39 protein-coding genes, 4 tRNA genes, 3 pseudogenes and 1 riboswitch (1 of these 47 running past the window's edge) are annotated in these 47519 nt (G+C 59.3%); of the genes and pseudogenes, 18 read left to right on the top strand and 28 right to left on the bottom strand.

The features are described 5' to 3' along the window. A pseudogene (locus JBE38_RS17685) lies at positions 1 to 263 on the top strand (hypothetical protein); the annotation flags it as partial. A gap of 149 nt (positions 264 to 412) precedes the next feature. Here the strand turns inward: JBE38_RS17685 and JBE38_RS17680 are convergent. Continuing rightward, positions 413 to 489, bottom strand: a tRNA-Arg gene (locus JBE38_RS17680). A gap of 326 nt (positions 490 to 815) precedes the next feature. Here JBE38_RS17680 and JBE38_RS17675 point away from each other — a divergent pair. Together JBE38_RS17675 and JBE38_RS17670 are read left to right on the top strand one after the other, a co-directional pair. Then, positions 816 to 1043: a hypothetical protein gene (locus JBE38_RS17675; protein WP_090369070.1), complete on the top strand. Its 228-nt coding sequence runs from the start codon at positions 816 to 818 to the stop codon at positions 1041 to 1043. Between the two features lie 528 nt (positions 1044 to 1571). Continuing rightward, on the top strand, positions 1572 to 1898 hold the full coding sequence (locus JBE38_RS17670; protein WP_060757333.1) for an Arc family DNA-binding protein: 327 nt from the start codon (positions 1572 to 1574) through the stop codon (positions 1896 to 1898). 110 nt (positions 1899 to 2008) lie between these two features. On the opposite strand, the gene mgtE is transcribed toward JBE38_RS17670, so the two are convergent. The 8 genes from mgtE to ltaE all read right to left on the bottom strand — a co-directional run bounded on the left by mgtE (position 2009) and on the right by ltaE (position 9759). Beyond that, positions 2009 to 3451 carry a magnesium transporter gene (mgtE, locus tag JBE38_RS17665; protein WP_060757332.1) on the bottom strand — a complete coding sequence of 481 codons (1443 nt, stop codon included), beginning with the start codon at positions 3449 to 3451 and terminating at the stop codon, positions 2009 to 2011. 349 nt (positions 3452 to 3800) lie between these two features. Beyond that, positions 3801 to 3877, bottom strand: a tRNA-Arg gene (locus JBE38_RS17660). Between the two features lie 72 nt (positions 3878 to 3949). Further along, positions 3950 to 4026, bottom strand: a tRNA-Arg gene (locus JBE38_RS17655). 108 nt (positions 4027 to 4134) lie between these two features. Further along, a tRNA-Ser gene (locus JBE38_RS17650) sits at positions 4135 to 4225 on the bottom strand. 62 nt (positions 4226 to 4287) lie between these two features. Further along, entirely contained in the window at positions 4288 to 4476 is a 189-nt protein-coding gene (gene csrA / locus JBE38_RS17645) for a carbon storage regulator CsrA (RefSeq protein ID WP_003175645.1), read from the bottom strand. Positions 4477 to 4650: 174 nt separating this feature from the next. Continuing rightward, the gene (locus JBE38_RS17640) at positions 4651 to 5892 is read right to left on the bottom strand and encodes an aspartate kinase (RefSeq protein ID WP_060757331.1); all 1242 of its coding nucleotides are present in this window, start codon (positions 5890 to 5892) and stop codon (positions 4651 to 4653) included. A gap of 97 nt (positions 5893 to 5989) precedes the next feature. After that, a complete protein-coding gene (gene alaS / locus JBE38_RS17635; protein ID WP_090369068.1) occupies positions 5990 to 8608 on the bottom strand; it encodes an alanine--tRNA ligase in 2619 nt (872 codons plus the stop codon). Between the two features lie 146 nt (positions 8609 to 8754). Then, on the bottom strand, positions 8755 to 9759 hold the full coding sequence (gene ltaE, locus JBE38_RS17630; RefSeq protein ID WP_205344757.1) for a low-specificity L-threonine aldolase: 1005 nt from the start codon (positions 9757 to 9759) through the stop codon (positions 8755 to 8757). Positions 9760 to 9947: 188 nt separating this feature from the next. Further along, positions 9948 to 10117, top strand: a riboswitch (FMN riboswitch). Positions 10118 to 10229: 112 nt separating this feature from the next. Between ltaE and JBE38_RS17625 the strand changes: the two genes are divergently transcribed. Next, positions 10230 to 10739, top strand: coding sequence for a 6,7-dimethyl-8-ribityllumazine synthase (locus tag JBE38_RS17625; protein WP_104994607.1), 510 nt, complete (start codon positions 10230 to 10232; stop codon positions 10737 to 10739). A gap of 132 nt (positions 10740 to 10871) precedes the next feature. Here the strand turns inward: JBE38_RS17625 and astE are convergent, their stop codons facing one another. From astE to JBE38_RS17590, 7 genes are all read right to left on the bottom strand, one after another. Further along, entirely contained in the window at positions 10872 to 11876 is a 1005-nt protein-coding gene (astE, locus tag JBE38_RS17620) for a succinylglutamate desuccinylase (RefSeq protein ID WP_205344756.1), read from the bottom strand. Positions 11877 to 11887: 11 nt separating this feature from the next. Beyond that, the gene (locus tag JBE38_RS17615) at positions 11888 to 12178 is read right to left on the bottom strand and encodes a hypothetical protein (protein WP_060757326.1); all 291 of its coding nucleotides are present in this window, start codon (positions 12176 to 12178) and stop codon (positions 11888 to 11890) included. 23 nt (positions 12179 to 12201) lie between these two features. Further along, complete coding sequence (gene astB / locus JBE38_RS17610; protein ID WP_090369061.1) at positions 12202 to 13548, bottom strand: N-succinylarginine dihydrolase; 1347 nt, start codon at positions 13546 to 13548, stop codon at positions 12202 to 12204. A 156-nt stretch (positions 13549 to 13704) separates the two neighbouring features. Then, entirely contained in the window at positions 13705 to 15174 is a 1470-nt protein-coding gene (gene astD / locus JBE38_RS17605) for a succinylglutamate-semialdehyde dehydrogenase (RefSeq protein ID WP_205344764.1), read from the bottom strand. Further along, entirely contained in the window at positions 15171 to 16196 is a 1026-nt protein-coding gene (gene astA / locus JBE38_RS17600; RefSeq protein WP_060757323.1) for an arginine N-succinyltransferase, read from the bottom strand. Before astA ends, astD begins: the two co-directional genes overlap by 4 nt. Before the next feature lie 61 nt (positions 16197 to 16257). Continuing rightward, a complete protein-coding gene (gene aruF / locus JBE38_RS17595) occupies positions 16258 to 17277 on the bottom strand; it encodes an arginine/ornithine succinyltransferase subunit alpha (protein WP_060757322.1) in 1020 nt (339 codons plus the stop codon). A gap of 118 nt (positions 17278 to 17395) precedes the next feature. Next, the gene (locus JBE38_RS17590) at positions 17396 to 18616 is read right to left on the bottom strand and encodes an aspartate aminotransferase family protein (protein WP_090369058.1); all 1221 of its coding nucleotides are present in this window, start codon (positions 18614 to 18616) and stop codon (positions 17396 to 17398) included. A 284-nt stretch (positions 18617 to 18900) separates the two neighbouring features. Between JBE38_RS17590 and JBE38_RS17585 the strand changes: the two genes are divergently transcribed. Further along, entirely contained in the window at positions 18901 to 24774 is a 5874-nt protein-coding gene (locus JBE38_RS17585) for a leucine-rich repeat domain-containing protein (RefSeq protein ID WP_205344755.1), read from the top strand. Positions 24775 to 24805: 31 nt separating this feature from the next. Here the strand turns inward: JBE38_RS17585 and argR are convergent, their stop codons facing one another. The 7 genes from argR to acs all read right to left on the bottom strand — a co-directional run bounded on the left by argR (position 24806) and on the right by acs (position 32744). Continuing rightward, the gene (gene argR, locus JBE38_RS17580; protein WP_060757319.1) at positions 24806 to 25786 is read right to left on the bottom strand and encodes a transcriptional regulator ArgR; all 981 of its coding nucleotides are present in this window, start codon (positions 25784 to 25786) and stop codon (positions 24806 to 24808) included. A 188-nt stretch (positions 25787 to 25974) separates the two neighbouring features. Then, the gene (locus JBE38_RS17575; protein ID WP_090369054.1) at positions 25975 to 26739 is read right to left on the bottom strand and encodes an ABC transporter ATP-binding protein; all 765 of its coding nucleotides are present in this window, start codon (positions 26737 to 26739) and stop codon (positions 25975 to 25977) included. A gap of 27 nt (positions 26740 to 26766) precedes the next feature. Then, positions 26767 to 27879, bottom strand: a complete 1113-nt coding sequence (locus JBE38_RS17570; protein WP_205344754.1) for a succinylglutamate desuccinylase/aspartoacylase family protein — start codon at positions 27877 to 27879, stop codon at positions 26767 to 26769. Position 27880: 1 nt separating this feature from the next. After that, positions 27881 to 28579, bottom strand: a complete 699-nt coding sequence (locus tag JBE38_RS17565) for an ABC transporter permease (RefSeq protein WP_161550355.1) — start codon at positions 28577 to 28579, stop codon at positions 27881 to 27883. Further along, a complete protein-coding gene (locus JBE38_RS17560; protein ID WP_010208305.1) occupies positions 28576 to 29265 on the bottom strand; it encodes an ABC transporter permease in 690 nt (229 codons plus the stop codon). Before JBE38_RS17560 ends, JBE38_RS17565 begins: the two co-directional genes overlap by 4 nt. Positions 29266 to 29357: 92 nt before the next feature. After that, the gene (locus tag JBE38_RS17555) at positions 29358 to 30143 is read right to left on the bottom strand and encodes an ABC transporter substrate-binding protein (protein WP_205344753.1); all 786 of its coding nucleotides are present in this window, start codon (positions 30141 to 30143) and stop codon (positions 29358 to 29360) included. Positions 30144 to 30788: 645 nt separating this feature from the next. Next, complete coding sequence (gene acs, locus JBE38_RS17550; RefSeq protein WP_060757314.1) at positions 30789 to 32744, bottom strand: acetate--CoA ligase; 1956 nt, start codon at positions 32742 to 32744, stop codon at positions 30789 to 30791. Positions 32745 to 33157: 413 nt separating this feature from the next. Between acs and JBE38_RS17545 the strand changes: the two genes are divergently transcribed. The 4 genes and pseudogenes from JBE38_RS17545 to JBE38_RS17530 all read left to right on the top strand — a co-directional run bounded on the left by JBE38_RS17545 (position 33158) and on the right by JBE38_RS17530 (position 36224). Then, complete coding sequence (locus JBE38_RS17545; protein ID WP_060757313.1) at positions 33158 to 33427, top strand: DUF2790 domain-containing protein; 270 nt, start codon at positions 33158 to 33160, stop codon at positions 33425 to 33427. Between the two features lie 573 nt (positions 33428 to 34000). After that, positions 34001 to 35251, top strand: coding sequence for a ribonucleotide-diphosphate reductase subunit beta (locus tag JBE38_RS17540; RefSeq protein ID WP_090369047.1), 1251 nt, complete (start codon positions 34001 to 34003; stop codon positions 35249 to 35251). Between the two features lie 86 nt (positions 35252 to 35337). Further along, positions 35338 to 35509, top strand: a pseudogene (locus JBE38_RS17535) (HNH endonuclease); the annotation flags it as partial. A gap of 70 nt (positions 35510 to 35579) precedes the next feature. Then, on the top strand, positions 35580 to 36224 hold the full coding sequence (locus JBE38_RS17530; RefSeq protein ID WP_060757249.1) for an HAD-IB family hydrolase: 645 nt from the start codon (positions 35580 to 35582) through the stop codon (positions 36222 to 36224). A gap of 31 nt (positions 36225 to 36255) precedes the next feature. Here JBE38_RS17530 and vapC read toward each other — a convergent pair. The 3 genes and pseudogenes from vapC to JBE38_RS17515 form a co-directional block, all read right to left on the bottom strand. Next, a pseudogene (gene vapC, locus JBE38_RS17525) lies at positions 36256 to 36649 on the bottom strand (type II toxin-antitoxin system tRNA(fMet)-specific endonuclease VapC). 3 nt (positions 36650 to 36652) lie between these two features. Then, positions 36653 to 36892, bottom strand: a complete 240-nt coding sequence (gene vapB / locus JBE38_RS17520) for a type II toxin-antitoxin system VapB family antitoxin (RefSeq protein WP_104994612.1) — start codon at positions 36890 to 36892, stop codon at positions 36653 to 36655. Between the two features lie 250 nt (positions 36893 to 37142). Continuing rightward, positions 37143 to 38102, bottom strand: coding sequence for a LysR family transcriptional regulator (locus JBE38_RS17515; protein WP_205344752.1), 960 nt, complete (start codon positions 38100 to 38102; stop codon positions 37143 to 37145). Positions 38103 to 38295: 193 nt separating this feature from the next. On the opposite strand from JBE38_RS17515, the gene argH reads away from it, so the two are divergent. From argH to JBE38_RS17470, 9 genes are all read left to right on the top strand, one after another. Beyond that, the gene (gene argH / locus JBE38_RS17510) at positions 38296 to 39723 is read left to right on the top strand and encodes an argininosuccinate lyase (protein ID WP_205344751.1); all 1428 of its coding nucleotides are present in this window, start codon (positions 38296 to 38298) and stop codon (positions 39721 to 39723) included. A gap of 238 nt (positions 39724 to 39961) precedes the next feature. Continuing rightward, the gene (locus tag JBE38_RS17505; protein ID WP_060757244.1) at positions 39962 to 40840 is read left to right on the top strand and encodes an amino acid ABC transporter permease; all 879 of its coding nucleotides are present in this window, start codon (positions 39962 to 39964) and stop codon (positions 40838 to 40840) included. Between the two features lie 23 nt (positions 40841 to 40863). After that, positions 40864 to 41628 carry an amino acid ABC transporter ATP-binding protein gene (locus JBE38_RS17500; protein WP_090369037.1) on the top strand — a complete coding sequence of 255 codons (765 nt, stop codon included), beginning with the start codon at positions 40864 to 40866 and terminating at the stop codon, positions 41626 to 41628. Between the two features lie 25 nt (positions 41629 to 41653). Further along, positions 41654 to 42475: an ABC transporter substrate-binding protein gene (locus JBE38_RS17495; RefSeq protein WP_205344750.1), complete on the top strand. Its 822-nt coding sequence runs from the start codon at positions 41654 to 41656 to the stop codon at positions 42473 to 42475. A 102-nt stretch (positions 42476 to 42577) separates the two neighbouring features. Next, positions 42578 to 43747, top strand: a complete 1170-nt coding sequence (locus JBE38_RS17490) for an MFS transporter (protein WP_205344749.1) — start codon at positions 42578 to 42580, stop codon at positions 43745 to 43747. A 54-nt stretch (positions 43748 to 43801) separates the two neighbouring features. Next, positions 43802 to 44749 carry a hypothetical protein gene (locus JBE38_RS17485; RefSeq protein WP_090369032.1) on the top strand — a complete coding sequence of 316 codons (948 nt, stop codon included), beginning with the start codon at positions 43802 to 43804 and terminating at the stop codon, positions 44747 to 44749. A 93-nt stretch (positions 44750 to 44842) separates the two neighbouring features. Continuing rightward, positions 44843 to 45163, top strand: coding sequence for a helix-turn-helix transcriptional regulator (locus JBE38_RS17480; RefSeq protein ID WP_060757239.1), 321 nt, complete (start codon positions 44843 to 44845; stop codon positions 45161 to 45163). Positions 45164 to 45210: 47 nt separating this feature from the next. Further along, positions 45211 to 45573, top strand: coding sequence for a type II toxin-antitoxin system RelE/ParE family toxin (locus JBE38_RS17475; RefSeq protein ID WP_081087107.1), 363 nt, complete (start codon positions 45211 to 45213; stop codon positions 45571 to 45573). Further along, a complete protein-coding gene (locus JBE38_RS17470; protein WP_060757237.1) occupies positions 45548 to 45886 on the top strand; it encodes a helix-turn-helix domain-containing protein in 339 nt (112 codons plus the stop codon). The genes JBE38_RS17475 and JBE38_RS17470 overlap by 26 nt, the downstream gene beginning before the upstream one ends. Here JBE38_RS17470 and JBE38_RS17465 read toward each other — a convergent pair. Both JBE38_RS17465 and JBE38_RS17460 read right to left on the bottom strand, forming a co-directional pair. Continuing rightward, positions 45856 to 46437: an AAA family ATPase gene (locus tag JBE38_RS17465; protein WP_205344748.1), complete on the bottom strand. Its 582-nt coding sequence runs from the start codon at positions 46435 to 46437 to the stop codon at positions 45856 to 45858. The two genes, JBE38_RS17470 and JBE38_RS17465, sit on opposite strands and share 31 nt — an antisense overlap. Before the next feature lie 152 nt (positions 46438 to 46589). Continuing rightward, a protein-coding gene (locus JBE38_RS17460; RefSeq protein WP_205344747.1) for an amidase family protein crosses the window boundary here: on the bottom strand, positions 46590 to 47519 show its 3' portion. Its footprint extends 588 nt past the window's final position; only the last 930 of its 1518 coding nucleotides appear in the window; its start codon lies off the right edge, out of view; it ends in the stop codon at positions 46590 to 46592.

The following is a 47519-nucleotide window of genomic DNA, read 5'->3' as shown; positions in this document are numbered from 1 at the left end:
TTAAAGAGCGGTTGGTTAAGTCTTTCGTCTCAACCGAGGCGCGCATTCTACAGCAGCCTCATTTGCTGTCAAGTGATTATTTTCAGAAGCTTTCGAAGATTTCTTCAACAACTTCAACCACTTGCGCCTCCGATCTCTCGTTAGCGGGAGGCGAATTCTACAGGCATCAGCAGAGGCGTCAAGCGCTAATTCAAAAAATCGGAATTTTCTTTCTGGGCATCTCCCTCTATCGCCCCCCCTCTATATATAGAAAGAGAAAATGACTCTCAGCGAACGCGCTCCGATACTGGAAAGCACGGAGCGAAGCCTACTCGAAAGCGACCAGGAAGCTAAAGAAGATCAAGAGAGGAAAAGAGAAGAAGAAAGACACGCAAATCAACAGGCATCTATAGCGCAACGCCTGGCGTATAGATGGTGTCCCAGGGCCGGTTCGAACGGCCAACCTTCCCCTTAGGAGGGGGATGCTCTATCCAATTGAGCTACTGGGACAAATGGACGCCGTCAGGCTAAGAGCCTAGCGACGGCGGCGTGCATGTTAACGGCCAAGATAGATTTTGTCATGTCGTCCGTAGGCATTTTGAGTGTAGGCCTAAGCTTGCAGAAGCAAACGCGGTTCAACCCCGCAAATTCGGGCTGCAAATGGAATCGTGCAAATTGCATTGACCAAAAAAGCGAATACATTGCAAATTGCATCCACAGCCCTCATAAAAACAACATAACCCTTTGATTTTAAATAGTTAAAATATTGGCACGACACCTGCAATAAATCTCCTATAAGCCAGTTTTGCAAACACTAGTCAGCGGAGAAGAGAACCATGAATAGCGCCGCCCTGTTAGCCCTGAATACCGTAGCCTTGGCCGCGCTGGTGATTTTTCATTTTCAATCCACCACTGCCCAGAACACGACACAGATCAACCAGCCGGTTCCACATCACCTCCAGCAACGCCCGCAATTGGCAGTAATGACCGCCGCCCAGCCCTCCCCCGTTTACGCGGCTCAAGGCGCCCAGACTTCGACCACATCCAAACATTGGATCTTCTAAGAGAGCCACCAGCCCCGATCCTGAGTTTGGCGTTCATGCAATTCTGTACGCCTATGACCCAGCCGGGGCATTTATGGCCGGCGTAGCGTCCAGTAGATTCACGCCGACCCGGTCTACCGGATGAAATCTACCCAAGACCGCGCGGAACCATTTCAGCTCGACCTTATGTCGCCTGACGCTAGCAAATCGGCAAACTGACACTAGTCTTAAGATTGAGGGCAAAAGGCCATATTGCGGTAGGATGTGCGCCCCCAACCCGCGTGCAGCCTGGGCTTGCGCGACGATCTGAATTCCAGATGCTGCGCAAATTTTTTTTCCAACCAGTCCGCAGAATTGAAAATGAGTGCTGGCATAAAGCCTGTAGGCGGTTCAATATTTGTCACAGAATTGACGCCAAGTAAACGTCAAATCTGAGGCATGATGCGGCCTCTTTGCAATTCGGGTTGAACTTTGGTCGTGAGCCTTGTCTTAACACTCATCTTGCGGCCAATTCCAGAAACCGCTCCTCTGAACTAACCGGTTAAATATATGCGCCCATTGAAACAGGCAATTTATTCCAGCCGTACGGCTGACAAGTTCGTCGTACGTCTGCCAGACGGAATGCGGGAACGCATTGCCGAGGTGGCTCGCAATCACCACCGCAGCATGAACTCCGAAATCATCGCCCGCCTGGAGCAGAGCCTTATTCAGGAAGGTGCGCTGGGTGAAGAGTTGAGCATGCGCATGGACAGCCCAGAGCTGTCACTGCATGAACGCGAGCTGCTGCAGCGTTTTCGTCAACTCTCCCACCGCCAGCAAAATGCTCTCGTCTCGCTTATCGCACACGATGTTGAGGCAGCAGCAGAAGCCAATTGATTCACTATTGAAAGCAGAAGCCAGCCAAGTGCTGGCTTTTTTTTGTGCGAAATCTGGGAAAGGAGTATGGAACGAGGGGCAGAATTGCCCCCCCCCCCCGTGAAAAGGCATCAGAGCAGGAAGATCGTGGCCAGGCCCAGGAAGATGAAGAAACCACCACTATCGGTCATGGCGGTAATCATCACGCTGGCCCCCATTGCCGGGTCGCGACCCAAGCGTGCCAAAGTCATAGGGATCAGTACCCCCATCAGAGCGGCCAGCAGCAAGTTGAGCGTCATGGCAGCCGTCATTACAACGCCGAGCGACCAACTGCCATAAAGCATGTAGGCCACAATACCGATCACCCCACCCCATACGACTCCGTTAATCAGCGCCACCGCCAGCTCCTTGCGCATAAGGCGTGACGTATTACCGGTGTTCACCTGATCAAGCGCCATGGCTCGTACGATCATGGTGATCGTCTGGTTGCCGGAATTACCACCAATACCGGCAACAATGGGCATCAACGCTGCCAGAGCCACCAGCTTCTCAATCGAACCTTCGAACAACCCAATCACTCGCGAAGCAATGAAGGCGGTAATCAGGTTGATAGCAAGCCACGCCCAACGGTTACGCAAGGAACGCCAGACCGAAGCAAAGATGTCTTCCTCTTCACGCAGACCCGCCATGTTGAGAACTTCGGTCTCACTCTCCTCACGAATCAGGTCAACCATTTCATCAATGGTCAGACGACCGATCAGCTTGCCGTTCTTGTCGACCACAGGAGCAGAAATCAAGTCGTAACGCTCAAATGCTTGAGCGGCATCATAGGCGTCTTCGTCCGGGTGAAAACTCACCGGATCACTGGCCATTACTTCCGCAACTTTCTTCTCAGGGTCGTTGACCAACAGGCGCTTGATCGGCAGTACGCCCTTCAGGATACCTTCGTAATCAACGACAAAAAGTTTATCAGTATGGCCTGGCAGCTCTTTAAGACGGCGTAGGTAACGCAATACCACTTCCAGGCTGACATCTTCGCGGATGGTGACCATCTCGAAGTCCATCAAAGCGCCGACCTGGTCCTCGTCGTAAGACAACGCGGAACGCACGCGCTCACGTTGCTGGCCGTCGAGCGCTTCCATCAGCTCATGGACAACATCACGGGGAAGCTCTGGAGCGAGGTCCGCCAGCTCGTCCGCATCCATCTCCTTGGCCGCTGCCAGGAGCTCGTGATCGTCCATGTCGGCGATCAGGGTTTCACGGACCGAGTCGGATACTTCGAGAAGGATGTCACCGTCGCGGTCAGCCTTGACTAACTGCCAGAGCGTCAGCCGGTCATCCAGCGGCAAGGCTTCGAGGATATAAGCAACGTCGGCAGAGTGCAGGTCATCGAGCTTGCGTTGCAACTCGACGAGGTTTTGCCGGTGGACCAGGTTTTCTACGCGGTCGTGATGCGGACCTTCCTGACGGTGCGTGAGGTCTTCGACCACACGCTGGCGCTGCAGCAGCTCGATGACTTGAGCCAGACGATCCTGCAGGCTTTCCTGTGTTTTCTTTACTTCTACTTCGGTCATAGGCGAACTCCACTCCCAGCAGCGGGGCACGCCGGAAGGATCAATCAGTCAATTCATGATTGGTAAAGCGGGGTACTGAGTAACTACTGGGTAAGTCCATGGAGGTATTCCACAAGCCCCGGCGGGGCTGACGGGCACAATGATACACGCTGCGTGTGCTTTTAACGTTAAAAAACTGGAAAGAACAAGCGCTTGCGAGACAAAGCTCAGATTGGCTGCATCTATGAACTGCGACGACGCAGCTCGGAGGGAAAACACATGAAGCAGGAGAAAAAGATAATGCCTGCGAGAAAACCTACACAAACGCCAGACGGCAAAAAGCCCGCACTAGGCGGGCTTTTTGTTTGTATGGTGCACTCGACAGGATTCGAACCTGTGACCGCTCGGTTCGTAGCCGAGTACTCTATCCAGCTGAGCTACGAGTGCAAGTTGTGTTTTTAGACCAGATCACAACTGGTTGAAGCCAAGCCACCTGCATTGCTGCAACTGACTCTTAAATGGTGCACTCGACAGGATTCGAACCTGTGACCGCTCGGTTCGTAGCCGAGTACTCTATCCAGCTGAGCTACGAGTGCATTTGTTGCCGCGCATTATAGGCCGTTCAATCTCTATGTAAAGCTATTTTTTCGAGTATTTTCAACAACTTACCGAAAAAACCAGATTGCAACGTACTAAGCAAATAATGGCGGAGAACGGGGGATTCGAACCCCCGACACCCTTTTGAGGTGTACTCCCTTAGCAGGGGAGCGCCTTCGGCCACTCGGCCAGCTCTCCGCAACACGGGGCGTATATTAACCACGTTCATCCCCGTTTGCAAACATAAAAAACGATAAAAATTAAAGGCTTGGTTCTTCGTCCTTCTCTTTCTTGATCCGCAGGTAGATTTCCTCGCGGTGAACAGCCACCTCTTTCGGAGCATTAACCCCGATGCGCACTTGATTACCTTTGACGCCGAGCACGGTCACGGTGATTTCGCCATCACCGATAATCAGGCTTTCTGCGCAACGACGAGTCAGAATCAACATACCTTTCACCTCACGCATTTCAGTTCAGGAACAACAGTCTGCAAAAAAAAGGCCCTCGACCTACAACCCGAAGGCCATAGCCCTACCACCTAAGTATTGTCGAGCCCACACAAAAGAACATGCGCCCCACAAAAAAATGAAAGGCGCGGTAAACCGCGCCTTCCTGGCATCACATCACTCGCCCTGTCGGGCCGGGGCATCCAGCTCGAAAGCGGTATGCAGTGCGCGTACAGCCAGCTCCAGGTACTTCTCTTCGATCACTACCGAGACCTTGATTTCCGAGGTAGAGATCATCTGGATATTGATGCTTTCCTTGGCCAGAGCGCCGAACATACGGCTGGCAACGCCGGCATGGGAACGCATGCCCACACCTACGATCGATACCTTGGCAATCTTGGTATCGCCGATCACTTCACGGGCGCCAATTTCGTTAGCGGTGTTCTGCAGGATTTTCAACGCCGCATCGTACTCGTTGCGGTGTACGGTGAAGGTGAAATCGGTGGTGTTATCGTGCGAGACGTTCTGCACGATCATGTCGACTTCAACGTTCGCATCGCTGATAGGGCCCAGAATCTTGAAGGCCACGCCCGGGGTATCCGGCACGCCACGGATCGTCAGCTTGGCTTCATCACGGTTGAAAGCGATACCGGAAATGATCGGCTGTTCCATGGATTCCTCTTCATCAATAGTAATGAGGGTGCCCGGACCCTCTTTGAAGCTGTGCAATACGCGCAGCGGAACGTTGTATTTACCGGCGAACTCTACTGCGCGGATCTGCAGCACCTTGGAACCGAGACTGGCCATTTCCAGCATCTCTTCGAAGGTGATCTTGTCCAGGCGCTGGGCGACCGGCACCACACGTGGGTCAGTGGTGTAGACGCCATCCACATCGGTGTAGATCTGGCATTCATCAGCCTTGAGGGCCGCCGCCAGAGCCACACCAGTGGTGTCCGAACCGCCACGCCCCAGGGTGGTGATGTTGCCGTGCTCGTCCACGCCCTGAAAGCCCGCCACAACTACCACGCGCCCGGCTTTCAGATCAGTACGGATTTTCTGATCATCGATTTGCAGGATGCGCGCCTTGGTATGCGCACTGTCGGTCAGGATGCGCACCTGGCTGCCAGTGTAGGACACCGCCGGCACGCCACGCTTGTTCAGCGCCATGGCCAGCAACGCAATGGTCACCTGCTCGCCAGTCGACACGATCACATCCAGCTCACGCGGCAGCGGCTGTTGATCACCACTGATTGCCTTGGCCAGATCGATCAGGCGATTGGTCTCGCCGCTCATGGCCGACAGCACCACCACCAGGTCATCCCCGGCATCGCGGAATTTCTTAACCTTGTCGGCGACCTGCTCGATTCTTTCGACAGAGCCGACCGAGGTGCCTCCAAATTTCTGTACGATCAAAGCCATTTCTAAGCCGCCTCAGCCCGTAAAGGGGCGCCCAATAAACAAATCTTGCAGCACCGCAGCGAGCCCACGACTAGACCATGGGCTCATTAACAGCGCCTTAAATACCGGCCTCGACAAACGGTACGGTCAGGCCCAGGGCCGCGTCCAGGCTGCCGGCATCTACACCACCGCCTTGCGCCATGTCCGGACGACCACCGCCCTTCCCGCCCACTGCCGCGGCGGCTTGTTTCATCAAATCACCGGCTTTGAGTTGGCCAGTCAGGTCTTTGGTTACACCGGCAACCAGAACGACCTTATCCTCATGGACACCGCCGAGCAGGATCACTGCGTGGCCGAGTTTGTTCTTCAACTGATCGACCAAGGCCAACAGCGCCTTGCCGTCCTGGCCGTCCAGACGCGCAGCCAGCACCTTCACGCCCTTGACGTCCAACGCTTGAGCAGACAAATCGTCACCCGCCGCGCTGGCTGCCTTGGCTTGCAACTGCTCCAGCTGTTTCTCCAGCGCACGGTTGCGCTCAAGCACGGCGGACAGTTTGTCGATCAGGTTGTCGCGGCTGCCCTTGACCAGGCCCGCCGCTTCCTTGAGTTGTTCTTCGGCGGCGTTGAGGTAGGCCAGGGCCGCAGCCCCGGTCACCGCCTCGATACGCCGCACGCCGGACGCCACGCCGCCTTCACTGATGATTTTCAGCAGGCCGATGTCGCCGGTACGGTTGGCATGGATACCGCCGCACAGCTCCACCGAGAAGTCGCCGCCCATGCTCAGTACGCGCACGCTGTCGCCGTACTTCTCGCCGAACAGTGCCATGGCGCCTTTGGCCTTGGCGGTCTCGATGTCGGTTTCTTCAGTCTCGACCGGAGTGTTCTTGCGCACTTGCGCGTTGACGATATCTTCCAGTGCCTTGATCTGCTCCGGCTTGATCGCTTCGAAATGGCTGAAGTCGAAGCGCAGGCGCTGACTGTCGACCAACGAACCTTTTTGCTGAACGTGCTCGCCAAGCACCTGGCGCAACGCAGCGTGCAACAAGTGAGTGGCCGAGTGGTTCAGCGCGGTAGCGTGACGCACGTCGGCATCGACCTGGGTATCGACCGGCGCACCGACCGTCAGGTTACCCAACACCAGCACACCGTGATGCAGGAAAGCACCGCCGGTCTTGGTGGTGTCACGCACTTCAAAGCGACCCGACGTCGAACTCAGGAAACCACAGTCACCCACTTGCCCACCGGACTCGGCATAGAACGGGGTCTGGTCCAGGACCACTACCGCTTCGTCGCCTTCATTCAACACGTCGACCGACTTGCCGTCCTTATAGAGGGCAACGATCTTGGCCGACCCCACGGTCGCCTTGTAGCCGATGAAATCGGTAGGCACGTCCACCTTGACCAGGGTGTTGTAGTCCAGGCCAAAGGAACTGGCGGAGCGCGCACGCACGCGCTGGGCCTCCATCTCACGCTCGAAACCGGCTTCATCGATGGTCAGCTCGCGCTCACGGGCGATGTCGGCGGTCAGGTCCATCGGGAAGCCGTAGGTGTCGTACAACTTGAACACCACGTCGCCCGGCACCACGGTACCTTTGAGCTCAGCCAGGTCCTGCTCGAGAATCTTCAGGCCGTGCTCCAGGGTCTTGGAGAACTGCTCCTCCTCAGCCTTGAGCACGCGCTCGATGTTTTCCTGCTGCTGCTTGAGCTCCGGGAAGGCGTCGCCCATCTCGGCGACCAGCGCGGCCACGATCTTGTAGAAGAAGCTGCCGGTGGCACCCAGCTTGTTACCGTGGCGGCAAGCGCGACGGATGATACGACGCAGCACGTAGCCACGGCCTTCGTTCGACGGCAGTACGCCATCAGCAATCAGGAAGCCGCAGGAACGGATGTGGTCCGACACGACCTTGAGCGACGACTGGTTTTCATTGGCGCAGCCAATCGCCGCAGCCGATGCGCTCAGCAGGTTGGTGAACAAGTCGATTTCATAGTTGGAGTGAACGTGCTGCATCACCGCACTGATCCGCTCCAGGCCCATGCCGGTATCCACCGACGGTGCCGGCAGCGGATGCAACACGCCATCGGCGGTGCGGTTGAACTGCATGAACACGTTGTTCCAAATCTCGATATAACGGTCGCCATCTTCTTCCGGCGAGCCCGGTGGGCCACCCCAGATGTCGGCACCGTGGTCATAGAAAATCTCGGTGCAAGGACCGCACGGGCCAGTATCGCCCATGGTCCAGAAGTTATCGGACGCGTAAGGCGCGCCCTTGTTGTCGCCGATGCGGATCATGCGCTCTACGGGCACACCGACGTCCTTGGTCCAGATGTCATAGGCTTCGTCGTCTGTCGCGTAGACGGTGACCCAGAGCTTTTCCTTGGGCAGCTTCAACACACCGGTCAGGAAGGTCCAGGCGAACGTGATCGCATCTTTCTTGAAATAATCACCGAAGCTGAAGTTGCCCAACATTTCGAAGAACGTGTGGTGGCGAGCGGTGTAACCGACGTTTTCCAGGTCACTGTTCTTACCGCCGGCGCGTACGCATTTCTGGCTGCTGGTAGCGCGGGTATAAGCGCGCTTTTCCTGGCCCAGGAAGCAGTCCTTGAACTGGTTCATCCCCGCGTTAGTGAACAGCAGGGTCGGGTCATTGCCAGGGATCAAGGAGCTGGAGGCTACACGGGTGTGACCTTGCTCTTCGAAGAAGCGAAGGAAGGCTTCACGGATTTCTGCGCTTTTCATTAGGTTCTTCCACGGAGTCTGCGGCCAAAGGCCAGTGCGCAACATCATCAGACGGAGCGACGGCAAAGGGCCGCATTATATCGGCCCTTTGCCGGTGGTACAGCGTGTTTATGCGATAGAAGCATTCAATTAGACGGCCAGCACTGTCATTTTCGGGAAAACTCGACGAATGCCTGCACGACTTGCTCGATCTGCGCCCGGCTGACATCCATATGCGTGACCATGCGCAGACGCGGCGCGGCGACCAACTTGATCCCCCGCTCGGCGGCAAACTCCCTCAGGGCCTGAGCCTGCCCACCGATCTTCACGTAGACCATATTGGTCTGCACCGGCTCCACTTCATAACCGGCTTTGCGCAGTTCATCGCCCAGCCACTGGGCATTGGCATGGTCGTCGGCCAGGCGCGCCACCTGATGATCCAAGGCATACAGCCCCGCCGCCGCCAGGGAACCCGCCTGACGCATGCCGCCGCCGACCATCTTGCGCAAGCGACGCGCCTTGGCGATCAACGCCGTAGAGCCGCACAACACCGAACCAATTGGCGCGCCCAGGCCCTTGGACAAGCACACCGAGACCGAATCGAAATACTGGGCAATTTCCTGCGCCTCCACACCGAGCTTGACCGCCGCGTTGTAGAGCCGCGCACCGTCCAGATGCAGGGCCAAGCCACGCTCACGGGTCAACGCGCGGGCCTTCGCCAGGTACTCCAGCGGCAGAACCTTGCCCTGCATGGTGTTTTCCAGCGCCAGCAAGCGGGTGCGGGCGAAGTGGAAATCGTCGGGCTTGATCGCCGCCGACACCTGGTCCAGGTCCAGGGAGCCGTCCGCCTGCGCCTCCAGCGGCTGCGGTTGGATCGAGCCCAATACGGCCGCACCACCCCCTTCGTATTTGTAAGTGTGGGCCTGCTGGCCGACGATATATTCCTCGCCGCGCTCACAGTGAGCCATCAACGCCAGCAGGTTGCTCATGGTGCCCGTGGGCACGAACAGCGCCGCCGCAAAGCCCAGGCGCCTGGCCAGCTCAGCTTCAAGGTGGTTGACGCTCGGGTCTTCACCGTAGACGTCATCACCACTGACCGCACTGGCCATCGCGTCCCGCATGCCGGGGGTGGGTTGGGTCACGGTGTCGCTGCGCAGGTCGATCACTGACATGAAACTGGCCTCTGTGAGTGGGTAAGCCCCTTAGAAGGAGATTACTGCGGGCAAAGCCGCGAGATATCAAGCCCTACGTGTATTCAAATGAATACCAACCAAACAAACCGATATAGCTTATCGATACAGCGGCCGTGCAGTTTTTGAAAAACCGTGTTAAAAACTCTCCGCCGCCAGGGTTCTGGCGGCAACGTTCTCAGGGCGGGGTGTAATTCCCCACCGGCGGTAATTGCACGCAATGTGCATAGCCCGCGAGCGCTTGGCGCCTTGAACTGCTCACGCAGGACGGCGACAAGGTCAGCAGACCCGGTGTGATCCCGGGGCCGACGGTCATAGTCCGGATGAAGAGAGAACGGGATTGGCACCTAAGGGCCGTTCGCTGACCTCATGCGTGCATGACCGGCGTTGCGCACCCTTAAATCCCATTCGATTCATAACGCCCTGTTTTTTTCTTAAACAGGAGTCAGAACATGCAACCCACCGCAATCGACAGCAAAAGCAAAAACCATCACGGCGAGCGTATCGCGTTTATCCAAGCCTGCTGGCATAAGGATATTGTCGACCAGAGCCGTAAAGGTTTCCTTGCCGAAATCATCGCCCAGGGCTACCAGGAATCGGACATCGACTTCTTCGAAGTCGGCGGCGCGTTTGAAATGCCCCTGCACGCCAAGTTGCTGGCCAAGACCGGCCGTTATGCCGGTATCGTGGCTGCCGCGCTGGTGGTGGACGGTGGCATCTACCGTCACGAATTCGTCGCCCAATCCGTGGTCAGCGGCCTGATGCAGGTGCAGCTGGAAACAGAAGTGCCGGTATTCTCGGTTTCCCTGACCCCGCACCACTTCCACGCCGGCAGCGAGCATCATGCATTCTTCCATGATCACTTTGTGCATAAAGGCCAGGAAGCTGCGCGCACTTGCGCCGATACCCTGCACAAGGTGCGTGCGATCCGTCGCAGCGAGCCACGTGCCTTAGCAGTCTAAACAACACCACAAAAACAATGTGGGAGGGGGCTTGCTCCCGATGGCGGTGTCTCAACTACAGATGAGTTGACTGTCACACTGCCATCGGGAGCAAGCCCCCTCCCACATTTGGATCCTGGTATGCCTTGAGGCCTATATCAGGCCCGCATCCGTCGTCGGCACAATCAATATCCCCGCGCGCAAGCCATTCTTCACCTTCGGGTTGGGGAAGATGATGCGTGCACCCTCCTCCTCGATCACCCAGCGGGTCTTGGCCACGTCTTCGGCCAGCAGGTAGCCCTTTTCCAGCTGCGAAAAATTTTCCACGTCTGCCGGCAGATGCAGCAGGAAAGCGTCGCTGTGCTTGATCACTTCACGCGCAACGGCGAACAGTTGCAGGCCGTCGAGGCTGTCGGTCTCGGGCTCGGTGCCTTCGATGATGTGCTTGAGGCGAGCTTCCAGGCGCGACACATCCACGCCGTCGTTCTGCCCGAACGGCCGCGCCTTGCCCAGCTCCAGGGTGAAAGCCTCGGCGCCCAGTTGCTCATAGGTAAAAGCAGAGAAGGTAATCGAGGTCTTGTTCTGCATCAGCACCGCTTCCATGCCGGCCGCACGCAGGCGCGCAAGCTCACGACGCGAATGCTGGCGCCCCTCCTTCCAGGGGTACAGGGCGAATTGCTCGATCTTCGAACCCCGAATCGCCGTATGCAAGTCGTAATGCAGGCGCGAACGCCCAGGCTGGCTGAAGAAGCTGCGGGCCAGTTGCTCAAGTTCAGCGGCACGCATGGCTTCAGGGCCGATATTTTTTTCATGACGGCCGTTGAACAGCCGGTTGATGTCCAGTTCGAGGTAACGCTCACCGCGACGCATCGCCTCGGGGTTGCCGAACAGGAACAGAATACGGTTGCGGGGTTTGATCTCCCCACGGGCGATGCCATGCAACAGGCGGTCGAGCAGTTCGATCGGCGCGGTTTCGTTGCCATGGATGCCGGACGACAGCAGCAGGTCGCTGCCGTTGTCCTTCGCTTCAGGCGGGCGGACTTCAAGTGCGCCCTCGCTGAGCCAGCGCATCTGCACGCCGTCGACAGTCAGTTGAATTTTTTGCGCCGGTTCGCGACCGGCGAGGGTCAGTTCAAGCAGTTTGCCGAGGGCGAGCATAAGCAGCTTCCTTAGTGGTTGCAGCCAGGACCGTGGACGTGATCGTCGTCATCGCCGTCGACGTCGGCCGGCTCCATTTCCAGTTGCAGGCTCATCAGGTTGGTGGCCAACGGGCGCATCAGCAGGTTGGCGTACTCGGCGTCGCCTTCTTCCACATCCACGCCGATCAGCAGTTGGCCACGGCCGTCGTGCTGGATCCAGATTTCCTTGCCCTGCCACACCACGGCAACGCGGGTGCAGGAGGTTTCCAGCTGGGTGCCGTCGGTATCTTCAAGGATCAGTTTCAGGGTGTCGGTGGTCATAAATAACTCTCGGTGGTGCGGCGTTAATTGAGCTGGAAAGGATAAACCGAGCCCAGTTTAAGGATTTGCGTCAGTTCATCCAGTGCCGTCCGGCACTCAAGCAGCAATTGCGGGTCAGCCAGGTCGGATTCACGCAGGCTGTCGCGGTAGTGCTTGTCGACCCATTGGGTCAGCGTGCCGTACAACGGTGCCGTCATGATAACGCCTGGATTCACCGCCGCCAGTTCCGTTTCATTCAAGGCCACCCGCAAGCGCAGGCACGCCGGGCCACCGCCGTTCTGCATGCTTTGCTTGAGGTCGAAGACTTTCACTTCGCGGATCAACCCACCGGACGCGGTCAAGCCTTGCAGGTACTGCCAGACGCGTTCGTTGGCGCGGCACTCTTCCGGCACGATCAGCAGCATCGAGCCGTCGGCGCGGCTCAGCAATTGGCTGTTGAACAGGTAGGAGCGCACAGCATCTTCAACGCTGACCTGGGCCCGGGGTACGCACACCGATTGGAAATTGCCGCCCAGCTTGCCCAACTTGCCCTGCAACTCGGCCAGCATCTGTTCGGTATGGAGGAACGCGTCCTCGTGATAGAACAGCACCTCACCGTTGCCCACCGCGATCACGTCGTTGTGGAACACGCCGGCATCGATCACTGCCGGGTTCTGCTGAGCGTAGACCACGCCGTCATCGCTCAGGCCGTGCAGGCGCGCAACGGCTTGGGACGCTTCAAGCGTCTGGCGCGCCGGGTACTTCTGCGGCGCCGGGTAACGGGTGTCGAACGCACTTCGGCCGAACACAAAGAATTCAACGCCCGCCTCGCCGTACTCGCGGCAGAAACGCGTGTGGTTGGCCGCGCCTTCATCGCCGAACTGCGCCACCGCCGGCAACGCCGCGTGGTGAGCGAAGTGTTTGGCATCGGCAAACATCGCCCCCAGCACGCGGCTGGTGGTCGGGTGTTCGATACTGCGATGGTATTTGCAGTTGAGGTTGGCGGCGGTGAAATGCACGCGGCCATCGGCCGTATCGGCGCTCGGGCTGACGGTGGCGGCGTTGGCCACCCACATGCTCGACGCGGAGCAGCTTGCGACCAACAACGGCATCGCCTGCTTGGCCGCCTGCTGGATCACTTGCGCATCGGTACCGCTGAAGCCCAGGTTGCGCAAGGCCGCCACGTCGGGGCGCTCCTGTGGCGCCAGCACGCCCTGCACAAAGCCCATGTCCATCAGCGCCTTCATTTTCTGCAGGCCCTGCAACGCTGCTTCCTTAGGGTTCGAAGACTGCTGGCTGTTGCTCTGGGACGCGACGTTGCCGTAGGACAAACCGCCGTAGTTATGGGTCGGCCCCACTAGACCGTCAAAATTGACTTCATAGGATTTCATCGGCGAGGCTCCACGAACATCTGTTTTTATAGGCATCAAATTACTTGAACACACCACAAATCAAGTGTGGGAGCGGGCTTGCTCGCGAATGGGGTGGTTCAGTCACCTGAGATGTCGAATGACACACCGCTTTCGCGAGCCAGCCCGCTCCCGCATTTAGATAAGCGTAATCCCTGGCGTCAGGGTTGCCGGGACCACCAGGCTCGGGGTCTCAAGCGATGCCACCGGGTACGCACAATAATCCGCCGCGTAATACGCACTGGCGCGATGATTGCCCGAAGCCCCTACCCCGCCGAACGGCGCCGTGCTGGCGGCGCCGGTCAGTTGCTTGTTCCAGTTGACGATACCGGCGCGGCTCTCCAGCCAGAACTGCTGGTAGCGCGCTGCGGAATCGGACAACAAGCCCGCGGCCAGGCCGTACTGGGTGTTGTTGGCCTCGGCAATCGCCGCGGCGAAATCAGCGTAGCGGATCACCTGCAACAGCGGGCCGAACAGTTCCTCGTCCTCGCGCTCGGTCACGCCCGTCACGTCGATGATGCCCGGCGTCAGCAAAGCGGCTTGATCCTGCGGCTGGGTCATTTCCAACAGCGCCATGGCGCCATTGGCCAACATCAGCGCCTGGGCGTCCATCAAGGCCTTGGCCGCGCCGAGGGAAATCACCGAGCCCATGAACGGCGCCGGTTGCTGGTCGAACGCGCCGACCTCGATACTCGAAGCGACCGCCACCAGGCGCGCCAGCAACGCGTCACCCCAGGCACCTTGCGGCACCAGCAAGCGGCGAGCACAGGTGCAGCGCTGGCCAGCGGAGATAAACGCCGACTGGATTATGGTGTAGACCGCCGCATCCACATCGGCCACTTCGTCCACCACCAGTGGGTTATTACCGCCCATTTCCAGGGCCAGGATCTTGTCCGGGCGCCCTGAGAACTGCTGGTGCAAGTGGTTGCCGGTACGGCTGGAACCGGTGAAGAACAACCCGTCGATACCGGGGTTGGCAGCCAAGGCGATACCGGTTTCCCGTGCGCCCTGCAGCAGGTTCAGCACGCCCGCCGGCAAACCAGCTTCAATCCAGCATTGCACGGTCAGCTCGGCGACTTTCGGGGTCAACTCGCTCGGTTTGAACAATACGGTGTTACCCGCCAGCAAAGCCGGGACGATATGCCCGTTCGGCAAGTGACCGGGGAAGTTGTAAGGGCCGAACACCGCCACCACGCCGTGTGGCTTGTGGCGCAACACGGCAGTGGCGTCGCCCAGCGGGCCGCTCTTCTCGCCGGTACGCTCGCGGTAGCTCTGCACCGAAATCGCAATCTTGTTGGCCATGCTGGTGACTTCAGTCGCCGATTCCCACAGCGGCTTGCCTGTTTCTTCACCGATGCAGCGGGCGATTTCATCGGCACGACGCTTCAGGGTGGCCGCGAAGGTTTCCAGCACGCCGATGCGCTCTTCCAGCGGGCGCCTGGCCCACTCCGGGAATGCCTGGCGCGCAGCCTGCACGGCGGACTCGACTTGCTCAGCGGTGGCGCCATTGCCGGCCCACAGCACTTGCTGCGTCACCGGGTTGCGCGACTCAAACAGCTCACCCTGGCCGGCCAGCCAGCTACCTGCGATATACAGCGAATTCATTATTTCGACTCCCGAGCAGCGGACAACGGTACGGCGCGCACTTGATCACCCACGACCAGTTGCAGGCGCTTGGCGGTTTGTGGATCGACCACCAAGGTGCCTGCGGCCAAGCGGGCCGGTGCGGCGGTAATGCGGCAATCCTCGCGTTTGCGGTTATGAATCAGGAAAGGCGTGGCGTCATCGCCTGGCGTGCCGATGGCCAACACCAGCGACTGACTGTCACGCACCGCACGGATCTTGCTGGTTTCACACTCCACCGCCGGGCCGGCGTCGAAGATGTCGACGTAACCCTGGTAGCTGAAACCTTCGCTCTTGAGCATGCTCAATGCAGGCTCGGTATCCGGATGGACCTTGCCGATCACATTGCGTGCGTCTTCGGACAGGAAGCAGCTGTACAGCGGAAACTTCGGCATCAACTCAGCAATGAACGCCTTGTTGCCCACGCCGGTCAGGTAATCGGCCTGGCTGAATTCCATCTTGAAGAAATGCCGGCCCAGACTCTCCCAGAACGGCGAGCGCCCGGCATCGTTGGACACGCCACGCATCTCGGCGATGATCTTGTTGCCAAACAGTTGCGGGAATTCGGCGATAAACAGCAGGCGCGCCTTGGCCAGCATGCGGCCGTTGAGGCCGGTGCGGTAATCGGCGTGCAAAAACAGCGAGCACAGTTCGGAATTACCGGTAAGGTCGTTGGCCAGGAACAGCGTTGGAATCTCGCGGTAGATATTCAACTCCTGGGAGGCGCTGACGGTCAGGCCCACCCGGAAGTTGTACCAGGGCTCGCGCAGGCCGACGGCGCCGGCAATGGCGGAAATGCCCACCACGCGGCCTTCGTCGTTTTCCAGCACGAACAGGTAATCGGCATCGCCGCGCCCGGCGTCGCCGCGAAAGGTTTTTTCCGCCCAGCCAACCCGATGGGTCAGGCGCTCTTCGTTGGCCGGCAAGGTGGTCAGACCGGTGCCGGTGCTGCGTGCCAGATCAATCAGGGCCGGTAAATCGCTGCTGCGTACGGGACGAACGATCATGCTATCTCCTCGAACGGGCCGCCGTTGTCAGCCACCCGCGAAACTCTGTTTAAACCGGCTCTCAAACCGCAACGAGGCGCACGCTCGCGCCCTCGCCAACACCCAGGGCTTCGGCTGCCGCCAGGTCCAGGGTCACCGGTTTGCCGGGCGCGTAGTCCAACTCCAGCATCACCGCGCGGTAATCCTGCAACTGCGCATTACTCACCAGGTACTGGCGGCCAACACCCTTGGCCATCTCGCCGATCTTGACCGGCACCACACGGCTCTGGGCGATGGAACGAATGCCCGAAACCCGCGCATGCAACGTCGGGCCGCCGTCGAAGATGTCGATGTAATGATCGGTCTCGAAGCCTTCGCGCATCAGGATGTCGAACGTGATCTGCGCACGCGGGTGCACCTGGCCCATGGCCTCCTGGGCTTCGTCCGGCAGCAATGGCACGTAGATCGGGTAGTGCGGCATCAGCTCGGCCAGGAAGGTGCGGCTTTTAAGCCCGCACAGGCGCTCGGCGGCGGCGTAATTGAGATCGAAGAAGTTGCGCCCGATGGCGTCCCAGAACGGCGAGTCACCATGTTCGTCGCTGTAGCCGACAATTTCGGTCACCACCGAGTCGGCAAAGCGCTCGGGATGGCTGGCGACGAACAGCAGGCGGCCACGGGAATTGAGTTCCGACCACGGCGAACCGACCAGCTCCGGCACCACGTAGAAACTGGTGAGCAGGCTGTTGCCGGTGAGGTCGTGGCACTGGGAAAGCACGTGGATCTTGTTGTGGATCTTCAGCTCGCGCGAGGCGTGAACGAAGGTCTCATTACGAAAGCTGTAGAACGGCTCGGAATAACCCGCCGAGGCGACGATGGCCGAGCAGCCGGCGAGCTTGCCGGTCTCGGTGTCTTCCAGCACGAAGAAATAGCTCTCTTCACCGTTGAAACTCACCTCGGCCGCGAAGGACGCTTCGCTGGCGGCGATCTTGTCGCTCAGGCGTTCCACATCATCCGGCAAGGAGGTGACACCAATCGGGCTGTCCGCAGCCAGACGCTGTACCTCGCCCAGATCAGCCATTTGCGCGGGGCGCATCACCAGCATGGTGTCACTCCTTAACTCGAAAAACTCATAGGAAAAAAATACCGGACAGGTCCGGCTTCAACACAGGTCAACGGTGGGAGGGGGTTGCCCCCTCCCACATTGGCTCCCGTTCAGCCAATCAGGCTTGGGTCAGTGTTTTTACCGCGCGCTCGAAACGATCCAGGCCTTCCTGGATGTCGGCGTCTTCCACCACCAGGCTCGGGGCGAAACGCACCACATCAGGGCCGGCTTGCAGGATCATCAGGTTTTCTTTCTCGGCCGCGTTGAACACGTCCTTGGCCTTGCCCTTGAAAGCCTCACTCAGTACGCAACCGAGCAGCAGGCCCATGCCACGCACTTCGGTGAAGATGCCGTACTGCTTGCCGATCTGCTCCAGGCGCGCCTTGAACAGCGCATGCTTGGCGTTCACACCGGCCAGCACTTGCGGAGTGTTGATCACATCGATCACCGCTTCCGCCACTGCGCACGCCAGCGGGTTGCCGCCGTAGGTGGTGCCGTGGGTACCGACCACCAGATGCTTGGCCAGCGCTTCGGTGGTGAGCATCGCCGCGATCGGGAACCCACCGCCCAGGCTCTTGGCGCTGGAGAGGATGTCCGGCGTCACGCCGTAATGCTGGTAAGCGAACAGATGGCCGCTGCGGCCCATGCCGGTTTGCACTTCGTCGAAGACCAGCAGTGCGTTGTGCGCGTCGCACAACTCGCGTGCGCCTTGCAGGTAAGCCAGCTCGGCCGGCAATACGCCGCCTTCGCCCTGGACCGGTTCCAGCACCACGGCGCAGGTCTTGTCCGAAACAGCGGCTTTCAGCGCGGCCAGGTCGTTGTAAGGCACGTGGGTGATGCCGGTGATCTTGGGGCCGAAACCATCGGAGTACTTGGACTGGCCACCGACGTTGACCGTGAACAGGGTACGGCCGTGGAAGCTGTTCAGCGCAGCGATGATCTCGTATTTTTCGCTGCCGAACCGGTCGAACGCGACGCGACGTGCCAGCTTGAACGCGGCCTCGTTGGCCTCGGCGCCGGAGTTGCAGAAGAACACGCGCTCGGCAAAGGTGGCATCGATCAACTTATGCGCCAGGCGCAGGGCCGGCTCATTGGTGAAAACGTTGGAGACGTGCCACAGCTTGTTGGCCTGTTCGGTCAGCGCACCGACCAGCGCCGGGTGGGCGTGGCCCAATACGTTGACCGCGATGCCACCGGCAAAGTCGATCAGCTCGCGACCCGCCTGGTCCCACACGCGCGAACCTTCGCCACGCACAGGAATGAATGCGGCCGGTGCGTAGTTAGGCACCATGACCTGGTCGAAATCGGCACGTTGCACCGGGGCTTGCTCAACGGACATCGGAGTCTCCTGAAGAGGAACGCCTGCCTGAAACTGGCGGGCGATGCAGGGATTGTAAGGACAGTTTTCAGTAGGGCCTTGTCGCCAAGCGACAACTTCTTATAGCGCCAACCCCCGATTTTCGAGGGTTTACGTCAATGCGACAAATAGCGTCGCAATGGCGCAGTTTAAACCGCCCGGCGTGTTTGCGTCAGGGTCAATGGCCGCTCTAATTATCTAGGGCCAAGTGCTCCACACCGGCTGATTTACTGGTGCCCTTTCCATGGCACCAAGAGATTCGCCCCATGAGTACTCCTCCCGAGAGCCATTACGAACGCCTGAAAAATGCTATGCCCCAGTGGCTGGGCCAGGCGAGCGCGGCCAAACATCAGGCTCTGCGCCAAGCCAAGCCGCACCTGGGCAAACCCTTGCAGGCGGCCACAGCCCGACAACAAGCCTTGTTCAAACAAGCCACTGCCCAGCATTGGCGCGCACAGAACACCGTCGATGACGCGCTGAAAAACCTGCGAGATCCCAAGGCCTACGCCAGGCCCCTGCTGCAAAACCTGCTGCGTCAACGCTTCGCGCTGAACCTGGACGTCGATGAGGTGTTCATCCGCCTCTATATCCCGCTGACCATTCCCTGGTTTGCGATCCGCTCTGGAGCGGCGCGCACCTGGACGGTGTCACTGCTCGATGCAGCGCTGCATAACTTCGATTACAAGGAAGCAGATGCAGGTTTCTACGAGCCCGACTCGACGTTTATCAGCCGCCCCTCGGCCACCGGCCAGTTCACCACCCTGCCCCATATCCGCGACGTCATGTCGATCAACGCGTTTGTGCGCCTGTGCCGCGAGTTGAACCTCGGCGCCACGTACGCGCACCACCTGCGCAACGCGCTGGGGTTGAACACTCCGAGCGCCGGCAACAGCCTGGCGCTGAAAGTCGATACCAGCCAGCGCGCGGCCTTGCGCGCCGCACTGCAACTGGCGGACATCCGCGGCGACATCAAGCCGGACTTCGCCCAGGTGATCAGCGCCATGCTCGAAGGCGCCCCGCGCCTGAGCCTTGGGCAACTGCCGGTGCTCTGCCATACGTTCACCCTGTTGCAGACGCCACTGTGCGGCATCCTGCTGTTCGCTCCGGACCTGGAGCAGGCGCGCAGCTCACAACGGATCGTCGCCTACGTGCCGGACGATCCGCAGCACCCACTCAAGGAATACACCTCGCCCCTGGAGTTCAAACGCGAGCTGACCCGCCAACTGCGTAACGAGGACTACCAACTGTTCTTCAGCCGCTTTGTGCCCCATGAGCGTCTCGGTGTTTTTTTCTCCGGCCTGAGCCAGCGCCTGTCGAGCATCAACTGGCACCCACCGGAACCCGGCGGCAAGCATGGCATGTGGCGCAAAGAACCCACCCTCGACCCCAAACTGCAATTTGTCGCAACGCCCATTCCCGACGAGCCTTGGCGTTATCTGTATCGGCAGAAACTCAACAAGATCCTCAATGACGCACGCTCCCAGGCCGTCTCCACCGCCAACGCCGACAGCCAGGCACGCTGGGCCTTGTGGGACTCCTTCGTGGATATCGCCTCAACAATTCTCAACGTCGCACTGTTGGTGGTCACGCCGTTCATTCCCGGGCTGGGCGAATTGATGATGGGCTACATGGCCTATCAACTGCTCACGGACGTCTTCGAAGGCGTGATCGACTGGGCCGAAGGGCTGACGGACGAAGCGCTCACCCACCTGGTCAACGTGGTGCAATCCATTGCGCAATTGGGCGTATTTGCAGCAGGTAGCAGCCTCGCCGGCATCGCGATGGACAAACTGTTATCGGCCGAACAACGGGCCTTCATCGAGCGCTTCAAACCCGTGAGCCTGGCTGATCGCAGCCAGCGCTACTGGCAACCAGACCTCGGCCCGTACCAGCAACACCTCGACATCGCCCCGACGCTGAGCACCGATGAAAAAGGCCTGTACCGTGTGCGCGGTGAATCAGTACTTCCCTTGGAGGGCCGGCACTACAAGGTCGAGCCCGCCGACGACGGCCATTACGCAATCAAACACCCGACCCGCGCCGACGCCTATCGTCCCAGGCTGCGGCACAACGGGTCCGGGGCATGGCACACCGAACTCGAACAGCCCCTGACATGGGATCGCAAGACTCTGTTGCGGCGCCTCGGCCCCATTGCACAAGGCTTGAGCGAAACCGACTGTGAGCAAGCCTTGCGCATCAGTGGTGTCAGCGAAGACACCCTGCGCAAGATGCATCACAACAGCGAGCCCATCCCGCCCATGCTTGAGGACACCCTGGTGCGGCTGCGCATCGACCGTGAGATCCAACAGTTGATCCAGCGCCTGCGCAGCGATGACCCGGCGCAGTACAACGCCATCGACCCTCAAGAGCAACTGCACTTGATGACCAGCTTCGGTTACTGGCCCAAGGAAAAGACCCTGCAACTGCTGAACGCGCGCAACGAGGTGGTCTGGCAGATGGGTGAAAGCGATCAGCCGCTGGTGCAGATTCACGAAGCGCAGCTGCAAAAGGGTGGCTTGCTCAAAACCGTATTGCAGGCCCTGAGCCCCGAGGAACTCAGCCGCCAGTTCGGCGAACGCACCGGCGACCTGCAATTGAGCCTGGAGGCCCGCACCCGACACCTGCGCAAAGCCCTCGCCGATATCGCCGAGCGCAAACGTGCATCGCTGTTCGAATCACGTTACGGCCCCTCGCAGACCGCCGGCGACCCAGCGGCCCAGCGCATCCTGGACACCTCGCCCGACCTGCCCGCCAGCGTCGCCCACCACCTGCTGCGCCAGGCCAGCGGCGCGGAACTTGCCCAACTGGACGCCCGCCGTGTCCCGCCACGCCTGGCCGACCTGGCTCGTGCGGCGCTGGACGAGGTACGCGTGACCCGCGCCTACGAAGGCCAGCAACTGGACAGCGTGCAGACCATCGACAGCGACCGCCTGGCCCTCAACGCTCTGCGGCTGCTGCCCGGTTGGTCGGACCAGGTGCGCCTGGTGGCGCGCCATGATTCACCCCGCGGTTCGATCTGGAACGAGGTAGGCGTCGAGGACGCGCCGTTGCGCCGCACATTGGTACGCCGGGATAACGGCCGTTATGTCGCCTATGACGACGACACAGCGCTGTGCGCTGAAACCGACCTGTACAGCGCCATCCTGCACGCCTTGCCCGATCGCCAGCGCGAGGCGCTGGGCATTCAGATTGACCAGGGCGCCGAATTGCAGCAGCGTTTGCGTCGACATCCACTGGCACGCAATGAAGTACGCCGGGTGCTGGCCAGCGGCGCCCCCAAGGAGCCATCGACCGACACCCTCAAGCACCTTGGCAGTGACGATGGTTATCGCGCACATACCCCAAGCCCGAACGCCCCGCTGCTGTACCCGCGCGCCCGGGCACTGTATCCAGCGTTGAGCGACGAGCAGATCGGCGCCCTGCTCGAACACCTGCAAAGGCAGCCCGGCGGTGCATCAGTGCGGCTCACGGCGCTCACCGAGGAATATCAGCAATTGGAAACCGAGCTGCACAACTGGCAGCAAACGGTGCCCACCGAACATCCGCAAACCGGTGCCGCGCTTACGCCGCGCGAGCAAGCCTACGAACGCCAGAATCGCCAGCGCATCGCGCAATTACTCAAGCGTTGCTGGCGCCGAGGCACCGAGCTCGACGATTACTTCGAAGACCCGAGCCGGGACGGCTATATGTTGCGCCTGGATTTTCCGATCATCGGCGAGCTGCCCACACTGAGTGCCAACTTCGAACATGTGTCGTTGCTGTCCATCAACGGCAACGAAGGCACCCAAGGCGTGACCGCCTTTATCAACCAGTTTCCACGGCTGCGGCACTTGGAAGTCAAAGACGTCCCCATGGACGATCTGCCGCCTCAACTCAGCAGCCTGCCTCACCTCAACACCCTGGGGCTGTCCAACTGCAACATCACCCTCACGCCTGCCAGCCATGCCCGCCTGGCGAGCATGAGTCACTTGCAGACGCTGTCACTCAACGGCAATCCCCTGGGCCTGACACCTAGCGTCGAGGCGATGCCGGAGCTGGTGGCCCTGGACCTTGCCGACACCGGTATCGATCGCCTGCCGCCCGGCTTGCTGACCCGCCCGGAGCTGCAGGCCGCGCTGTTGAACGGCAACCAGATCCGCGACGTACCCGCCGCGCTGTTCGAACTGCCCCCTGAGGTCAGCGTGCACTACGATCTTTCCGACAACCCGCTGTCACGGGCGAACCTGGAGCAGGTCAAGGAGTACTACCAACGCCACGGCACGTTCTGGGAGGTCGATGCTATGCCCGTCGACCTGCAAGATACACAACGGCTTTACCCGTCGATGGACAAGGACGAAGCCACACGTTTCATCTATTCACTCCCCGGCGATATTGAAGCGGGCAAACGCGAGCTGGCGCGCCTGGCTGGAGAACTGGAAACCTTGCAGCAGGAGCTGGGCGCCTGGTCACAGGCCCCCGACCTGACCTCCCTGGAACTGGCGCGCAGAATGGCGCTGCATGTGCAGCTGGAAAAAGCCTGGCGCCGCGAACCCGCCCAGGAAACCCGCCACGTTCGCACCCTCAAGATCAGCCAGACCTTGGCCGGTGAATTGCCGCGCCTGAGTGCACGGTTCAAGCACATAGGCTCGTTGATCATGCACGGCAACGGTGGCCCGATGGACGTCGGCGAGTTTCTCGAAAGCTTTCCGGCCCTGGATATCCTCGACATCGAACACGCGACGTTGGAGGACATCCCGCCGCGTATCTTCGAGCTGCAAAAACTGACTTTCCTGGGCCTGCCGGACTGCTCGCTCAAGCTCAGCGACACCAGCCGTGCGGCCCTGCAAAACATGAACCGCCTGGAATACCTGGACCTCAGCCAAAACCCCAACCTAGGGCAACTGCCGGAGTTCAAGGCGATGCCGGCACTGTCCAGCGTCCTGCTGAAAAACGTCGGCCTCACCCAAGTGCCCTCCGAACTGCTCGTCGACGTGCCCCGCAGCGCGGTCAACCTCAGCGACAACCAGATCACCGAGATGCCGGCGGCCGCTTTCACCCTGCGCGCCGAAGCCGCCAGCGCGTTCGACCTGTCCGGCAACCCGTTATCCAAAGTGACCCTGGAGCAGATCAAGAGCTACTGCCAGCGCACCCAGGAATCCTTCAATGCCACGGCTCCCGAAGCCGAGCGTGTGCGCCTGCAACAGCTATACCCGACGCTGGTCGAAAGCGAAGCGGATCGTTTTATCTTCCGCCTGCCCGGCGATATGGACGCGATCACCCCGACCCTGGCGCGCCTTGAAGCCGAGTATGCCCAGCTCAATACCGACCTCGATCAATGGGTGCTGGATGTGCCACAGCGCCATCCTGTCGACAACAGCCCGCTCGATGACGCCGCCCGCGCCCACCAACAATTGCTGCGCGACAATTTCAAAATGCTGGTAGAGCAAGCCTGGCGTCGCGAGAGTGCGGAGGATGAAGAGAGCCTGGTGGATGAGTTCACCCATTCATTACTGCTCGACACCCCGGTGATGGGTGAGCTGCCGTCACTGAGTGCGCGGTTCGAGCATGTGTCGTGGTTTGAATTGACGGGCAACGGCACTACCACCCAGGTTGACGGTACGCTGCGCTGTTTTCCGGCGCTGCAAACCCTGGCACTGAGCCAATGCCCGGTGGGCAGCCTGCCCGAACCGATCTTCAGCATGCCCAAGCTGGCCAGCCTGGAATTGACCCAATGCGGCATCCGCCTGACGCCGTTGTCAGCCCGCTCCTTCAACGACCTGGCGGCGCTGGAGTTCGTCGACTTGAGCGACAACCCGCTGGGGGAAACGCCAGACGTCAGCAGTTTGCACAACCTGAGCTCGCTGCACCTGCGCAATGCCGGGCTCAAAGCGATGCCGGAGGGGGTTTTCCAGCTCAAGGCGTTGCACACGCTGGACTTGAGCGGCAACCAGATCGAAGACATCGGCGCGGGTTTGCTGGAGACCGACACGGTGTTTCATGAAGACAGCGACCTGAGTAACAACCCGCTGTCGGCACAGAGCCTGGCGTACCTGCGCGAGTATTACCAACGCACCGGCATTGACTTCAATGTGCCCCAGGCCAGGCTGGATGAAACCGGCGCACCACTATCGCCCGCAGAACCCCGGCCACAGGAGGAATAACCGCCCCTTAGGGCTAGCCAGGAGGGCGTGCTCAACCGCGCTCGGACGGTACCGAGGACAATTCGAACGGGCTGCTGCTGCGACGCTGGTTGCGGTCTTCACGCGGGGTCGCGCCGAAGAAGTTGCGGTAGGCGCTGGAGAAATGCGGCCCCGAGGAAAAGCCGCACGACAGGCCGATCTGGATGATCGACTTGCTGGTTTGCATGAGCATCTGGCGGGCCTTGTTCAGGCGCAGTTCCAGGTAGTACTGGCTGGGGACACGATTGAGGTACTGCTTGAAGATGCGTTCGAGTTGTCGTCGCGACACGCAGACGTGCTGGGCAATTTCGTCAGTGGTCAGCGGCTCTTCGATATTGGCTTCCATCAACAGAACCGCCTGGGTCAGCTTGGGATGGCTGGAGCCCAGGCGGTTTTGCAGTGGAATACGCTGGCGCTCGCCGCCTTCGCGGATGCGCTCCACCACCAGTTCCTCGGACACCGCGCCGGCCAGTTCGGCGCCGTGGTCACGAGCCAGCACCGCCAGCAACAGGTCGAGCACCGACATGCCGCCACAGGCGGTCAACCGGTCGCGGTCCCAGTCGAACAGATGGCTGGTGGCGATGACCTTGGGGAAACGCTCGGCGAAATCATCCTGCCAGCGCCAATGCACGGCAGCGCGGTAACCGTCGAGCAGGCCGAGTTGGGCCAACGGGTAGACACCCGCCGACAAGCCGCCGATCACGCAGCCTGCGCGCACAAGCTGCTTGAGCGCCGTGCTCAGTTGAGAGGCGATCACCGTCGGCGGCTCGTCCGCCAGCAGGAACAGCTTCTGGAAACCTTCGAGCTTGCCCGCCCAAGCCTCGCCCGGCAATTGCCAGGCGCCGTCGGCGGCCGGTTCCGCATGCAGGAACGACAGCTCGTAGACCACGTCCGGATGCACCCGTTGGGCAATACGCAAGGCCTCCTCAGCCAGCGCCAGCGTCAGTGCTTTTGTGCTGGGCCAGATCAGGAAACCAATTCGATGGGCAGTCATGGAAGGCTATCCGAAGCGAGTAACAATAATGAAGACAAGGGCCAATGCTAGCCCGGAAACGAACACAAATCTCAAAAACTGATGAAGATCAATGTGGGAGGGGGCTTGCTCCCGACGGCGGTGTGTCAGCCAACAGATTGGTATCTGATTTACCGCTATCGGGAGCAAGCCCCCTCCCACAGGGGTAGCTATTTCAGGCTGCCGGACAGGAACTGCTGCAAACGCTCCGACTGCGGGTTCACCAACACCTCGCGCGGGTTGCCGCATTCTTCGACGATGCCTTTGTGCAGGAACACCAACTGGTTCGACACTTCACGGGCAAAGCCCATTTCGTGAGTGACCACCACCATGGTGCGGCCTTCCAGGGCCAGGTCCTGCATCACCTTGAGCACTTCGCCGACCAGTTCCGGGTCAAGCGCCGACGTCGGCTCGTCAAACAACATCACCTCCGGCTCCATCGCCAGGGCACGGGCAATCGCCACGCGCTGCTGCTCGCCGCCGGACATGTGGCCGGGGAATGCATCCTTACGATGGCCCACACCCACCTTGGCCAGGTAGTGCTCGGCCTTTTCACGCGCTTCTTTCTTCGACACACCCAGCACGTGCACTGGCGCTTCCATCACGTTTTCAATGGCGGTCATGTGCGACCACAGGTTGAAATGCTGGAAAACCATGGACAGGCGCGAACGCATGCGTTGCAGTTGCTTGGGGTCGGCGGCCTTCATGGCGCCGTCCTTGCCGGCGACCAGCTTCAGCTCTTCGTTGTTGAGCAGGATCTTGCCGGCGTGGGGTTGCTCGAGCAGGTTGATGCAGCGCAAAAAGGTACTTTTGCCCGAGCCACTGGAACCGATGATGCTGATCACATCACCGGCCGCGGCGGCCAGGGACACGCCTTTGAGCACTTCATGACTGCCATAGCGTTTATGCAGGTCTTGGACTTCAAGTTTGTACATGCGGTCGGTTCTCACAAAAACAGGTGGTCAGTCGTTGAGCAAGCGCCCGTGACGCAGCGCTTCGCGCCCCGCCACCTTGGCCAGCCAGAAACCCGCTTGGGCATAACGTAGCCGTTCAACGGCAAACAACACCCCGGACGTGCCCGCGCAAACAATACTCACGCGGTCGGTCAGGGGATCAATCACTTCAAAAATCGGTTCGCCGGTTTCCACCCAGTCGCCGGCTTGACGCAGGTAACTGATCACCCCGGCGTGGGGTGCGAACAACAACTCGGTGCCTTCGAAAGGCACGCCTTCGCACGGTTCGTACTGTGGCGCGGGCCATTGCCCCTTGATCAGGCCCTGTTCAGCGAGAAACGCGAGGATGCCTTCGGCGTGGAAGATCGCTTCGTCACGGCCGGTATCAGCCTGGCCGCCCAGCTCCAGCGTCGTCGCCAGGCACGCCAGCGGGATTTGCGCCTCAGGGAACAAGCGGGACAGGCGCAGCCACGGCAGCGAACAGGCTTCATCAAACGAGCTGCCGCCGGAATCCTCGGCCAGCAGGCCGACTTTCACATTCAAGTGCGCCGACAACGAACGCCACTGCGGCCAGTGCTGGGGCAGCGCATACATGTGCAACGCCGCCTCCGCATCGCAGTGCAGGTCCAGCACCACATCGGCGGTGCAGGCATGGCTGAGCAAGACGCGCTGCATGCCTTGCAGCTGGCTGCTCGGTGCCGGCAGGGCGTCGAGTGCATCGGTCATCGCCTGGCGAATCATGCGCACATTGGCGTGAGGGTCATCGCCCAGCTTGCCGGCGAGCAACGCGGCGACCGGCTCGCTCAACTCGACGAAATCGCGGTTGAAATTCTTGCCGCTGCCCACCTCGAAACGGCCCTGGTGAGCACCTTGCAACAGTTGCCCCAGGCCCATCGGGTTGGCCACCGGCACCAGCTCGATCACACCGTTGAGGGCGCCCTGGCGCTCCAGTTCGATGAGACGCTTTTTCAGCTCCCAGGCGGCGCGCATCCCCGGCAACTCGTCGGCGTGCAGGCTGGCCTGGATATACGCCTTGCGCTCGCCGCTGCCGAAACGAAAGACGCTCAGTTGGCGCTCGCAACCCAGGTGGCCCCAGGGCAACAGGTGATCGATACGTTCCATCTCAATGCTTCCTTGGAGCCAGGTAGCTCAGCCAGCGGCGCTCGGCCAACTTGAACAGGCGCACCAGGATGAAGGTCAGGCACAGGTAGAACGCGCCGGCCGTGATATAGGCTTCGAACGGCAGGTAGAATTGGGCGTTCACCGTGCGCGCGGCACCGGTGATGTCGATCAGCGTGACGATGGACGCAAGGCTGGTGGTCTGCAGCATCATGATCACTTCGTTGCTGTACTGCGGCAGTGCACGACGCAGGGCCGACGGCAGCAGGATGCGGCGGTACAGTTTAGAGCGCGACATGCCCATGGCCTTGGCCGCTTCGATCTCGCCATTGGGCGTGGCCTTGAGGCTGCCAGCGATGATTTCGGCAGTGTAGGCGCTGGTGTTGATCGCAAACGCCAGGCACGCGCAGAACGTGGCGCTGGACAGCAGCGGCCAGAGGAAGCTTTCGCGTACGGCGTCGAACTGCGCCAGACCGTAGTAGATCAGGAACAGCTGCACCAGCATGGGCGTGCCGCGAATGACATAGGTGTAGAGCCACGCCGCGCCGTTGACGATCGGCTGCTTGGACACCCGCATCAAGCCCAGCGGCAAGGCGGCGAGCAGGCCGAAAAACAGCGAGATGGCGAGCAATTTCAGGGTGGTGACCAAACCGCCGAGGTACAGCGGCATGGCCTCCCAGATGACGTTGTAGTCGAAGATCATAGATCAGCCGCCCTTACGCCTACCGAGTAGCGCTTCTCAAGATGACGCAAGGCCAGCAATGATACGCTGGTGATCACCAGGTACATCGCCGCCACTGCGAGGAAGAAGGTAAAAGGTTCGCGGGTGGCGTCTGCCGCCTGCTTGGCCTTGAACATCATGTCTTGCAGGCCCACCACCGAAATCAGCGCAGTGGCCTTGGTGAGTACCAGCCAGTTGTTGGTGAAGCCGGGGATCGCCAGCCGGATCATCTGCGGCACCATCACCCGGAAAAACACCTGGAAGCTGCTCATGCCATACGCCAGGCCGGCCTCGGCCTGCCCCTTGGGAATGGCCATGAAGGCACCGCGGAAGGTTTCCGACAAGTAGGCGCCAAAGATGAAGCCCAGGGTGCCAATACCGGCCGCCAAGGGGTTCAAGTCAATATAGTCGTCGTAGCCGAGCATCGGCGCGACGCGGTTAAGCAGGTCCTGACCGCCGTAGAAAATCAGCAGGATCAGCACCAGGTCGGGAATCCCACGGATGACCGTAGAGTACAAGTCACCCAGCCAGGCCAACCAGCGCACCGGCGACAGGCGCAACGCGACCCCGATCAGACCCAGAACAATGGCCAAGGCCATGGACGACAAGGCGAGCTGAAGCGTCAACCATGCGCCATCGAGGATGACGGCCCCGTAGCCTTTCAACATGATTCAGGTCCTCGAAAAGGGGGATGAAAAAATGGCGCAAACTTCAGAGGGCTCTGTTGCTTGCGCCATTTCAGACAGACAGCTGCGAATACTTACTTGGCTTCTGGGCCGTAAATATCGAAGTTGAAGTACTTTTTCTCGATTTCTTTGTATTTACCGTTGGCACGGATCGCCGCGATGGCAGCGTTGATACGGTCCAGGTTTTCCTTGTCGCCCTTGCGTACCGCGATGCCTACGCCGTCGCCGAAGTACTTGACGTCGGTGAAGGCCGGGCCGGTGAACGCATAGCCTTTACCGGCTGGGGTATCGAGGAAACCTTCCTGCAGCAGGGTCGCGTCAGCCACGGTGCCATCGAGGCGACCGGCTTCCACGTCCAGGTAGATTTCGTTCTGCGAGCTGTAGGGAACAACCGTGGCACCTTTGGGAGCCAGGACTTCCTTGGCGAAACGATCATGGATCGAACCGCGCTGCACGCCGATCTTCTTGCCTTTGAGTTCATCCAGGCTGTCGCTGACGGTGGTGCCTTCCTTCAATACCAGGCGCGCTGGGGTCAGGTAGTAGCGGTTGGTGAAGTCGACGGACTTCTTGCGGTCGTCAGTGATGGACATGGACGACAGGATCGCGTCGATCTTGCGCACTTTCAACGCCGGGATCAGGCCGTCGAACTCTTGCTCGACCCACACGCACTTGACCTTCATCTCTTCGCACAGGGCGTTGCCGATGTCGTAGTCAAAACCCACGATGTTGCCATCCGGCGCCTTCGAGGCAAACGGAGGGTAAGCCGCTTCGATACCAATCTTCAGGGGCTTTTCATCAGCGAAGGCCTGCATGGACAGCACGGACAGCGCCAGGGCGCCCAACAGCACAAGTTTCTTCATCTTGGGACTCCATCGGTATAGGGCAAAAAGCAGTATGAGCCAGGGCCCACGATGCGACTTAAGTGAAACCGAATAGCGGTGCTGCGCCCTACGCGGTGTAAACCTGCGACGACGAGCGAGTGATCGGCATTCTAACGACAGGCCGGAAGCCGATATTTCCTCAATGCGACAACAATTTACAGAAGCACCGAGAAAGCGGTTCCAGCACATTGACAGCCTCTGCTTTTTATGCAGAGACAAAAGATATTAAACCTGTTGATGCTGCAAGTTGCGGGCCTATTATTCGCAAACCCTTCTAGCACGGCAAGTCTGGCGTTTAATCTTATTTCCTGGGGTGTCTAAAACGCGGTTTTTCGGGGCATTGACGTAGCACATTGCCCCAGGTTTGGGCGGCAGGTTACACATCCAGGTGCGACGGTAACATTCAGAAACGTCCTACGGTGAAAACCGATATTTATTGGTCTCCACCCGATCGTTCCCACGCTCCGCGTGGGAATGCAGCCCTGGACGCTCCGCGTCCGCTCTTGAGGTCGTGACGCGGAGCGTCACAGGAGGCATTCCCACGCAGAGCGTGGGAACGATCCCCCCATGTAAAAAGCCCCACTCGGCTCACACCGAATGGGGCTTTGTCCAACCTGCCTCGCCTTACGCGGCGTTCATGGTCTTGTGGGTTTCAATCAAATGCGCCACCACGCCTGGATCCGCCAGCGTGGAGATATCGCCCAGCCCGTCATACTCAGCCGTGGCAATCTTGCGCAGGATACGCCGCATGATTTTGCCTGAACGCGTCTTCGGCAAGCCTGGCGCCCACTGGATCACATCCGGCGATGCAATCGGCCCGATCTCCTTGCGCACCCAGTTTTTCAACTCCAGGCGCAGCGCTTCGGTCGGCTCTTCGCCATTCTTGAGGGTGACATACACGTAGATGCCCTGCCCCTTGATGTCATGGGGCACACCCACTACCGCCGCTTCCGCGACTTTAGGGTGGGCAACCATGGCGCTTTCGATCTCGGCGGTGCCCATGCGGTGGCCGGACACGTTCAACACGTCATCCACGCGCCCGGTGATCCACCAGTAACCGTCTTCATCGCGACGGGCGCCGTCGCCGGTGAAGTACATGCCACGGAAGGTCTTGAAATAGGTGTCGACAAAACGGTCATGGTCGCCGTACAGCGTACGCGCCTGGCCTGGCCACGAATCGAGGATCACCAGGTTGCCTTCGGCAGCCCCCTCGATGATGTTGCCCAGGTTATCCACCAACGCCGGCACCACACCAAAGAACGGACGCGCCGCCGAACCCGGCTTGAGCGCGTGGGCACCCGGCAGCGGGCTCATCAGGGTGGCGCCGGTCTCGGTTTGCCACCAGGTATCGACAATCGGGCAACGGGATTGGCCGACGTTCTTGTAGTACCAGTCCCACGCTTCAGGGTTGATCGGCTCACCCACCGAACCGAGCAGGCGCAGGCTGCTACCATCGACGCCTTCGCAGGCCGCAGTGCCGGAGGCCATCATGGCGCGGATTGCGGTCGGCGCGGTGTAGAGGATGTTGACCTTGTGCTTGTCGACGATCTTGCCCACCCGGGTAATGTCCGGGTAGTTCGGCACGCCTTCGAACAGCAAGGTGGTCGCGCCATTGGCCAGCGGGCCATAGACAATATACGTGTGGCCAGTGACCCAGCCGACGTCGGCGGTGCACCAGTAGATTTCACCCGGGCGGTAGTCGAACACGCGCTCGTGGGTCAGGGCGGCGTAGAGCAGGTAGCCACCCGTGGTGTGCTGCACGCCCTTCGGCTTGCCGGTGGAACCCGAGGTGTAGAGGATGAACAGCGCTTCTTCGGCGCCCATCTCCTTGGGCGCACACACGGTGCCGGCCACTTTCATCAGGTCTTCGTACCAGATGTCGCGATGCTGGTTCCACTTGATCGCGCCATTGGTGCGCTTGCACACGATGACCTTCTGGATGCTGTTGGTTTCCGGGTTGGTCAGGGCGTCGTCGACGTTGGCCTTCAGCGGAATCTTCTTACCGGCACGAATGCCTTCGTCGGCAGTGATCACCACCTTCGAGCGACAGTCGATAATGCGACCGGCCAGGGCTTCCGGGGAGAAACCGCCGAAGACCACCGAGTGAATCGCACCGATGCGGGTACACGCCAGCATGGCGACCACGGCCTCGGGGATCATTGGCATATAGATAGTCACCACGTCGCCGCGGTGTACATCCTGGCCGCGCAGGGCGTTGGCGAACTTGCAGACTTGTTCATGCAGCTCGCGGTAGGTGATGGTGCGGCTCTCGGAAGGGTCATCGCCCTCCCAGATGATCGCTGCCTGGTCGCCACGCTCGGCAAGGTGACGGTCCAGGCAGTTGTAGGAAACGTTCAGGGTGCCATCGGCAAACCATTTGATATCGACATGGTGGTCGTCGAAAGAGGTCTGCTTCACCGCGGTGAAAGGCTTGACCCAGTCAAGACGTTTGGCTTGCTCGCGCCAGAAGCCATCGGGGTTGACCACCGACTGCTGGTACATGGCCTTGTAGGTCGCCTCGTCGGTCAGCGTATTGGCTGCTACTTCGGGGCGAACGGGGTACAGGGAAGCCGCACTCATCTTTCTTACCTCGGTGACAATCGTTGTTTTTGTATGGCCCCTGTTTTAGCCGGGGCCGGTCTATAGAACCATTCGACGATGGTAGTAACAAGCCCCTACAAATTGCCCTGATATGCCGATTTGTCGCTCTGGACCGCGCCCCGTGGCGCTTTCACGGTTTGTGAAAAAACCTTTACCACGGGATTGTTACAAAAACCGCCAAAAGTGTTTATCAAAACCACGGGTATATGAATATAACCCGCAAGCCTAAAATCAACTTCGCCAACCAAGGCGCTGTGCTCGACACAGCAGTGATTAACAACGCAACAGCCCCCACGAAGGCAACGTTAATCCGAACTTCCAACTTTAAGTTACACACGTGGCCTCACAAGGGCCCCGTGACCCCTTTCGCCCTGAAGAAGGTAAATGAAGAAATGAAAGTGTTCGCAGTCATGGCTCTCAGCAGCTTGTTCGCCACCGCCGCTCTCGCCGACGAGGCCCCGACAGAACTGGCCAGCCAGAATGCCCCCATTGTTGAGGATTACACCTACAGCACCCACTTGGACGTGGCAAAAGTATTGTCCATGAGCAATATCCCGGAAGTCTGTGAAGTTGTACCGGTAAAAATGGAATATGAAGACTCGCAAGGTCAACGGCATATTCTGAACTATCAAGTCATGGGTAACGGCTGCTCTAACGGGTAATAACTTCTTTAATTAGATTCAATCCCGGATCTTGGTCGCCGCAAGAAATCATTCTTGCGGCCAAGAACCCATCTCTGGCCCACCACAATCGACCTGTGGAAGGGGGCTTGCTCCCGATGACCTGAGCCGCCACACCCACCTTACAAAGCGCTACCCTGCCCTACCTGCCCCCGCTTACAAAATCCCCTCACCGCCCGTCAAAAAAATCCAATCCCGGTAAAGCCTTGCAAACACACGCTTTGGCCGCAGACCACGGCATTTTGGTGACCCCAAGTGACCATCCGCCGCAACACAAAGCCGAATTTTTCCCTATAATGCGCGGGTAAATCGGGCCTGCAATATCCCTTTACACAGGGATGAAGAGCCAGACCTGAGGCCTCCCCTGGAGCAAGCACCTGTCGCTCCAAGCCTCAAGCCTCACGCAGAGCACCCGAACACCTGATTGCGTTTAATGCGTGCGCTAGCTGCAACAAACGATTCCTTAAGATCCACCGTGGCCTCTGGGCCGTGTGAACACCCAACCATCCGGTTTCACACGGGCACTTTGAGCCCTCACGCAGGAGACGACACGTCATGCTGAGCTGGGACGAATTCGATAAAGAAGAAGACGGCGAAGTCGCCGCCAAAGGTGCCAACGCCGGCCACGCCACCGAAGCCAACATGGACCGCCTCGACGGCGCCGGCGCTGCCGCCGCGGTTGAAGCCCGCGCCGTCACCGCCAGTGACTCCGCCGCCATCGTGCGCGCCAAGGCCGCCCTCGACAAACTCGACATCGCCGAAGGCCTCGCCGAACTCGAAGGCGCCTCCGCCCGCGTCGCCGTTGACGAAAAACGCATGATCAACTGCCGCGCCGACCTCAACCAGCTCGTGCCTTTCAAGTACGACTGGGCCTGGCAGAAGTACCTCGACGGCTGCGCCAACCACTGGATGCCGCAAGAGGTCAACATGACCGCCGACATCGCCCTGTGGAAAAACCCCGAGGGCCTGACCGACGACGAACGCCGCATCGTCATGCGCAACCTCGGCTTCTTCTCCACCGCCGACTCGCTGGTCGCCAACAACCTGGTGCTGGCCGTGTACCGCCTGATCACCAACCCGGAGTGCCGCCAGTACATCCTGCGCCAGGCCTTCGAAGAAGCGATCCACACCCACGCCTACCAGTACTGCATCGAATCGCTGGCCATGGATGAAGGCGAGATCTTCAACATGTACCACGAGATCCCATCGGTCGCCAAAAAAGCCGCCTGGGGCCTGAAATACACCCGTTCGATCTCCGATCCGAAGTTCGAAACCGGCACCGTCGAGACCGACAAGGAACTGCTGCGCAACCTGGTCGCCTACTACTGCGTGCTCGAAGGCATCTTCTTCTACTGCGGCTTCACCCAGATCCTCTCCATGGGCCGCCGCAACAAAATGACCGGCGTCGCCGAGCAGTTCCAGTACATCCTGCGTGACGAGTCGATGCACCTGAACTTCGGTATCGACGTGATCAACCAGATCAAAATCGAAAACCCACACCTGTGGGATGCCGAGATGAAGGAAGAAGCGACCCAGATGATCCTGCAAGGGACCCAGCTGGAGATCGAATACGCTCGCGACACCATGCCTCGCGGCGTGCTGGGGATGAACGCGGCGATGATGGAAGACTATTTGAAGTTCATCGCTAACCGTCGGTTGTCGCAGATTGGTCTTAAGGAAGAGTATCCAGGCACCACCAACCCGTTCCCGTGGATGAGCGAGATCATGGACTTGAAGAAAGAGAAGAATTTCTTCGAGACTCGGGTGATCGAGTACCAGACCGGCGGCGCGCTGAGCTGGGACTGATTCTCCCGAAGCCAGGCAGTATCAAAAAGCCCTGACTCGTTCAGGGCTTTTTGATTTCTAGTGAACGCAAAGTTGGCGTTGAATCGCCATTTCTTGAAGTACATCACATCAAGCTCCTCGCCCAGAAGGGTTCGGATCGCATCACCAATGCTGTAGCCTTATGCCCCAATTGCCATCAGCGTTGTCACCGGTCGAGTGATCGGGAGGCTTTTACCGAAGGGGCTTTACGCCAGGATCGGAAGATTGGCACGGGAGTAGACTCCTGCTGTCACACCTGATGCACGCTTAAACATTTAGATAGGACCGAGGCCTACCCGTGAACCCAGACATGCTCGAAGCCGGCCCCGCTGACGCCAAAGTACTTTCCGTCTTTGACTTCGACGGCACGCTGACCCACCACGACAGTTTTGTGCCCTTCCTCAAGTTTGCCTTTGGCCCCGGTGAGTTCTATGGCCGGATGGTCAAGCTGGCGGTGCCGGGGCTGCGCTTTTTGGTGCGGCAGATCAGTCGGGATGAGTTGAAGGCACAGCTGATTCGCACCTTTATGACCGGGGTGGAGAAGGCGTGGGTTCAGCAGCAGGCCGAGGCGTATTGCCAGCGCTATTGGAGCAAGTTGATGCGCCCCAAGGGCTTGCAGTCGGTGGCCGATGAGGTGAACTCGGGGGCCGTGGTGACGCTGTGTTCGGCGTCGCCGGCGTTGGTGTTGCAGCCGTTTGCGAATCGGCTGGGGATCAAGTTGATTGGCACTGAGCTTGAGGTAGTTGATGGCGTATTGACCGGCAAGCTCACCGGGAATAATTGCCGCTGTGAGAACAAAGTGCTGCGGCTTGAAGCGGTGTATGGCGACCTGGGGGAATACCGGCTGCGGGCGTGGGGTGATACGCGAGGGGATCGGGAGTTGTTGGCAGCGGCGCAGGATGCGCATTTTCGGCATTTTCATGCGAAGAAGAAAAAGCGGGATCGGTTGCAGTGATGACGTGGGTGGGGTTGGCAGGAAGTCTGCACTAGACGCCTAACCAGTTTTCCACAATCAAGCCATTTACGCGCTTGAACTCACCTTCATTGTTAGTAACCAAGACCAAGCCTGAGCTTCTAGCGTGCCCGGCAATGTGTAGGTCATTGACGCCGATAGGCGTGCCCTTTTTCTCCAGATCTGAACGTATCGAGCCGTAGTGAAAAGCGGCCTTGTCGTCGTAGCTAAAGACATTGAGCCGGGAAGAGAAGTCTTCCACGGCTCGCGTATTTTTTTCTACGAACTGACTCTTTTCTGCGCCATGCATCAGCTCAGCAGGGTGATGAAAGAGAGATCACCATACGCCCAACATTGGCATTGAATTTTTCCAATATTTCGATCGGACGACGCTTGATGATGTAGATCACGATGTTGGTATCAAGCACGTACTAATCATCAAAAGACTCTCGTTCTTGCTGGGTTTGATCGGCACGTTCCTCCATGAAATCTTCAGATACCGATTCACTGGCAAGAAAAAAGCTGTCCCAAGTGTTTTCAACAGGCGAAATGATCAGCTCTCTTCCCACAGCACGGACCTCCACGGTCTTCACTCCCGCAGGAAAACGCATGTCGGCAGGGATGCGAATATTTTGCGTACGGTTGTTAGTAAAGACGGTTCCAGAAGACATAGAGAACACCTCTCTGGGTAAGGAAAGACTGGGAAGAATGATGATTCGAGAATGCTCTATTTCAAAGCTATCTGGCAAACATCCGAAGAATGCCAGCGTTATCGCACTAGCATGGGCTGCTACGAGTCGAGGCGATACGGGTTTATGGGCTCGACAGGGAAATCGCGTCGATCCCTTCGCAGCCTCGCTGGGGCTCGACAGCTCCCACATTTGATCTTTGCCAATCCGATGATTTGTGGTCGACAGGTATTTATGTCGCGGCTTTCAGGTCTACGCCCAGGGCTGTGGCGAAGGCTTTTACCATGGGGCTGCGCGGTGCGTTGTGGCGCAGGATGAGGTTGAATGCCGTGCTCAGGTGGACCTGCTCCGAGCACAGTACGCGCAGGCGGCCTTCTCTCACTAGCGGCGTTGCGTAGTGTTCCGGCAGGAAGCCGAGGAAGCGGCCGGTAAGGATCAGGATGGCCACGGCTTCAACCTGGGAGGCCGAGGCTGACTGGCTGTCGTAGTTGACGAAGTTGGCCTTGTCGCGATGGATCGCATACCGATGGTTCACCACTTCGTATTGGCGCAAGACTTCGGGCGTGATATCGCTCGCATTGAAGAGTGGATGCCCTGTTGCGCAGTAGGCGTGGGCCTTTTCTTCGTACAGCGGGAAGTAGTCGAATTCCTCGCGGCGTTGGTAGACCGGGACGATGCCGGCAACCAGGCGCCCTTCCACTACGCCGCGCTCAACTTCATCCAGTTGTGAGGCGTGCAGGCGTAATCGAATCTTGGGCGACTCACTATGTAATTTTCCCAGGGCCGCAATAAGCGGTGAATTAACGTCCGATACGGTGTTATCAATAACGCCCACACTAAGGTCGCCGATCAGTTCATTTTGCGCTGAACTAAGCTTGTCGCGAAAACTGTCGACCGAGGTAAATAACTCGATGGAAGCTTGATACACCAACTTGCCTTCTTCGGTCAGCCCGAAGCCTTCCCTGCCCCGGGTGCACAGGCGCATGCCAATGCGGATTTCCAGGTCGGAAATCTGTTTGCTGATAGCTGCCAAGCCCACATTCAGCTCGTTTTGCGCGGCGCTGAAACCGCCGGCCTCGACCACAGCCATGAATACCCGCAGCAACTTGAAGTCCAGCCCGCTCAATTGCAGCGGCGGTCTTGCGCCGGGTTTGGGTGGCAGGTTTCCAGAAGTGGAAAGTGGGGTTTCCATAATACGCGTTGACCTCTAGTGCCATATTCAACAGGCTTGAACCCAATCCTTGAATATAGCCAGGCGGCGATAATGAACATAAACATCCGCCCTTGGCAACCTTGAATACGGCGCGTCAGACGCCGATTCTACGCCGTTGGAAATTTATTTTTACTGCCTCCGACTCTTCTAAAAACAAGCGTGAGGAACCTCCATGTCCCAGCCCACCGACCGCCTTTGGGGCGCTCGTTTCAAGACCGGTCCGTCTGCGGCATTGGCCGAGTTGTCGCGTTGCCCTGAGCGCTATTTTCGCCTCACGCCCTATGACCTGGCCGGCTCCCGTGCCCATGCCCGTGAGTTGCAGCGCGCCGGTTTGCTGGATGAGTCGGAAACCTTGCGCACGCTGCAAGCCTTGGACGGCATCGGCGCAGATTTCGCCGCCGGCAACCTGCATCCAACCCTGGATGACGAGGACGTGCACACCTTCATCGAACGCGTACTGACCGAGCGCCTGGGCGCCCTGGGCGGCAAGCTGCGTGCCGGGCGCTCGCGTAACGATCAGACGGCCAATGATCTGCGCCTTTTCCTGCGCGACCATGTGCGCACCATCGCCACTCAAGTGCTGGCTTTGCAGCAGGCGCTGGTGCAACAGGCCGAGCAGCATGTACAGAGCATCTGCCCGGGCTTCACGCACTTGCAGCAGGCGCAACCGATTGTGTTCGCCCATCACTTGTTGGCCCACGCCCAGTCAATGCTGCGCGATGTGCAACGGTTGATCGATTGGGATGCGCGTACAGCGTTGTCGCCCCTCGGCGCAGCGGCCATGGCCGGTTCGGCGATTGCGCGTCAGCCGGAGCAGTCGGCCAAGGAAATGGGCTACACCGGGCCGTGCGAAAACTCTATCGACGCCGTAGCAAGCCGTGACCATGTGGCGGAGTTTCTGTTTGTGGCGGGCATGCTCGGGGTGAATATTTCGCGGCTGTCGGAGGAGTTTTGCCTGTGGTCTTCGCGCCAGTTCCGCTGGGTGGTCTTGGATGATGCCTACGCCACTGGCAGCTCGATCATGCCGCAGAAAAAGAACCCGGACATTGCCGAATTGGCGCGGGGCAAGGCCGGGCGATTGATTGGCAACCTGACCGGGTTGATGTCGACGCTCAAATCCTTGCCGCTGTCCTACAACCGCGATTTGAGTGAAGACAAACACAGTGTGCTCGACAGCGTCGACACCCTGCTGCTGGTGCTGCCGGCGCTGGCCGGTATGGTCGCGACCATGCAGGTGCAGGTGCAAGAGCTGCGGCGGCAGGCGCCGATGGGTTTCACCCTGGCGACGGAGGTGGCGGATTGGTTGGCCACGCGGGGTGTGCCGTTCAAGGAGGCGCATGAGATTACCGGCGCGTTGGTACAAGCCTGTGAGAAGCATGAGATTGAGTTGTGGGAAGCCTCGCCGGCGCTGCTGGCTGAGGTGGATGCGCGGTTGACGCCGCAGGTGCGCGACTGCCTGACACTGGAAGCGGCGATTGCGGCGCGCAATGGGTGGGGCGGGACGGCGCCGGAACGGGTTAAAGAGCAGATTGAGCGGTTGAAGGTATCGTTGGCCGCTCAACAAAAATGGGCTGACAGCTACACCGGATTTCGAATTTAACCCACACCTGTGACGATCGTTGACGATCGTTCCCATGCTCTGCGTGGGAATGCCGCCCCGGACGCTCTGCGTCCCGTTCATGCGCAAGGGTGACGCGGAGCGTCACGGGATGCATTCCCACGCAGAGCGTGGGAACGATCAATCCTCGGTGTGTGGGCTAGCGCCTTCGCAGGCAAGCCAGCTCCCACATTTGGACCGAGTACAGCCGTTAGTGCGTTGTTAGTTTTGGAGTAGCACCATGAACCAAACCCCGGCAGAGCGCTTGGAAGCCGAGCGCAAGTTGTCCGAAAACCAGTTTGATATCACGCAGTACGAGCACGTGCCGCGTCGCTATTACGGGCGGATGTTTTTTGCCACCTTGATCGTGATTGTGCTGGTCGCGTTGTTGCGCGCCTTCGCCAATGGCCAGATCGAATGGTCCTACATCGGCCAGTTCCTCACGTCCGAGGCGATTCTGTGGGGCCTGGTGAATACCATCGTCATGTCGATCCTGGCGATGGCGCTGGGCGTAGTGATCGGGGTCATCACGGCGATCATGCGCATGTCGGCCAACCCGATCCTGCGCTACGTGGCCATCACTTACACCTGGCTGTTCCGGGGTACGCCGCTGATTCTGCAACTGCTGCTGTGGTTCAACCTGGCGTTGATTTTCCCGGTGATCGCGATACCCGGCCTGTTCAGCATCGACACCGTCGACCTGATGACGCCCTTTGTGGCCGCCCTGCTCGGCCTCAGCATCAACCAGGGGGCCTATACCGCCGAGGTGGTGCGTGCCGGTTTGCTGTCGGTCGACACGGGCCAGTACGAAGCGGCCAAGTCCATCGGCATGCCGAGCTTGCAGGCCCTGCGCAGGGTGATTCTGCCGCAGGCCATGCGCGTGATCATTCCGCCTGTAGGCAACGAGTTCATCAGCATGGTGAAAATGACCAGCCTGGCCAGCGTCATCCAATACTCGGAGCTGCTGCACAACGCGCAAAACATCTACTACGCCAACGCGCGGGTCATGGAGCTGCTGATGGTGGCCGGCATCTGGTACCTGGCGGTGGTGACTGTTCTTTCATTTGGTCAAAGCCGCCTCGAGCGTCGTTTTGCCCGCGGCGCCGGCAAGCGTTCGTAAGCCTGGTTGAGGAGATTTGCCCCATGAGAAGCATCGTCAAGGCCGTCAACCTGAACAAGTATTACGACGAGTATCACGCGCTGCGTGACATCAATATCGAGGTCGAGCAAGGCGAGGTCATGTGCATCATCGGCCCATCGGGCTCGGGTAAAAGTACCCTGCTGCGCTGCGTCAACCAGCTGGAAAAAATCGACAAGGGCGGCCTGTGGGTCGACGGTGAGCTGGTCGGTTACCGGGTGGTCGGCAACAAGCTGCATGAGATGAATGAAGCGCAGATCGCCCGCCAACGCCTGGCGACGGGCATGGTGTTCCAGCGCTTCAATTTGTTCCCGCATATGACCGTGCTACAGAACATCATCGAAGGCCCGTGCCAGGTCCTCAAGCGTTCGCCCAAGGAAGCCACCGAAGATGCGCTGGAGTTACTCGCGCGCGTGGGCCTGGCGGACAAACGCAATGCCTACCCGGTGGAGTTATCCGGCGGCCAGCAACAGCGTGTGGCGATTGCCCGTGCGCTGGCGATGCGCCCCAAGCTGATGTTGTTTGATGAGCCCACATCAGCCCTCGACCCGGAGTTGGTCGGTGAAGTGCTGTCGGTGATGCGCGACCTGGCGACCACCGGCATGACCATGATCGTGGTCACCCATGAGTTGGGCTTTGCCCGCGAAGTCTCCAACCGCATGGTGTTTATGGACGCCGGCCAGATTGTGGAAGCCGGCAGCCCCGAAGACATTCTAATAAGCCCACAAAACCCGCGTACCCAAAGCTTTATTTCTGCCGTTCGCACTTAACTAGAAAACTAACGAGAACGCCTCCATGAAAAAATTGTTTATCCCCACCTTGCTCGCGGGCCTGATGGCCTCCACTGCAGTTTTCGCGGCATTGCCGGCGGCAATCAAGGAGAAAGGCGAGATCAGCGCGGCCATCGTGCCGAACTACCCGCCAATGGATTTCAAGGACCCGGCCACCAACCAGATCACCGGCCTGGACTTTGACCTGGGCAACGCCCTGGCCGAACGCCTGGGCGTGAAGATCAAATGGCAGGAAACCGGCTTCGAGCAAATGCTCAGCGGCCTGACCACCAAGCGCGTGGACATCGTACTGTCGGGCATGACCGATACCGCCGAGCGCCAGAAGTCAGTGACCTTTATCGACTACTTCACCAGCGGCCCGCAGCTGTACACCCTGGCCAAGCGTGAAGACCTCAAGGAATTGACTGACCTGTGCGGTAAAAAAGTCGGCACCAGCCGCCGTACCACCTGGCCGTCGGAAATTGCTGCGTGGAGCAAGCAAAACTGCGAAGCGGCGGGTAAGCCGGCAATCGTGGTGATCGGTACCGAAGGCTCGGCGGATGCACGGGCGCAGTTGCAGCAGAACCGCCTGGATGCGGCCATGCAGGGCAGCGAGACGATTCCTTATCTGATGTCGTTGGATAAAGGTAAATACAAGCCGGTGGGGCTGGCGATTTCCAAGCAGTTCACCGGGCTGGGCATCGAGAAGAGCAATACCGAGCTGGTCAGCGCGATCAGTGCGGCGCTGCAGGGCATGATCGATGACGGGACTTACGGCAAGATCCTGAAGAAGTGGGACCTGGAGCAAGGTGCAGTAGAAAAAATCAGCATCAACGCCGGCCAGTAACTCGGCCTGACTGTGGGAGCGGCTTGCTCGCTCCCACAGGCGGTCTGTTTTCCCATTCGACCGGTGTTGTCTCAAAGCAATAACAAGGACGCTCGCCCCACCGTGCCCACCTACTCTTTGGTAATCCGCCGCCTGATGATTTGCTCGGTGACCATCGTGGTCAGCCGTGCCATGACCAGCCCGTTGCTGGCGCTGCTGTTGAGCACCCGGCTGGGCCTCAACCAGCAAGACATCGGCCTGCTGATGGGCATTGCCGTGTTTACCGCCACCTTGCTCGGCCTGTACGGCGGCTACATCATCGACCGCCTGGAAAAGCGCAAGCTGTTGATCCTGGCCATGCTGTCCAGCTCCATCGGTTTTCTTTTGCTGACCTTCGCCAGCAATCTCTACCTCACCACCTTGACACTTGTGATCACCGAGGCGGCGTCGGCGCTGTTCCTGATCGGCTCCAAAGCCATCATCAGCGAGAACCTGCCGGTGGCGGAGCGCGCCAAGGTATTTTCGCTGCGCTACACCTTGACCAACGTTGGCTACGCCACAGGCCCGATGCTTGGTGTGGTGATTGCCGGTCACATGCAACTGGCGCCCTTTTTGATCGCCAGTGCCATTGCGTTTGGCAGCCTGTTCCTGATGATCGGCATCCCGCCGACGCAACAGGATGACAGCAACAAGCCCTTGAGTTTTCTCACGACCCTGCGCACGTTGCGCAGCGACCGCACGCTGATCCTGTTCACCGGCGGTAGCTTGTTGAGCACCATTGTCCACGGGCGCTATACGTTGTATCTGTCGCAATTTCTGCTGGTGGCCTACAAGCCTGCCGACGCGTTGAAGATTCTGTCTGCGGTGCTGGCCTGCAACGCTATCACCGTGATTCTGATGCAGTACCAGATCGGCCGCTTCCTCAAACGCGAACAACTGCGCTACTGGATCGTGCTGGGCACCTTGCTGTTCATCCTCGGGCTGGTCGGTTTCAGCCTGGCAGACAGCCTGCTCACCTGGTGCCTGGCGATGTTTGTGTTCACCTTGGGCGAGATGATCATCTACCCGTCGGAATTTCTGTTTATCGATACCATCGCCCCCGATGCGCTGCGCGGCAGTTACTACGGTGCGCAAAACCTGGCCGCGTTCGGCGGAGCAATGAGCCCGATCATCTGTGGGTATTTATTGATCAACGCCGCCCCTACCAGCATGTTCTATGCCCTCGGCGCACTGACTGCGATCGGGGGCACCTTGTGCTTCTTGAGTGGGCGACGGGTAGCAGGTTCTTGCTGATATTTGTGCTGGATCCCGCTATTAATAGCGAAACATCTCACGGACCCGAGCCCCATGAAATTCGACACGGCCTACAGCCTGAGTCTCGATGACAAGCTGTCGATCTACGATGTACGAGACCTGAATTTCGACGAAACCGCTGACTTCGACTCCGACAAGGACCGCTTCCTGTGCCCCAACGATGAATGTCGTGGGGCATTCGACACGGGGAATGCGCTGAGTACCTTCAACGCCAAAAACGTCAATTATCAGCGCACACCGCACTTCAAGAACAAGACCAGCACCCGGCATATCGACGGCTGCCGCTATGCCAGCACCCACAAGCCAGCGACGGGTGAACACGACGACGAGCGAGAGGACAACTTCCCATCGGAGTTTGTACTGACGCGGCGTCAGTACGAACGCAAGAAACCGCTGGCGGGCACTGAGGGAAACCTTGCGCAAGACTCAACACAGCCATCGCCAACCCGGCCCGGTGCGCTCGTCGGCACCACCGATGCCGCACCGGACAAAACCAGCGTCTTCGCCCATCCGGTGGAATGTTATGTGTCGAATATCGACGACAAGGACAAGCTCAAGCGCATGCCGTTGAAGATCGGCGATCACACGGCAACCTACTGGACGTTTTTCAAGAAAATCGAATACCTGCAAGACAACAAGGGCCTGATCTACTGGGGCAGGATCAAGGCGATCAAGGACTACACCAGCAGCTTTCGCATCGACTTCGAAAAGAAAGTGTGGCTCGACAAGAAGCCCTACTCGGTCAACGTTTACCTGAGTAAAAAACTCATCGAGAACTACCGCAAGCGCAAAGCGTTCCTGGAGCAGATCAAGGCAGCAGTGGACAGTGAGCAGGCGTTGTATTGCTTCTTCTACGGGGTGACGCCGACGCTCAAACAGGTGCCCAGCAAGAAGAACCCCGAACAGACGTTCGGGGTGTTCAGCGCGAATATTGAAAACCTGGATCACCTGATCATTCGGCAGGCGCCGGGGGTGGAATAGTGGGTTATCCAGCATCCAGTTGATGAGCGGTCAAAACAACTGTACAAAAACACAGTATAGTTTGCCTTCCCCCGTCGAATCTGGAGAAACCCCATGTCCTCTCTGGCAATGAGCTCTTTCGTAGAACAGCAGATCGTCCTGCACCAATTCACCCCCAAGCACAGCGTGCAGGCTCGCGCCATGCTGGGCTGGAGCCAGGAACAACTGGCCCGCCTGGCAGGTGTGACGGTGCAGGCGCTTCAACAGTTTGAAAGCCAGGGCGACGTGGGTGATGACACCCGCCTGGCATTGGCGTTTCGCCTGGAGGCCGAAGGGTTGGTGTTCTTCCCGGGGTTTGCGCCGGGTTGGGGGATGAGTGTGCGGGGCGGTACGCCTCAGCCAACGCTCCAGGTCGTTCATGAGACAGCAGAGTAAATTTTTTACCTGCACTGCCACTTATCCCTATTTAGGTATAATCTCTCATGAGCTCATGGAAGCCACTGCTGTGGGTGGGCGCCAGCAAAAAAGACCTTCAGTTGATGCCGGGTTCAGTTCAAGACATTTTCGGTTTTGCACTGCATCTTGCTCAAGAAGGTGGAAGGCATTCACAAACAAAAGCATTGAAAGGATTTGGAGGTAACGCAGTACTGGAGATCGTCGAGGATTTCGACGGCAACACTTATCGAGGGGTGTACACCGTTCGGTTTGGCTCCGCTGTTTATGTCCTCCATTGTTTTCAGAAAAAATCCACAAAAGGCATTGCAACCCCGCAGCACGACATACAACTGATCAAACAGCGACTCAAGGCGGCGCAGGATCATGCACAAGCATCACGAAACCATTGAGATCGAAGAAAGCAGCGGCAATGTCTATGAGGATATTGGTCAGCCCAACGCTGCCGAAATGCAGGTCAAGGCGCAGCTCGCAGCCAAAATCGGCGAGATCCTCAAGGCACGTAATCTCACTCAAACCCAGGCTTCAGTGATTCTCGGGTTGTCACAACCCAAAGTGTCGGAAATGCTTCGTGGAAAATTCCGAGGCATCAGTGAGGCCAAGATGTTGGAATGCTTGTCGCTGCTAGGGCGTGATGTGCAAATTGTCATCAGCACCGCTCCCGCGTCGCGTGTTCAGGGTCGAATTGAAGTGCTATTTGCTTGAGCACTGGTTTCACGCAACCTTTCAAGCAATTGCCCCACCAACGCCTCAACCGAATGGTGCCTGACATCCAACCGGATCACCGGGCAGCTCAGCGCCTTCAACCAGGTCTCATGCCGACGCAGGCTGCGTAGGCTGTGGTTGCCGTCGTCGTAACGGGCGGCCAGGGCGAGGAAGGCGAGACTGTTGGCGTGGCGGTTGCCGCCCTCCAGCACTTCATCGCCGTAGCGTTGCACTTCTCGCAGGCGCAATCGATGCAGGCGGGTTTCGGCGTCCAGACGCAGGAACACCACGTGCGTGAACTGCGGGAGCATCGGGTCGCCCCAACCGCACAGCGAACCTGACAGCACCCAGCTGTGCAGGCCCGCCGTCTGCTCTTGCAGCAGGCGGATGCGTTCATCCCGGGGCCGGGCAACGGTAAAAGGGTCGGGTGTTTGCTGCCAATAGAAGAAATCCGAATCGAAGTAGGCAACCCCCAGACGTTCGGCCATGGCCTTACCCAGGGTCGTGGTGCCGGCACCCGCAGCGCCGAGGATGTGAATTCTGTAGGCCATGGTGTTCTTTCCTCGGCACTGAGTATGACCGTCGATACGCCAAACCTTAAGTTGCAACTGCCCGGCGCATCATTGGGGCAAAACCAGGACGCCTGCGAACGTGCGCGTCTGGTCCTGGGCCCTAGGCTGTCACACCACAGCCCGGCAGCACGCTACGAGTTGGCAAGTGCATGCGGGGTCGAAAGCTTCGGCTTGATGGCGGCCTCGGAACCCTGCTCATAGCCATACGCCACGGCCAGCAGTTGAGCTTCGGAGCCGGCGGGGCCAAAAAAGTAGGCGCTGCCGGGCAGGCCGTCCTCGGTCGCGCCCGAGGGGACCGTGATTCCCGGGTAGCCAGCAGCTGCAACGCCAAAGTAGCTGTTGCTGTCGAAATCCGACACGATGGCATCCAGATTATGCTCTTTGATGGGCTCATCCACCGTACCGCGAAAATCCCGCAGAAGCTCATCCCAGGCTGCCTGGCTTTGTTCCGGTGTGAGGGTGGATGCGTCGATCTCTTTGAGAACAGGTTGGTGATCGGCCTGTGTCCCCTCACGCGCATCGTTGAATCTGATCAGCTCTTTGAGCGACTTGACCGGCAGTCCCTCTCGCTTGGCCAAATAGCCGTTCAATTCTTCCTTCACATCGCCAAGCAGCAGTTCGTCGTAGCGTGAAGCATCGGCCAGGCGCATGTTGATCGGAACCAGAATCGCACCTTGTTTGCGCAGTACTTCCAGTGTCTGGTTGAACTGTTCGCTGTTAACCACCGGCAGGGTTGTAGAGCCGTCGGAAAACGTCGTGGGGTAACCGATACGCTTGCCGAGCAAGGCGCCTGGTACCAGTTGCCGGGTGTAATCGACAGCCTGCGCTCCGGCAGGAGCCTGGGGGTCGTTGGTCATGGCGTTGAGCATCAGCGCGGCATCCAATACCGAACGGGTCATCGGCCCCGGCGTGTCCTGCCGCCGGCTGGCAGGCATGATCCCCTCGCGATTCAACAAACCGACGCTGGGCTTGAGGCCAACCACACCATTGAGCGCCGCCGGCACAATGATCGAACCGTTGGTCTCGGTCCCCACTGCCAGGGGGGCCAGCCCAGCCGCGAC

Origin of the sequence: Pseudomonas sp. ICBG1301 (assembly GCF_016918385.1) — a bacterium.
GTDB lineage: Bacteria > Pseudomonadota > Gammaproteobacteria > Pseudomonadales > Pseudomonadaceae > Aquipseudomonas > Aquipseudomonas palleroniana.
The sequence above is the reverse complement of the archived record's forward strand: the minus strand, read 5'-3'. Positions and strand labels throughout refer to the sequence as shown.

What these genes read in the sequence shown, in the direction of transcription:
- JBE38_RS17625 (WP_104994607.1), top strand. Translation starts at nt 10,230, where the DNA reads ATGCAACCCACCGCAATCGACAGCAAAAGCAAAAACCATCACGGCGAG.
- csrA (WP_003175645.1), bottom strand. Translation starts at nt 4,476, where the DNA reads ATGTTGATTCTGACTCGTCGTTGCGCAGAAAGCCTGATTATCGGTGAT.
- JBE38_RS17545 (WP_060757313.1), top strand. Translation starts at nt 33,158, where the DNA reads ATGAAAGTGTTCGCAGTCATGGCTCTCAGCAGCTTGTTCGCCACCGCC.
- JBE38_RS17670 (WP_060757333.1), top strand. Translation starts at nt 1,572, where the DNA reads ATGCGCCCATTGAAACAGGCAATTTATTCCAGCCGTACGGCTGACAAG.
- JBE38_RS17585 (WP_205344755.1), top strand. Translation starts at nt 18,901, where the DNA reads ATGAGTACTCCTCCCGAGAGCCATTACGAACGCCTGAAAAATGCTATG.
- JBE38_RS17465 (WP_205344748.1), bottom strand. Translation starts at nt 46,437, where the DNA reads ATGGCCTACAGAATTCACATCCTCGGCGCTGCGGGTGCCGGCACCACG.
- argH (WP_205344751.1), top strand. Translation starts at nt 38,296, where the DNA reads ATGTCCCAGCCCACCGACCGCCTTTGGGGCGCTCGTTTCAAGACCGGT.
- ltaE (WP_205344757.1), bottom strand. Translation starts at nt 9,759, where the DNA reads ATGTCAGTGATCGACCTGCGCAGCGACACCGTGACCCAACCCACCCCC.
- aruF (WP_060757322.1), bottom strand. Translation starts at nt 17,277, where the DNA reads ATGCTGGTGATGCGCCCCGCGCAAATGGCTGATCTGGGCGAGGTACAG.
- JBE38_RS17500 (WP_090369037.1), top strand. Translation starts at nt 40,864, where the DNA reads ATGAGAAGCATCGTCAAGGCCGTCAACCTGAACAAGTATTACGACGAG.
- JBE38_RS17575 (WP_090369054.1), bottom strand. Translation starts at nt 26,739, where the DNA reads ATGTACAAACTTGAAGTCCAAGACCTGCATAAACGCTATGGCAGTCAT.
- JBE38_RS17495 (WP_205344750.1), top strand. Translation starts at nt 41,654, where the DNA reads ATGAAAAAATTGTTTATCCCCACCTTGCTCGCGGGCCTGATGGCCTCC.
- astE (WP_205344756.1), bottom strand. Translation starts at nt 11,876, where the DNA reads ATGCTCGCCCTCGGCAAACTGCTTGAACTGACCCTCGCCGGTCGCGAA.
- JBE38_RS17615 (WP_060757326.1), bottom strand. Translation starts at nt 12,178, where the DNA reads ATGACCACCGACACCCTGAAACTGATCCTTGAAGATACCGACGGCACC.
- astA (WP_060757323.1), bottom strand. Translation starts at nt 16,196, where the DNA reads ATGATCGTTCGTCCCGTACGCAGCAGCGATTTACCGGCCCTGATTGAT.
- acs (WP_060757314.1), bottom strand. Translation starts at nt 32,744, where the DNA reads ATGAGTGCGGCTTCCCTGTACCCCGTTCGCCCCGAAGTAGCAGCCAAT.
- JBE38_RS17675 (WP_090369070.1), top strand. Translation starts at nt 816, where the DNA reads ATGAATAGCGCCGCCCTGTTAGCCCTGAATACCGTAGCCTTGGCCGCG.
- JBE38_RS17505 (WP_060757244.1), top strand. Translation starts at nt 39,962, where the DNA reads ATGAACCAAACCCCGGCAGAGCGCTTGGAAGCCGAGCGCAAGTTGTCC.
- JBE38_RS17555 (WP_205344753.1), bottom strand. Translation starts at nt 30,143, where the DNA reads ATGAAGAAACTTGTGCTGTTGGGCGCCCTGGCGCTGTCCGTGCTGTCC.
- astB (WP_090369061.1), bottom strand. Translation starts at nt 13,548, where the DNA reads ATGAAATCCTATGAAGTCAATTTTGACGGTCTAGTGGGGCCGACCCAT.
- JBE38_RS17565 (WP_161550355.1), bottom strand. Translation starts at nt 28,579, where the DNA reads ATGATCTTCGACTACAACGTCATCTGGGAGGCCATGCCGCTGTACCTC.
- JBE38_RS17530 (WP_060757249.1), top strand. Translation starts at nt 35,580, where the DNA reads ATGCTCGAAGCCGGCCCCGCTGACGCCAAAGTACTTTCCGTCTTTGAC.
- JBE38_RS17470 (WP_060757237.1), top strand. Translation starts at nt 45,548, where the DNA reads ATGCACAAGCATCACGAAACCATTGAGATCGAAGAAAGCAGCGGCAAT.
- JBE38_RS17640 (WP_060757331.1), bottom strand. Translation starts at nt 5,892, where the DNA reads ATGGCTTTGATCGTACAGAAATTTGGAGGCACCTCGGTCGGCTCTGTC.
- JBE38_RS17590 (WP_090369058.1), bottom strand. Translation starts at nt 18,616, where the DNA reads ATGTCCGTTGAGCAAGCCCCGGTGCAACGTGCCGATTTCGACCAGGTC.
- JBE38_RS17475 (WP_081087107.1), top strand. Translation starts at nt 45,211, where the DNA reads ATGAGCTCATGGAAGCCACTGCTGTGGGTGGGCGCCAGCAAAAAAGAC.
- mgtE (WP_060757332.1), bottom strand. Translation starts at nt 3,451, where the DNA reads ATGACCGAAGTAGAAGTAAAGAAAACACAGGAAAGCCTGCAGGATCGT.
- JBE38_RS17515 (WP_205344752.1), bottom strand. Translation starts at nt 38,102, where the DNA reads ATGGAAACCCCACTTTCCACTTCTGGAAACCTGCCACCCAAACCCGGC.
- argR (WP_060757319.1), bottom strand. Translation starts at nt 25,786, where the DNA reads ATGACTGCCCATCGAATTGGTTTCCTGATCTGGCCCAGCACAAAAGCA.
- JBE38_RS17560 (WP_010208305.1), bottom strand. Translation starts at nt 29,265, where the DNA reads ATGTTGAAAGGCTACGGGGCCGTCATCCTCGATGGCGCATGGTTGACG.
- alaS (WP_090369068.1), bottom strand. Translation starts at nt 8,608, where the DNA reads ATGAAAAGCGCAGAAATCCGTGAAGCCTTCCTTCGCTTCTTCGAAGAG.
- JBE38_RS17485 (WP_090369032.1), top strand. Translation starts at nt 43,802, where the DNA reads ATGAAATTCGACACGGCCTACAGCCTGAGTCTCGATGACAAGCTGTCG.
- vapB (WP_104994612.1), bottom strand. Translation starts at nt 36,892, where the DNA reads ATGTCTTCTGGAACCGTCTTTACTAACAACCGTACGCAAAATATTCGC.
- JBE38_RS17570 (WP_205344754.1), bottom strand. Translation starts at nt 27,879, where the DNA reads ATGGAACGTATCGATCACCTGTTGCCCTGGGGCCACCTGGGTTGCGAG.
- JBE38_RS17540 (WP_090369047.1), top strand. Translation starts at nt 34,001, where the DNA reads ATGCTGAGCTGGGACGAATTCGATAAAGAAGAAGACGGCGAAGTCGCC.
- JBE38_RS17480 (WP_060757239.1), top strand. Translation starts at nt 44,843, where the DNA reads ATGTCCTCTCTGGCAATGAGCTCTTTCGTAGAACAGCAGATCGTCCTG.